Here is a 52,964-nt window from a genome sequence, read left to right on the forward strand (position 1 = left end):
CATCCGTTCGGGATCAAGGATCGAGACCCACCCCAGCCCCAACCCTTCTGCCCGTAAGGCGAGCCAGAATAAGGTGATCGCGGCGACAACGGAATAGCGACGCATCTCGGGCATTGTGCCCGCACCCAGCCCCAGACCTTTGTTAGTCGACTCGTCGGAAAAAACGGCCAGCTGAACGGGCGCTTCCTGCATGCCGGACAGTTTCAGGCGGCTGTACTTCAGCGCCTTGTCTCCCGAATAGCCTGCAAGGGCCTGTTCATTGGCGTTTTGGAAATTCTCCAGCGCTGCGGCTCGTGCCACCGCGCTTTCGACGCGAATGACGCGCCAAGGTTCGCTCAGCCCAACCGAAGGGGCCAGTCGAAATGTGTCGAGGCAGCGCATCAGCACTGCCTCGTCCACAGGGTCGATGCGAAACCGGCGCACATCGCGCCGGAGCCGCATCAACAGTTCGAACTGCGTGCGGAATTCGTCAGTGAATGTCTGATCCTGCACGCGCCCGCCTTGCTTATTCTTCAGCAGCAGCTTCTTCAGCCGGAGCAGCAGCGGCCTCAGCAGCTTCGGCTGCCTTCGCGGCTTTCTCTTCTGCGCGCTCCTGAGCTTTCTTACCCGGGGTACCCTTGTTCGGGTTGTTGCGCTCGGCCTTGTCGCGTGCGCCTGCTGCTTCCAGCATACGTGCGATACGGTCAGTCGGCTGCGCGCCCTGGTCCAGCCAGTACTGGATGCGCTCCATGTTCATTTTTACGCGCTCTTCGCTGTCTTTCGGCAGCAGCGGGTTGTAGGTGCCCAGCTTCTCGATGAAACGACCATCGCGAGGCATGCGGCTGTCAGCGGCCACGATGCGGTAGAAGGGACGTTTTTTCGAGCCGCCGCGGGCGAGACGAATTTTCATTGCCATGGTGGTATCTCCTTTGAATGGCATCACGCCGGGGGCGTGTCGTTTTAGTAGACCGGAGCAGATCCGGTTATTTCTGGTGTTTCTTGTGGTGTCGGATGACTTCCTGAATGATAAAATTCAGGACAGCCTTGGCAAAGTCGGGGTCCAGATCCGCCGTTTTCGCCAGGTCTTCTAACCGTGCGATCTGCGCTGCTTCGCGCGAGGGATCGGACGGGGGAAGGTCGTGTTCGGCCTTGAGCTTGCCAACGGCCTGCGTGTGCTTGAATCGCTCGGCCAGCGTATAGACGAGGATCGCGTCCAGCCGATCGATGCTTTCGCGATGCTCCTTCAGCAGCGTAGCCGCACGCGTCACAGGGTTGTTCATTGGCTAGTCCTTTCGGTGCTCAATGCAGGTTCGGAGAGGTCGATCTTGGGGTGGCGCCAGATTTCAGCGCGTTTGCCAAGCAATTCGCCTTCGCGTTCGTATCTGGCACCAAGACGTTCTGCCAGCGCCCGGGATCGGCCGTTGGCGTGCGCGATATAGCTGATTACACCGTTCAGGCCCTGATTGCGCGCTACGTGATCGCGCGCTGCCAGCACCGCCTCAAAGGCCAATCCTTTACCCTCAGCTTCGTGCAGCAGCGTCCAGCCCAGTTCAGGTTCATCCCAGCCGGGCGCATCTATAATGCCAACCCAACCAACGAAGGTGTCGCTGGCTTTCTCGGTCAAATGCCACAGGCCATAACCTTTCAGCGCCCAGTGTCCCAGCCGGTTGGTCAAAGAGCTCCAGCTTTCCAGAGCGTCCTTCGGTCCACCGACCATATGGCTGCGTTCGGTCGCAAAGAAGCTGATCATGCCCGGCAAATCATCCTGCTGTGGCGCGCGCAGGATCAGGCGATCTGTCTCAATCGAAGGAATGGTGTAGGTCGTCATGCGCCCACCTCCGACAATTGATCGGGACTGGGATGGCGGTACACCAGCTCGGTTCCATGTGACACGTTCTGATAGCTGCGCTCGTAGTGCGCACCCAGCCGCTCAGCCAGAGCGATCGAGCGGTCGTTGCCAGGGAAGATATTCGAACTCAACGTATCGAAGCCCAAAACCTCATAAGCATAGCGGCGGGCCTCTTCCGCGGCTTCGCGAGCAAATCCTTTGCCTTCGCTCCCGGCGAACATGACCCAGCCGAGTTCCGGTTCTGGCCAGCCTTCGGGGCCCCAGATGCCAACAAAGCCCACGGGCTGACCGTCGTGCGTTTCGACGGTCCAGAACCCATAATCATGCAGAACCCAATGGCCGATCATGCTGGCGAACCAGCGCCAAGCCTCATTACGGTTCATCGGGCCGCCAAAACCCCAGCTTCGATCCTTGTCGGCAAAGAAATCGGCGACATTTTCAAAGTCGCGCTCCTCGGGGCCGCGTAAGATCAGGCGTTCTGTTTTGAGTGTGGGAATCTGGAGGTCGATCATGCGTAGGCCTCCATCCCGCCGTTCACTAGATCAGCAGGTCCCGGGTGACGCCAGACTTCCATCGTGCCGAATTTGGGATGTTCATAGATGCTCTCGAAGCGCGCACCCAGCCGTTCCGCCACAGCCTTGCTGCCTGCGTTCTGGGGATCGATCAAGGAGATCGATGTTTCCCATCCCAAAGCGTCATATGCATAGGTTCGGGAGGCCTGCGCAGCCTCGGTCGCATAACCCTTGCCGGTCGCGTTGTTCATCAGCGTCCAGCCGATTTCAGGTTCGGGCCAGCCAAATGGGCACCACAGTCCTACATGGCCCACATAAATGCCCGTGTCTTTTTCCTCGACCCCCCAGAAACCATAGCCACGCATGGCCCAATGACCCAGCAAGGTCGCCACCATGCGCCACGTTTCATCCGGACGCAGCGGGCCACCTACAAATTTTGATGCATCGCTGGCAAAGAATTCCGCCTCGGCCTCAAAATCCGCCTCACGCGGTGCCCGCATGATCAGTCGCTCGGTTTCCAGCGTCGGGATCGGCATCGCAAGTGTCATGCCTTCACCTCGCTGTAGCGCCAGACATGCTGGTCCGCACCAAACGCTTGCTCGGCAACAGTGTCACGTGTCGCCCCCAACCGTTGGGCGAGGGCATTCGAGCGGGCGTTGGACTGTGATACGTAGCTTACGAATCGGCCAGATCCGAGAAGATCAAAGCCAAAGTCACGCACGGCAGTGCAGGCTTCGGTGGCATATCCCTGCAGGCGATGCTGAGCACTGAACAGGTATCCAAGCTCGGGCTCTTGATCGTCCCATTCCAGCCCCAGAATAACAAAGCCTACGACTTGATCGTCATCTTTCAGTGTAACTGTAAAGAGGCCGTGACCGTGCAGAAGCCAACCGGATGTATAGTAGGAAAATTCTGTCCAGGCTTCCTGATCGGTATCGCCAAAACTATCTCGGCAAATCGCGGTCCAAACCGGCAGATCTTCCAACTGTGGAGCACGCAGAACCAGCCGCCGGGTCTCAAGGACCGGCAGGGTTGCGCGATACTGCGCTGCTGCCATCGCCGCCTTTCCGGACGGGGGCTGGATGCAGCGTGCTGGCGTCACTTTTTCTTTCCGAACCCGCTCAGGCCCGGGGGCAGGGCCATGCCGCCACCCATTCCGGGCATACCGGGCATCTTGCCGCCCATCGCCTTAGCCGCAGCTTCCAGCGCCTTGGGGTCCATGCCTGCGGCCATTTCCTCGGGTGATGGGCCGCCTTTGCCGAACATGCCTTTCATGGCTTGTTTCAGCATCTTGCCTTTGCCCATCTTGCCCATCTTCTTCATCATGTCCGACATCTGCCGGTGCATCTTGAGCAGCTTGTTGAGGTCGCTGACCTCCATTCCTGAACCAGCGGCGATGCGCTTCTTGCGGCTGGCCTGTAGCAATTGCGGGTTGGCGCGTTCGCGTTTGGTCATCGACTGGATCATGGCGATCTGCTGGCGCAGGATCTTGTCGTCCAGCCCGGCCTGATCCATTTGCTTGGCCATTTTGCCCATGCCCGGCATCATGCCCATCATGCCCTGCATGCCGCCCATCTGGATCATCTGTTCCAGCTGCATCTTCAGGTCATTCATATTGAACTGACCTTTGACCATACGCTTCATCATGCGCTCGGTCTGTTCGATCTCCATCGTTTCCTGGGCCTTTTCGACCAGGGCAACGATGTCGCCCATGCCCAGAATACGACCGGCGATCCGGTCCGGCTCGAAGGTTTCGAGCGCGTCCATCTTTTCGCCCAGACCGACGAAGCGGATCGGCTTGCCGGTGACCGCGCGCATCGACAGTGCGGCACCGCCGCGCCCGTCACCGTCCATCCGGGTCAGGACCACGCCCGAGATGCCGACCTTGGCGTCGAACTCCTCGGCGACTTCAACGGCGACCTGACCGGTCAGACCGTCGACAACCAGCAGCGTCTCGCGCGGGTCAACCACGTTGCGAACCTGCTCGACCTCGTCCATCAGCACTTCGTCGATATGCAGACGGCCCGCGGTGTCGAGCATGTAGACGTCATAGCCGCCTAGCGTCGCCTGTTGCTTGGCGCGCTTGGCGATGTCGACGGGTTTCTGACCGGGAACGATCGGCAGTGTATCGACGCCGACCTGCGTGCCCAGAACGGCCAACTGATCCATCGCCGCCGGGCGATAGACGTCGAGCGAGGCCATCAGGACCTTTTTGCCCTCTTTCTCTTTCAGGCGTTTCGCCAGCTTACCGGTTGTTGTCGTCTTACCCGAACCCTGCAGGCCGACCATGAGGATCGGGGCAGGCGGGTTGTCGATCTTCAGCGCACCGGGGTCTTCTTCACCGCGCAGCACGTCGACAAGTGCGTCATGCACGATTTTGACGACCTGCTGACCGGGCGTGACCGATTTGGTCACGGCCTGACCAGTGGCCTGATCCTGTACCTTCTTGACGAATTCGCGGGCCACTGGCAGCGAGACGTCGGCCTCAAGCAGCGCGACCCGGACCTCACGCAGGGCGGTTTTGACGTCTTCTTCGGACAGAGCACCCTGTTTGGTCAGCCGGTCAAAGACGCCAGAGAGGCGTTCGGATAAATTTTCAAACATGCCTTCGGCCTCCTTAGCCGGTTTTCTGGTGGCGCGTCCTAGATAGGATACGTCGGTTAAATGCACAAACGCCCCCACGGGCGAAACTCGCTGGTGGGGGGCGATCCCTGAACGACTCAAGGGACCGGAAGATCAGACACTTCCGGATGTTTGCGGCGATTTAGGCCGATTGGCTGGCAGAGTCAACCTTGCGCGCGGGTAGCCAGTCATTGACCGCGTCGACCAGCCGCTGCGCGCCATGTCCGCTGACATAAGCTTCGACAATCGGGTGGCGACCCGCGCTCATGCCTTTTTCCAGGATCAGAACGGGGCGATGCATCTTGGACGTGGTCCTGTCGCGGCGCGAGGTGGTGGTTTCCACCTCAGCATGAGACAGGTTCGACAGCTCATGTTCCACAGTGTCATATCCAAAGACCGATTGGCGGCGGATCACAATGCTATTGCTGTTGCGGTCCAGTATAACCTGCACGCGGCGCACAAAGACACAGAAAGCGCCGATCCCCATTCCGCCACCGAACACGGCAAAGAAGAGGCCAAACAGAATGCCCTCGCCGCCTTCGGTTGCCATGAAAAGGCCAGCGCCGACAAAGGCTAGGATGAAAAAGACCAGTGAGATGCCGATAAACCAGGGCGTGTTAGACAGGATCAATTGGTCGGGTGTGTTGCGCGTCACTTTCATGGCGGCACGCTAACACTGAATTCTGGCACTGTCGTGGCTTGAATTCATCGCCATGTTGCGCGATGAGCGCGCCAAACAGGAGGTTCCCATGGACGCATCATCTGCTTTTCAGGATACATTGCCGCTCAGCTCTGACGCGCTGTTGGCGCGACTGGATGAATGGGGATTGGCTTATCTTCTGCATACCCATGTCCCTTTGCGCACGGTCGAAGACTCCAAGGCGGTCGAGGATCAGTTCATGGTGCCGGGTGAAAACGCTTTGCGGCTTAAGAACCTCTACCTGCGCGACAAGAAAAAACGGAACTATCTGATCACGCTGGAACAGAGCCGCGAGATTGACCTGAAGGCGCTGGGTGCCGAGCTTGGGATCGGCAACCTGTCGTTCGGGTCAGCGGATCGACTGATGCAAAACCTCGGTATCCGTCCGGGCGCGGTCAGCCCCTTGGCCATGATCAACGGTGTTGAAAACAACGTGCGCTTCTTCATGGATGCTGCCGCTCAGCAAGCCGACGTCATTTATATGCATCCTCTGGTCAATGATCGAACCGTTGCCATGAAGCGTGAAGACCTGACAGCCTTCTTTGAGCGTATCAATTGCGAGGTGACCTGGCTGCCGTGACGAGTTCACTCAGCCAGAGCTTCGGAAAGTGCCGCTGCGACATGCGCGGCTGACGGGTTCACGAATAAGAAACCCTCTGCTTCGAAGATCGGGTCGTCCAGATGGTCCGGGAAAGCCAACGGTAATTCAGTGCATGCCAACAGAATGGCGGTTCCCGGATTGGCATGACGTTTGCAGAAGTCCAGCAGGCGAGGGCGCGCATTCCTTGAGGCGCCGCCGTAGAACTCGGTATCAATCATCGCCTGCATCTCTGCGATCTGATCGTCAGGCAGGCGTTCGTTTGCTGAGATGTCCTCTACCGCAAGTCGCTCCGCATAGTTGCTGGCCTGCATCGTAACTGTAGTTCCAAGAACCAGTGCCTTTTCAGCTCCTGTTTCAGCAGTAGCCTCTGCGGTTGCATCGAAAATGCTGAGGATCGGCATGGTAACCCCACGCCTGATCGCATGCAGGCGGGCATGAGGCGTATTAGATGCGATGATTGCAAAGTCGCAGTCTGCGCGTTCCAGATTCAGAAGCGCCTTCCGGAAAACAGCATCGAATTCAGCCCAGCTGTCTTCATCGCCTGCTGTGCCTCGCAGTGCACGAGTATGCGCCTGCACAACGGATTCGATTGCCATCGGAGGGATAGGAAGCGGTGATCCGTGGCCGCGCTTGGAATAGTGCCTGCTCGCTCCCTCAGCAATGGCTCTATAGTAGTCGACTGTCGATGCCCAACCGACACCACCCAGAATTCCGATCTTTTTCATGAGATCCGCCCAATCTGCTCAGATAGATTTCCGCGCAGATTGGACGTTTTGCCAGCATATGGCCAGAGGGGGATCAGGCGGCCAGTTCTGCGACTGCTTTTTGCGCATTGCTGAGGGTGTTTTCAGGGTCCATTGCCATTTGATCGGCCGCAACGACGTCGACATCTGTAATTCCTATGAAGCCCAGCACGTGGCGTGCGTAACCGGATGCATAGTCAATTTCGGACCCTACGGCCGTTCCGCCCGAGGCAATTGCAAGAACTGCCCGCTTGCCTTCAAGTAATCCTTTGGGGCCGTTTTCGGTGTAGCTGAAGGTCAGGCCGACGCGGGCAACAAGGTCAATCCACGCTTTGAATGCGGCGGGCACCGAAAAATTGTAGATCGGCAGGCCGATTACAATGGTGTCAGCCTCCTGCAGTTCCTGAACCAATTCATCCGACAGGGCCAGTTGATCCCGTTGCAGCGGATCACGCTGGTCCGCAGGGGTAAAGTTTGCCGCGATCCAGTCTTCGGTCAGCAGCGGCAAGGGTGTCGCCAGATCGCGGCGGATAATGCGTCTGGCACCCAGATGTTTGACAACGCGGTCAGAGAGATCACGCGTTGCAGACCCGGTGCGGCGGGCGGATGCATCAATGTGCAGGATGGTTTTGGCCATTTCTCGAGGTCCTTTGTTCGGGGATTTTGCTTCTGCCTCCAATATGAATGTTGTGTAGATGAACAAAACTCGGATATATCAACATCAGTTGTTGGAAATTGCACAGTCGTGGTGATCATGGATAACTGGGATGAGGTAAGAACCGCCTATCAGGTGGCCCGGATGGGGACTGTTAGTGGCGCGGCCGAAGTATTGGGTGTGCACCATGCCACTGTCATTCGTCATATCGACGCGATCGAGGCCCGTTTAGGCGTCAAGCTATTCCAGCGCCACGCCCGCGGATACACCCCAACCGAAGCGGGTGAGGATCTGTTGCGTGTTGCGCAGGCAACCGAGGATCAGTTCAATCAGCTTGTCGGCCGAATGAAGGGACGGGGGGACGATGTCTCGGGAGAGTTGGTGGTCACATCACTGGCATCGTTGGCACCATTAGTCGTGCCTACACTCAGCGAGTTTCAGAAAACCCATCCCGAGCTCATCGTGCGTTATCTGACCGGAGACCGGTTGTTCAGGCTGGAATATGGTGAGGCACATGTGGCTATCCGCGCCGGTGCTGCGCCTGATCAGCCTGATAATGTTGTGCAGCCCTTCGTCTCGCAGGAGGTGGGCCTCTATGCCAGCAAGGGCTACATTGACCGTCGCGGAAAACCATCCGGCATCGAGGATTTTGCCAACCACGCCTTTGTCGGCAATGACGATGAAAACAGCCGTGCGCCGTTTTCCCAGTGGCTGCGCACCAATGCACCTGCCGAGGCGATCACTTTCCGCTGCTCTAACAATTTCACTGGCGCTGAAGCGGTTCGGGCCGGGGCCGGCATAGGATTTATGGCGCGTTGGGAAGCCGCACGTCATCCGGAATTGGAAGAGGTCATGGATCCGTTGCCCGAATGGTCAGGCAAACTGTGGTTGGTGACACATGTCGATCTGCACCGCACAACAAAGGTCCAGGCGTTCCTGACGTTCCTGAAAGAGCAGGCCAAGGATTGGCTGCCATGAGTTCTCAGGCCCGTGGCCATCTGGCCATGTTGGCTTTTTCTGCACTTGTCGCGGGCAGTTTTTCGCTTGGCTCAATGATCGCCAACGAGATTGCACCGGCCGCGCTAAACGCTGCGCGGTTTGCGATTGCTGCCGTCGTGATTGGTGTCGCTGCGCTGGTCACCACTGGCATACCGCGCAGTGCGGCCAAAGCGCCCTGGCGCTATCTCGTGCTCGGCGGACTGTTCGCGACTTACTTTGTGCTGATGTTCTACGGTCTGAAAACTGCGCCGCCAGTCAGTGCCGCAGCCGTCTTCACTCTGACGCCTATACTATCTGCTATTGCCGGATGGATGTTGTTGCGGCAGGTCACGACCTCTCACATGGCCATGGCATTGTTGGTAGGGGCAGTGGGGGCTCTCTGGGTTATTTTCCGCGCGGACTGGCAAGCCTTTCACGCGTTTGAGATCGGTCAAGGTGAGATCATCTATTTCTGGGGGTGCGTCGCGCATGCGATCTACACCCCTATGGTACGCAGACTGAATCGTGGAGAACCAGCAGTGGTCTTTACATTCGGTATGCTATTGGCGGGATGTGCAGTTCTTTTGGTGTTCGGGTGGTCGGACATTCGCACGACCGATTGGATGAACCTTCCGCCGATTGTCTGGATCGGGCTGTTCTACGTGGCGATTTTTGCAAGTGCCGCTACTTTCGTGCTGCTTCAATACGCAACGCTCTATCTGCCATCGGCGAAAGTCATGGCCTATACCTATCTGACACCCAGTTGGGTCATCCTGTGGGAAATCGCACTTGGAAACGGTGCCCCAACCGGGATGATCCTGGTCGGAGTGGCTCTGACTGTGATTGCGTTGCTGATGCTGCTGAAGCCTGAAGAGGAAGGGCAGGTGGCGCATCGATCCCGCAGTCGCGAAGGCTAGGATTGTTTGCCTTCTTGTTCCCCAAGGTTTTCGGTTTCGAGAAAGCGTTCAAAGGCGTCCAGATTCACCGGTTCAAATTGCCCGAATCCCTGCATCCAAACTGAAGCCCGTCTCAGGGCGTCGGGCTCCAGCTTGCACCATTTCACCCGGCCCCGCTTTTCCTGAGAAATCAGCCCGGCCTTGGTCAGAATAACCAGATGTTTCGAGATCGCTGCCAGCGACATCTCGAACGGTTCGGCCACATCAGTAACGGCCATGTCATCCTCAAGCAGCATTGCCAGAATGGTGCGGCGCGTGGGGTCGGCAAGGGCCGCGAATACAGTGTCGAGATCGCTGGACATGGCTCCTTCCTAATATGCAGGAAGCTGTTTGACAATTTCCGAGCCCACGCCATGCTGCGCCGAAACTTGGAGGGGGGCGTGACGATGCCACTGAAATACTGGCTGGTGATCTGCGTCCTTGGCATCGGCTGGGGCATGTCCTTCATGTTCAACGCCATTTTGCTGCGTGAGCTTGGGCCATTGTCGGTCTCGATGGGGCGCGTGGGCTTTGGGGCGCTGGGGTGTTGGATTTACGTTTTGGGTAGGCGTTTGCCGGTCCATCTGACCCTTGGCCGAGCTGCGGGGCTGTTGGGCTTCGGCGCGCTGAGTTACGCAGCGCCATTTGCGTTTTATGCGCTGGGCCAGCAGCATATCGGCGCAGGTGTCGCCGGTATCGTGAACGCCACAACACCGGCCTTTGCCGTCATCGTCTCGCATTTCTGGCCCGGAGGTGAGCGGGCCACACTGCTCAAGTCATTGGGTGTGGTTTGCGGGTTTGCCGGTATCGTCGTTCTATCACTACCGCTCTTGCAGTCGGGTGCGAAGTCCGAGTTTTGGGCCATTCTGCTGATCCTGCTCGCACCCGTTTGCTACGCTTTCTCGCTCAATTTCGCCCGCGCGTTTCGGGACATGCCGCCAGTTGTTCTGGTGGCTCTTGCCCTAACGGGCGCGACGCTGTCGATTGCCCCACTGGCACTTTGGCAGGAAGGACTGCCGCACATCACGCGCGCCGAGACTTGGGCCTCGCTTCTGATGATCGGATTTGTCCTGACCTCGGCGGCATTCATTGCGTTTTATTGGCTGCTGCCAAAGGTGGGACCGACCAATATTTCAACAGTCACCCTGATCGCCCCGGTCTCAGCGCTGGTGCTCGGGACATCTGTTCTGGGGGAGACACTTTTGCCGGAGCATCTGGTCGGCATGGCGGCCATTTTCGCCGGCCTTTTGCTGATCGATGGGCGCATTGTCAGACGTTGGCAAGCGGATAGGGAATACAAAGATCAACCAAAAGGTTGAATATGCGGATTTAGCTACAATCGCCGCATTTGCCAGTCTAACTCTGTGGTCGCATCAAGCGCGCGTTGTAAATAAAGTTTATAAAACAATACCTTGACCGATCTCGAGCTGCGACCTCAATAGCGTTGACTCTGCGCCCCATGCCCCTTAGCACCTAGCCTCAAGACAGTGCGAGGAAACCGCCCGTGACCGATGATGACCAAAAGCAGCGTATGGCGCAGCTTGAGGCCAAGATTGCGGCGGCGAAAAAGGCCAAAGCGCCAAAGCCTCGTGCAGATGCTGACGTGTCCGGGGGCGAGCTTGCTTGGAGGATGGTCATCGAAATGGTTTCCGGTCTTGGGATCGGATTTGGCATCGGATACGGGCTGGACAGCCTGCTCGGGACAATCCCGATATTTCTGGTGCTGTTCACATTGCTGGGCCTTGTCGCGGGCGTGAAGGTTATGCTCCGCAGCGCGAAAGAGGTTCAGGAGAAACAGACGGCGGCCCAAGAGCAGGCCGAACGAGACGAGAGGGACTGAACGTGGCGACCGAGACCACCGCAGCAGAAGGCAGCAGCCTGGTATTCCACCCAATGGACCAGTTCATTGTCAAACCGCTCTTTGGCGGTGAGATTGCGTGGTACACGCCGACCAACGTTACACTGTGGCTGTTCCTGGCAATCGCTGCGATCTTCGCTCTGCTGGTTCTCAGCACTTCGAAGCGCGCCATCGTTCCGACCCGTATGCAGTCGGTGGCCGAACTGGCCTATGGCTTTATCTACAAGATGCTGGAAGACATCTGCGGCAAGGAAGGCGTCAAGTACTTCCCATATGTCATGACCCTGTTCATGTTCATCGTCTGCGCGAACTTCCTGGGCATGATCCCCATGTCCTTCACCACCACATCGCATTTCGCCGTGACCATCCCGCTGGCGCTGTCGGTCTTCCTGACCGTGACCGTGCTGGGTTTTGTAAAGAACGGCGCAGGTTTCCTGGGTCTGTTCTGGGTCTCCAGCGCGCCTCTAGCTCTGCGCCCGGTTCTGGCGATCATCGAGCTGATCTCGTATTTCGTACGCCCGGTCAGCCACTCCATTCGTCTTGCCGGTAACGTCATGGCTGGCCACGCTGTTATCAAAGTGTTTGCAGGCTTTGCTGCAATCGCCGCGATCTCGCCCGTGTCCGTTTTGGCGATCACCGCAATGTACGGCCTTGAGGTCCTCGTGTCCTTTATCCAGGCGTACGTATTCACCATTCTGACCTGTGTTTACCTGAAAGATGCGCTGCATCCTTCGCACTAAGGTCTGATACCCCAACATCGAAACTTCCAATTCGTAAGGAGATACATCATGGAAGGCGATCTCGCACACATCGGCGCAGGCCTGGCAGCAATCGGTTCCGGCGCAGCCGCAATCGGGGTGGGCAACGTTGCAGGCAACTTCCTGTCCGGCGCCCTGCGCAACCCTTCGGCGGCTGCTTCGCAGACCGCAACCCTGTTCATCGGTATCGCGTTCGCAGAAGCCCTGGGGATCTTCGCATTCCTGGTCTCGCTGCTGCTGATGTTCGCCGTATAATCTGCGGAACCTGATCCTTACGCGCAGGTGGGTCCAAGCCATAGCGGCCCACCTGTTGTAAAGACAACGTTCCGACGGAGGATATCATGGCGACTGAACCCCTTACAGAAGAGGTAGCTGGCTCGTGCGTCGACTCCTATGGCTCTGCCATCGGGATGCCGCAGCTCTGCTTCGATTGGTTCCCCAACCAGATTTTCTGGCTGGTCATCACGCTGGTCGTCATCTTTCTGGTCCTGTCCCGCGTGGCTCTGCCTCGCATCGCGGCAATCCTGGCTGAACGTCAGGGGACCATTACAAATGACCTGGCTGCGGCCGAAGATCTGAAGGCCAAGGCGGTCGAGGCCGAAGAGGCCTATAACAAGGCGCTGGCCGATGCCCGTGCCGAAGCGCAGCGTATCGCTGCCGAAGCACGCGCAGAAATCCAGTCTGGTCTGGATGACGCGATTGCCAAGGCGGATGCGGAAATCGCTGCAAAGGCGGCTGAATCGGAAAAGGCAATCGCCGAAATCCGTGCCGGTGCGCTGGAAAGCATTCAAGTGGTTGCCAAGGACACGGCGGCTGAACTGGTTACTGCGCTGGGCGGCGAGGCGGATGCCAAAGCCATCGCCAGTGCCGTAGACGCGCAATCGAAAGGATAAGTGACATGCGGAACACTCTTGCCCTTATCCTGACCATCGGCGCAGCCAGCCCGGCATTTGCCGCAAGCGGCCCGTTCTTCTCGCTTGGCAACACCGACTTCGTAGTCACGCTGGGCTTTATCGTTTTCATCGCGGTTCTGTTCTACTTCAAGGTGCCGTCGATGATCGGTGGCGCGCTGGATAACCGTGCCGAAGGCATAAAAGCCGAACTGGACGAAGCTCGTGCCCTGCACGAAGAAGCCCGCAGCCTTCTGGCTTCGTACGAGCGCAAGCAGCGTGAAGTACAAGGTCAGGCAGACGCGATTGTCGCTGCTGCCAAGGAAGATGCTGCCTTGGCCGCCGAGCAGGCCAAAGCCGATCTGGAAAACTCCATTGCACGCCGTCTGGCTGCTGCGCAGGATCAGATCGCGTCTGCAGAAGCTTCGGCTGTCAAAGAAGTGCGCGATCAGGCCGTGACCGTAGCAGTATCGGCAGCCAATGAAGTGTTGGCAAAGCAGATGACTGCTACTCAGGCGAACAAGCTGATCGATGCGGCAATTGCCGACGTCGGTGAAAAGCTGCACTAAAAGTTTCTGACCCGGTGGTTCCGCTGCCGGGTCTGAATTCTGAGAGGTGATCGATCTCTCGCAAAGCCTTCATATCTGAAGCACATCTACTCCATCAGCCATTATCACTGGATAGTACGCAGGTTGAGTTACGCCTGCGCCAGAGCCATAGCGCTATTGCAAGGGCTGTGATTGCGAGCTCAACTGCAAAGGTCCAGTGGTTCAGAAAAGACAGAATCCAGTGTGAATGGGTCGCCTGCACGACAACAAGCGGCTGCGAGTAGTCGGAATATGGCCAGGCCCATGCGATTTTGCCGACGATGGAATCCAGCGCCATATGAACAACTCCGCCAGCACCGAAAAATGCGAGTACGGTACCCGCCTTAGGGTAGAAAAGGCGTAGCGCAAGTCCAGCAAACAGTAGAGCGACCCAAACGATAGGTCGATGGGTCAGATAGGCGTGATGATGGTGGGCGCGGTTATCCACCAGATAAAACCAAAGCATGTCCAGATCAGGCGCAACTGCGCCCAGCATTGCTGCGGCGAATGCCAATTTGCCGACATCAGGTGTAGCTGTTCTGAAAATCAGATAGGCACCCGGCAGGTGGCCGATAAACATCAGTTTTGACCGGTTTCATGCGCCAGTCTCTGCTGGGCGATGGTTTCGTTCCTCAGCGCCTTCTGCTGATCCTCCATACATCGCTCGACAAAACTCAGATGTTGCTGAACCGCTCTTCGGGCCCCCTGAGGATCGCGCGCCTGCAGCGCTGAATTGATGGCCCGATGCTGATCCAGAATCGAGTCTCTGGTTGTGCGTTGCTGGAACATCATCTGTCTGTTGTAGAAAACACCTTGGCGTAGCAGATCGAACATGGATCGCATCATATGCAGCATGACGACGTTGTGGCTGGCTTCGATGATCGCCATGTGAAACTGGGCATCCAGATGCGCTTCTTCCTCGGCTGCGTTGCGATCATGGGCGGCCGTCATCTTTTCAAAGATCGTCTGAATAACCTTAAGATCACTGTCTGAACCCAATCGAGCCGCCCGCTCTGCTGCTAACCCCTCCATATCCCGGCGAAACGACAGATAATCGAATACAGCTTCATCATGGCTGCTGAACAACTGGATCAGCGCTGGTGAAAATGCCGAGCCCAGCACCTCTGCGACATAGATGCCAGATCCTGCCTTGGCGGTCAGCAGCCCCTGTTCCTGAAGCTCCGAAATCGCTTCTCGCAATGATGGGCGTGATACACTCATTCGATCGGCCAGTTCTCGTTCCGAGGGCAGGCGTTCACCCGGGCGCAGAATGCCGCGCAGAATGAGTAATTCGATCTGGCGGACAACGGCCAGAGACAGCTTTTCGGTCTGAACTTTTTGAAAGGGCATGACTGTATCGTTCTGAATTGGTCAAATCATATGACCACGTAAACCAGTCCGCTTCAAGAAAGTGCGCTATTCAAGTTCGTTGAAATATTAGGTCAGAAATATTGACATTAAATTGAGTCGGCATAGGCTGCGCTGAGCAGAGTTCGGAGGAAGCTCATGTCAACGCATCACCTGTTCGCCACCCGTGCATCTCGAATGAAGGCATCCGAGATACGAGAATTGCTTAAGCTACTCGATCAGCCCGGGATTATCTCATTTGCAGGAGGCATCCCCGATCCGGCGCTGTTTCCAGCGGAAGGATTTGCGAACGCTTTTCAGGTGGCCCTTGGGGTGGATCAACAGGCCCAGTCACTTCAGTATTCTGTGAGTGAGGGATATGTTCCCCTGCGCGAGTGGATCGCTGAGCATATGCGCCAGATTGGTGTGGAATGTGACATCGACAATGTGCTGATCACTTCGGGGTCACAGCAAGCGCTCGACTATCTCGGTAAGCTCTATCTTTCTCCCGGTGATACGGCGCTTGTGGGTTGGCCGACCTATCTGGGGGCATTGGCGGCCTTCAACGCCTATGAGCCCCGATTTGACCGGATCAGCATAAATGGTAACCGAGGTGCGGCAGAGTATCGGTCCGGGGCAGGTGAGGGGGCGGTCAAGTTTGCCTATCTCTCCCCGGATTTCGCGAACCCGACCGGCGAAACCGCTGATCTGCGAGGACGTGAGGCCCTGCTCGATCTGGCTGAAGAGCTGGATTGCGCCATCATCGAGGATGGTGCCTATCAAGCGCTTCGCTACGAAGGTGAAGCGATCCCGCCGATCCTGAGTCTGGAACTGGCGCGCAAAGGATCGATTGAGAGCTGTCGCACCATCTATTGCGGCAGCTTTTCCAAGACCCTGTCACCGGGATTGCGGGTCGGCTGGGTCGTGGCAGCCAAGCCAATTATTTCTCAACTGGTTTTGATGAAGCAGGCGGCTGATCTGCACTCCGCTACGATCAACCAGATGGCGGTCTATCAGGTCGCGAGGGCAAGCTTTGATACCCACATTCCAATGCTCAGAAACGTCTACGGCGCCCGGCGTGATGCGATGTTGGCAGCATTGGAAGAGTATTTGCCGAAGGAGGTTCAATGGACCAAACCAGAGGGTGGTATGTTTGTTTGGATCACTTTGCCTTCGGGTATGGATGGCGCTGATTTGCTGTCCAGAGCGCTCGAAACTGTCAAAGTGGCATTCGTGCCCGGGCAGGCCTTTTTCCCTGATGAAACGGGCGCAAATACCATTCGGCTGAGTTTCTCAAACTCTGACGAGGACACAATCCGAGAGGGCATTCGCCGGTTGGGAGAAGTGTTGCGCCGCTGAATCCGGAAAGGATCTGTTAACCAAATTGTCGCAAAGCTGCGGCATGATCCGGTACCTGGCCCTTCTGATGTTGGCAGCTTGCTCTGCGGGTACACCTCATTTCCGAGGGGTGCCCGCTACGCGTGTTGCTGTAAACGGCAGCGTGTTTGACGTGCGGGTTCGTGGTGAACTGGCCGAAGCTGTTCGGGTAAACACACAATATGCCCCACGCCTCGGGCCGATCCGCGATCGGGCAGCACTTGCGATGGCGCAGGTTTCGGGCTGTCCCATTCTCGACGTGTTGGGTGATGCCGCAGTTATGGTTGGTGTACTTGGTTGTGATCGTGCGGCAGGGGAACGCTTGCTGCTTACGGCAGTTTCGACGCCAAACTATGAATGTACCGACTATGGCACCTACGAAGATGCAGGTAGTGACTTAGGCTATCAGGTTTTCGAATGTACGCCCTACTGAATGCGCGTATTTTCGCACGGTTTTGGCAAGATATTGTGGATAACTCAGCTCACCAGCCCATATCCTGCGTAACTCCGTTGACTCGTCCCCCATCCCTTGCGCAGACTTCCTGAACGTAGGAATCACGGAAAAAACGGCCATTGCGCTTTAGCAAACTCAAACTGACCGGCTTTAAAAGCTTTGTTGATCCGACCGATCTGATCATCGCGGATGGGTTGACCGGTGTGGTGGGGCCAAACGGCTGTGGCAAGTCCAATCTTCTGGAAGCATTGCGTTGGGTGATGGGTGAGAACCGCCCCAAATCCATGCGCGGTGGCGCAATGGAGGATGTGATCTTTGCGGGGGCCGCCACGCGTCCTGCCCGGAATTTTGCCGAAGTTGTCCTGACGATGGACAATTCAGAGCGACTGGCACCTTCAGGCTTCAACGACAGCGACCAGCTTGAGATTGTCCGGCGCATCACCCGCGATGTGGGCAGCGCCTACAAGACCAACGGTAAGGATGTGCGGGCCCGTGATGTGCAGATGTTGTTCGCAGATGCTTCGACCGGCGCGCACTCACCTGCGCTGGTTGGCCAGAACCGCATTGCGGAACTGATCAACGCCAAGCCACGCGCTCGCCGGCGTATTCTGGAAGAAGCGGCAGGTATCTCGGGCCTCTATCAACGTCGGCACGAGGCGGAGCTGAAGTTAAAGGGCACCGAGTCCAACCTGACGCGCGTTGATGATGTTCTCGAACAACTCGGGACACAGTTGGCGCAATTGGCGCGTCAGGCCCGTCAGGCCGCACGTTATCGGGAGATAGGCGAGCAACTGCGCCAAGCCGAGGGCATGCTGCTTTATCGTCGCTGGAAAGAGGCCGACATTGCCCGTCAGCAGGCCGAAGAAAAACTGCGGGAACGGATCACCGAAGCCTCGCGAGCTGAGGCAGAAGCCCGCGCTGCAGCAGCCAAGCGCGCTGAAATTGAGGAAACCCTGCCGCCATTGCGCGAAGAAGAGGCTATCGCCGCCGCGGTCCTGCAGCGCCAGCAGGTTCAGCGTGACGCATTGGCCGATCAGGAAACCCGCGCGCGCCAGACCATAGAAACGCTGACCAATCGTATTCAGCAGCTTGGCAACGACATCGAGCGTGAGACTGGCCTGAACCGGGACGCCGGGCAGATGATCGAACGTCTGGAATGGGAAGCCCGCGAACTGGCCAAAGCTGCCGAAGGTCACGAGGACAAGGTAGCCGAGGCCGCCGAAATTGCCCGCGAAGCTGCCTCGGTTTTGCAGGATCGTGAAGATCACCTGTCGCAGGAAACCGAGGATATGGCCCGCCTCGTTGCGCGCCATCAGTCTGCGCAACGGTTGGTCGAGGATAGTCGCAAGACACTGGCGCGTTCTGAAGGTGAGGAAGAGAAAGCCCGTTCGGCGGTGGAGGAGGCGCGCGAAGCGCTGACCCGTACCAGCGAAGCCTTTGAAACTGCTCAGGAAGCCGAGGAAGAAGCGCGCGAGGCTGCTGAAGCTGCCGAAGAAGCGCTGGCCGCTGCAGATGAGCTACGCAATGAAACACAGGCGCGCGAAGCCGAAGCCCGGGCACAACGCTCTGAGGCGGAAGGTGAACTGGGCGCCATCAGAGCCGAGACAACAGCGCTGGCTAAACTGGTTGAACGGGATACGGCCGAGGGTGGGCAGGTGCTTGACCTGCTGCGTGTAGCGCCCGGTTATGAAAAGGCGCTTGGGGCCGCACTGGCCGACGATTTGCGTGCACCTCTGGTCGAAGGGGATGGTCCTTCGGGCTGGGTGCAGGTGGCGGGATATGACAGCGATCAACCTCTGCCCGAGGGCGCTGAACCACTGGCGTTGCACGTTTCGGGACCGGACCGTCTGAGTCGTAGGATTGCACAGATCGGGTTGGTCGATGCCGATCTGGGCGCGCGGTTGCAAACATCGCTGAAACCCGGTCAACGGTTGGTGTCGCGCTCGGGTGATCTATGGCGGTGGGATGGTTTCCGCGCCTGGGCTGAAGATGCGCCAAGCGCCGCCGCCCTGCGGCTGGAGCAGCTCAACAAGCTGGAAGCGCTGAAACAGGAACTGACGCGTACCGAAGCGCAAGCTGATGGTGCACGCGCTGCGCATGAGGCGTTGTCGCAGCAACTGGCGGATGTGACCGAAGCCGATCGTCGTGCACGCGAAGCGCGCCGTGCTGCCGATCAGCGCATGGCCGAAACCGCGCGCCAACTCAGCCGGGCTGAAGCCGACCGCAATCTGGCACAGGGCAAGCTGGAAACCCTGTCTCTGGCCGTGGATCGCCACAAGGAAGACGCCATGTCTGCCCGCGCTCAACTGCGCGAGGCCGAAGGTGCGCTGACCGGGTTAGGTGATCTGGATAGCGCCCGCGCGCAGGTCGAGGATATCAAGCAAACGGTTGAAGCAGCTCGGATTACCATGCTGACCCATCGTTCGACCCATGACGAGTTGCGTCGTGAAGGTGATGCGCGCACCCGGCGAACACAAGAGGTCACCAAGGATCTCAGCGGTTGGCGTCACCGTCTGGAAACTGCTGAAAAGCGTATATCGGAATTGGCTGAACGCAAGGAAAGTTCAGAAGAAGAACTGACCGAAGCCATGGCCGCGCCCGGTGAGATTGTCGAAGCGCGCGAAGAACTGAATGAGCTGATCGAAACTGCCGAGGCGCGCCGTGCAGAGGCAGCGGACAGGCTGGCCGAGGCAGAAACCCAACAGCGTGAGGTTGTACTGGCCGAGCGTGAGGCAGAACGCCTGGCATCCGAAGCACGCGAAACTCGAGCGGCTGCCGAGGCGCGTTGTGATGCATCCAAAGAAAGTGTTGTCGCTGCAGCCGAGCGCATTGCAGAAGATCAGCAACTGACACCAAACCAATTGCTGAACCAATTGGATGTAAATCCTGATCAAATGCCTGCTGCGGACACGCTTGAGGCTGAGGTGAACCGCCATAAGCGCCAGCGTGATGCGATGGGTGCGGTCAACCTGCGCGCCGAAGAGGATGCCAAGGAGGTTCAGGAAGAATTCGATACGCTCAACAGCGAAAAGTCCGACTTGGAAGAGGCGATCAAGGCCCTGCGCAGCGGTATCGCCAGTCTGAACCGCGAGGGGCGTGAACGTCTGTTGACTGCGTTTGAACAGGTGAACTCGAACTTTGCGATGCTGTTCAAGCACCTGTTTGGCGGCGGCGAGGCCAATCTAGTCATGGTCGAAAGCGATGACCCGCTGGATGCGGGCCTTGAGATCATGTGTCAGCCTCCGGGTAAAAAGCTCTCGACACTGAGCTTGCTGTCGGGTGGGGAGCAGACCCTGACCGCGACGGCACTGATCTTTGGTGTTTTCCTTGCCAACCCCGCTCCGATTTGTGTTTTGGACGAGGTTGACGCACCGCTGGATGACGCCAACGTCACGCGCTTCTGTGATCTGCTGGACGAGATGTGCCGCCAGACCGACACGCGGTTCCTGATCATCACCCACCACGCGGTGACCATGGCCCGGATGGATCGGCTGTTTGGTGTTACCATGCAGGAGCAGGGCGTCAGCCAGCTCGTCTCGGTTGATCTGAAGAAGGCCGAGCAGATGGTCGCCTGACCGCTCACCGCAACGTTATGAGGTTTTTGAGGCGCTGCGGGATAATGTGGCTGCATGACGCGACTGTTTCTGATCCTTGTGATTTGTATTTCAACTCCGCTTTGGGCTGCTGAATGGGCAACCAAACCGGGCGATGTGCCGCTGAATCAACAGGAACTGGATGCATTGGCGGGCCAGACGTTCACCTTCTATGACGATGGGCAATCCCGTTATTCTACTGGTGGAGCTTACTCCTATACCTATTCGGAGACGAATGGCGGTGGAACCGCATTCGGTACTTATCGCATTGCCGAGGACGGCAGTGTTTGTGTTGATTATCGTAATGGTCTCAGCCGCTGTGATTTGTATGTGCGCAGTGGTGACCGTTTGATACTGATCAACGAAAAGGGCGAACGCTATCCGGTGCGCCCCGATTGAAATCGGTCTTAAGGGGGCCGTTTAAAAGCCAAGCATACTTGAGTTTGCACCAAGTATTTGAACGAACTATTTATATAATGCGTGTCAATTGATCGGTGAAATGTGAAAAATTAGCGAATAAGTGGGATATATATTGGTGCCTCTGGCGATAAATTCCTGACAGCAATAACAGAGAATAAAAGGTCAGAGTATATGTGCCGTTTTTTAGCTTGGGTCGGCGCTAAACGTTATTTGGATGAGTTAGTGCTGAACCAGGAGCAATCCTTGGTCATGCAAAGCCGCAATGCACTTATTGGGAAGACTCCGATCAACGCAGATGGTTTCGGCCTTGCCTGGTATTCGGAACGTGGCACGCCCTGCTTCTACAAAGACACCAACCCAGCGTGGTCTGACGCCAATCTGAAACAGCTGACGCACCATACGAAGTCGCCACTGTTTCTGGCCCATGTGCGTGCTTCAACCGGGACTGCCACATCTCGAAACAACTGCCATCCGTTTGGCTTTGGCAAGTGGAGCTTCATGCACAACGGCCAGGCCGGTGGGCACGAGAGTATCCGGCAAGAACTGGACGGTATGATACCAGCTGACTTGTACCAGCACAGGCTGGGTGCAACTGAAAGCGAAGCGATCTTTCTGATAGCGCATGGTGAAGGCTTGGATGCCGATCCAATAGGGGCAATGGTGCGCGCTGTTGAACGCGTTGAGGCACTTTCCCGGAAGCGCGGATCACTACCTTACCTGCGGTTCGCTGCCTGCTGGTCGGATGGGGAACGTGTATTTGCTGCGCGATATGCCTCGGACCGATTTGCACCCAGCCTCCACTATCGCGCATGCGCTGACGGCATCATAATTTCGTCCGAGCCACTGGATGCTGATAGCGGAGAATGGACTGAGATACCGGCAAACACCGCGATCGAAACCCGAGGCAAATCGCTTAGACTGCACCCGTTCGAGCCAGTTCCACAGAAATATCACGCAAATGTCGCCTAGCTGAGACCTGCTATGGGTCGGCATTGCGCGAACGTTCTATGCCAGTGATTTACAGTCGATTCAGTAAATCCATAGTGGGCCAAGCATCCGCTGGCAGGCCAAGTCGCACCTGTTCCGACTGAACGGCAGCGCGTGTTCCGGCCCCTAGAATGCCATCGATTTTGCCGACGTCATAGCCGCGTGCCTGCAGCTTGCTTTGCAGTTGCTTCATCTGAGCGCCAGACAGGCCGGGGGCAGGATCGCCCGCGTCATAAACTTGTGCGCCTTCCAACCGAGTGCCGAAATAGGCGGCGGTCAGCACATAAACAAAGCTCTGGTTCCATTCGAAATAGACATCGAAATTTGGGTAGGCCAGAAAGGCAGGTCCCTTGTGCCCCTGAGGCAGGATCAAAGAAGCGGGCAGATTGGCCAGTGATCCGCTGCGTGCCTGAACACCCATGGCTTGCCAGTCAGAAATTGCTCTCGGTTTTCCTGGACCCGACAGTGACCAATCCATCTGATCTGGTACAGTCACCTCCTGCAGCCAAGGCTGACCCGGTTGCCATCCCAGATGTGACAGCATTTTTGCCCCGGACATCAGCGCATCTGGTGCTGAGGTTTTCAAAGAGACCTTGCCATCGCCGTCACCATCGACGCCATTTTCAAGGATATCGCGCGGTAGCATCTGCACCATACCGATTTCCCCAGCCCATGCCCCAGTGGTGCGGTTCGGGTCAAAATCACCCCGCTGATATAATTCGATCGCTGCAAAAATCTGCGGTCGGAATAATTCCGGACGTCGGCAATCGTGGGCCAACGTCACCAGAGCATTGCGTGTGTTGAAATCACCCTGGAACGCGCCGTAGTCGGTTTCGAAGGCCCAAAAGGCCAGCAACACCCCGCGCGAGATTCCGTATTCGCGTTCGATCCGATCAAACACTGCATCGTATTTGCGCGACATGGCTTGGCCGCGTTCAATGCGATTGGCCGAGATCAGGCGGCGTGAGAAATCGATGAACGGTTTTTGGAAAACACCTTGGGCCCGGTCTGCCTGCAGTACTTTGGGATCTTGTTGAACGCCTTTGAAAAATGCGTTCACGGTAGATTTGTCGAAACCCTGCTGAACCGCTTCGGACTTCAGACCTTTGACGAAGGAGTTGAAACCGCCACCGCACTGAGCGAAGGCGGGGGAGGCAAAAAGAGTAGCGGCGACAAGGCCAGTGAGAAAACGCATGGACGAGCAGGTCCTTCAAAAGAAAAAGTTAACGACAACCCACACCGACAAGACGCCAAGCGCAAGCCCCCAAACCTTCCACAACATGGTACATGCGCGGAAAACCTCGTATGCGCCGATTTCCCGACGCGCATCTCCGTTCACCCAGGCCAGATCGCGTATCTGCCCGTCATAACTGCGAGGGCCTGCTAAGGCGATGTCCAAGGCGCGGGCCATGGCGGCTTCAGGCCATCCTGCATTGGGTGAAATGTGGCGGCGCGCATCGACGACCATTTCTGCCCAGCGAGACCATTGACCGGATAACGCGACGATCATCACGCAAGTCAGTCGTGCCGGGATCAGATTCAGCAAATCATCAAGCCGGGCTGAGGCCCAGCCGAATTCAAGGTACTTCTCGTTGCGGTAGCCAATCATGCTGTCAGCCGTATTGACGGCCTTATAGACCAGCAGCCCTGGCAAACCCGCAATCAAGAACCAGAACGCGGGCGCGATGACGCCGTCACTCAGATTTTCAGCCGCACTTTCGATCGCGGAACGAGCAACCTGCGCTTCGGTCATTTCAGTGGTGTCGCGCGAAACGATGCGTGCAACCATGGTACGCCCTGCAGGCAATGACTGCCGTAGTGCTTCACCGACATCCCGGACATGAGTAACCAGCGATTTCTGGGCAAGAAGAATGGCGCAGACAACGATTTCGATAATCGGGCCGAGCAAGGCAAGCAGCTTTCCAGCGGCAAAGGCTGCAAGAACGAGAAGCGTGACCGTGAATACACCTTTGAGGCGCCGCTGCGTCCCTGTGTTCAGGCGTTTGTCAAGCCAACCGATTGCATTGCCGATTACCACAGCTGGATGGCGAACACGGGACCAGAGCCAGTCAGGCTCGCCCAAAGCTGCGTCCAGACACATGGCACAAACCAGCAACAGTGGGGTGCTCAAAGCGCTGCCTCCAACCGATCCCAGCCACCTGCGGGGGGCAGGCCAAGGCGCAAATAGGTTTGGGAGTATGGGAAGACGCGGCTCCAGATATGTGCTTTTGCCAATCGGTCTTGCCACTCTGCAGCATCGTCGACCTCATAAAGCCGGAACAGGCTGGTGCCGCCGACCAGAGAGGCTCCCTTTGGGGCGAGCAGAGCGTCTAGTTTGTCTGCTTCGTTGGCCAGATTTCGGCGGGTGGCATCGGCCCAATCAATATCCCGCAATGCACGTGTCCCGATCCGCAGGGCAGGGCCCGAGACGGACCAGGGACCTGTCAGATCGTTAAGCTTGCTGATCAGATTGGGGTGACCGATTGCAAAGCCCAGCCTCAGCCCCGCTAGCCCCCAGAACTTGCCAAAGCTCTTGAGCACGACGACACCGGGGCGATCCGCGAGGTGGATCAAAGATGATCCGGGTGTGACGTCGCAAAAGCTCTCGTCAATCACGGTCAACGGGGCATCAACATCACACTCATGCCAGATGCGGCCGTCGGGATTGTTGGGATGCACGATTACCCGGGCCTCTGCCGAGGCGCTTTCTTGCACGGACCAGCCTTGCGCATTAAAGGCGGCGGCGTGCTCGTTATATGTGGGCATCGTGATTTGCACCCGACCTGTTCGGGCGAGCGCGGGAATCCTAGCAATTAGAGCTGAGGCCCCTGGCGCAGGCAAGATCATGGCCTCGTCCGGAACAGACCAGAACTGACGAGCAGCGTCTGCCAGCCTTTCAAAAGCGCCATGATCCGGCAGTTCCATCCAATCCGAAGGTTCCAGACCTGAAACCTCATATGGATGCGGATTGATGCCAGTGGACAAGTCGATCCAGTCCGATCGGGTGCCGCCATAGTTCCGGATAGCACCATCCAGACCCCCACCATGGTCGCGTGCGGCCCGCGGGTTCAATTCGTCGCTTTGTCTTGCCATCTGGATCTCTGCCGGAATCGCGTGTTTCAGCCCGCTTCAAGCGGATTTTTGCCATTTATACAAGCAAATCCGCGTGATCCGAGCCCGTGACAGGCATCGTTAACTTTTTGTTAAGGAAATGACGGGATCACGGACCAAGGGGTCGGCACCATTCACTCTATCAAGTGCCGAGGTTGTTGCAAATGAAAGTTCTGATTGTTGAGAGTAACCCCGATCTGGGTCGGGTGTGGCAACGCCATCTGCAAAGGCAGGAGGCCGAGGTCACATTGGTCGAAACGCAAGAGGCCGCAATTCTGGCGCTCTATAGCACGGCATTCGATATCATCGTCTTGGATCTGGTATTGGAAACCGGCAGTGCGCTTGCCGTGGCTGATTTTGCCAGCTACCGCCGCCCCGATACCAGAGTGATCTTTGTGACCAATACGACTTTCTTCTCAGATGGATCCATCTTTGCCCATAGTCCTAACGCCTGTGCCTATGTGCAAAGCGGCACGCCGCCAGAAGATCTGGCGGCGATGGTCGAGCATTATGCGGCGGGCCGCTGATCCCGTCTGTGGGGCTCCATGTAATCCAGTTCAGGATTTACCGGGATGATCCGGTGCGGATTGATACTGTCATGGCTGTAGTGATAGTGGCGCACGATATGGGCCATGTTCACTGTTTGGGCAACGCCGGGCCACTGGTATAGCTCGCGCGTATAGGCCCACAGGTTAGGGTAATCGATCAACCGCCGCCGGTTGCATTTGAAATGCAGATGATAAACCGGATCGAACCGGATCAGTGTGGTGAACAGCCTCCAATCCGCTTCGGTGAGGCGATCACCCATCAGATAGCGGTGCGAAGCCAGGTGATCCTCAAGCCAATCCAGGGTGCTGAACAAAGGGTTTACTGCGTCGTCGTAGGCCTTTTGCGAAGTCGCAAAGCCGGATTTGTAAACGCCGTTGTTGACGTTCGAATAGATGCGCGCATTGACCTCTTCGATGTCATCCCTCATCTCCTCAGGCCAGTAGTCATCGGTGTTTCCGGTAATCTCGTCAAACGCCGAGTTAAACATACGGATGATTTCGGAGCTCTCGTTGGAAACGATGGTTTCTTGCTGCTTGTCCCACAGGATTGGCACGGTTACGCGACCAGAGTAGGTCGGGTCAGCCTTGGTATAGACCTGATGGGCATAATCCAGACCATAGAGGGTATCGCCGGTTGCACCATTGTCGTCTTTTTCAAAGCTCCAGCCCTTGTCCAGCATATCGGGATGCACAACCGAGACCGAAATATGATCGCTCAGCCCTTTCAGTTCCCGAAAGATCAGCGTTCTGTGCGCCCATGGGCAGGCATGGCTGACATAGAGGTGATAGCGTCCTGTCTCTGCGGGGAAACCACCTTTTCCGGACAGTCCTGCACTACCATCCGTGGTCAGCCAGTTGCGGAACTGAGCGGCGGAACGCTTGAACGCTCCTCCAGTGGATTTTGTGTCATACCAAGTGTCATGCCATTTTCCGTCGACCAACAGGCCCATCTTGTGTCCTCCGCAAGTATTCATGGCGAAGATAGTCTGCGCGTTCAGCGCTTCCTATTGAACCATACGCGCAATTAGCCTGCACCGCTGCACACTGGTGGTTGGGATTTCTGTGCAACAGTCGGCGATCGGGCAAAACTAAGTGTCGCGGTTCACTGGATTTTTACATATCTGCCCCCACAATAAAGAGTGTTAAGGGGGGAATAGATTTATGAGTACCTATGTTTCTAAGGAAATGCGTGCCGAATTGGATGCGGCACGAATCGCTACCCTGAAGAAAGCCAGTCGCTTGCGGGTGGAAATGGGCGACAATTACTTCAAAATCCTCAAATTGTGGAATGATGGATTTTCCGTTGAGGCGGAGACTACGCCGCAATTGCGCGGCCTTGTCGACATATACGATGGTGCAAAGCACCTGTATCAATGTCTGATCATTGCTGATGAAGAAGAGGGCGGCGAGATGCGTTATGAGTTCAAACGCAATACCGCCGCAGCTGATAAGGCCCCGTTGGATTTTTATCGCGCTCCGGATGCGCCAATCGCGTTGCTTGGTGTGGAAGACTGACCGCTAGGGTCGGATTTCAACCGTTGTCCCAGTTGGTGCAAGGCTCCAGAGCCGTGCCATTTCAGCATTCGATAGTGCGATGCAGCCGGCAGTCCAGTCGCCCGGAAGTGTGATGCCAACGACGCCGTTTGGCTGACCGTGGATGAAGATGTCTCCACCGGGGTCGACGCCCTCAAGACTGGCGCGATCAATATCTTCGGTCTTTGGATAGTCGATACCCAACGACAGGTGATAAGCGCTTTGGGGGTTACGCCGGTCGATTTTGAACATCCCAAGCGGTGTCTTGCCATCGCCTTCCTGCTGCTTGTCGCCCTCAGGCTCAAAACCAAGTGCGATGTCGGCCTGCATCACGATCGCCCCATCCAGCGTGGCCGTCAGCCTGCGGGCAGATTTCTCGATAAGGATATGGTCAATCTGCGAGGCCTCAGGTGCCATTGGCGGGGCAACAGGTCTTGGGCCAAAGCGGTGCCAGCCAAACCAGCCAGCACCAGCCACAAGAACAATCAGTGTTATCAGAATAAACCGGCGCACGTTTTACTGCAGATCGGAAAATGCGTCTTTCAAGCGGTCACAGGCTTCTTCGATCCGGGCGCGCTGAGTTCCGAGGTTGAACCGCAGGAACTGTTCACCGCCTGAACCGAATGTTGTGCCGTGATTGACCGCGATCTTGGCTGTTTGCTCGACACGGTTGGTGAACTCAGCGCGATCCATACCTGTGCCCGAGAAATCGACCCAGGCCAGATAAGTGGCTTCCAATGGCATCGAACGCAGCCCGGGAATGCCGGCAATTGCGGCATCAAAGACTTTTCGGTTTTCGTCGATATAGGAGATCTGGTCGTCCACCCATGCCGCCCCTTCAGCAGAATAGGCGGCTGCGGTCGCAAACTGCCCGACTGAGTTCGGCGCAAGCGACAGGGCGAGCATCCGTTTTGCAAACTGTCCCCGCAATTCAGGATCTGGAATAATCACCTGACCTGTATGCAAACCGGCGATGTTGAAGGTTTTGGATGGCGCGGTCAGCATTAACAGCCGGTCAGTGATTTCCGGTGCAGCATTCTGCATCGGGATGTGAGTGTGTCCCGGATAAACCAGATCGTGGTGAATTTCATCAGACAACAGCAACAGGTCGTGGCGTTTGGCGAAATCCGCTACTGCCTGCAACTCGGCTTGGGTCCAGACCCGACCACCGGGATTGTGCGGTGAGCAGAGGATGACCATCTTTTCCTTGCCTGTCATCTGCTCATCATAGGCTTCGAAATCCATTTCGTAGCGGCCATCATTGTTGACCATCTGGCATTCCACGACCTCGCGGCCTGCATTGCGGATCACCTTGGCAAAGGCATGATAGACCGGTGTGAAAAGGACGATCCCATCGCCGGGTTGTGTGAATGTATCCAGACACATACCAACTCCGTTCACCAAGCCCGTGGTGGTAAAGATCGCATCCGCATCCACGACCCAATCATGGCGGGTGCGCATCCACCACCGGATTGCGTCTTTATAAGGCTGGTCGAGATTGACGTAGCCGAACACGCCATGATCAACCATTTCGCGCATCTTGTTCAGCACGGGTGCGGGCGCCCGGTAGTCCGTGTCCGCGACCCACATGGCGATCCCGTCATTGGTCGGTACGCCATAGACCTGCTCCATCATGTCCCATTTGGCACAGTGGGTGCCGTGGCGGTTGATGAGATCGTCAAAACTCATGGGTGTTCTCCTGTCTGATCGCAGGGCAAGCTATCCTGAATCGCGCTGCGTGCAAGGGGGGCGTTGCGGCGACGCACGCGATGGCCTAAATCAGCCTCATGAAACGCAATATCCTGATCCATCCCGATCCCCGCCTGAAAACGGTCTGCACGCCGGTCGCTGACATCACCGACGAACTGCGTAAGCTGGCCGATGACATGCTGGAGACAATGTATGACGCGCCCGGCATTGGCTTGGCTGCGCCCCAGATCGGGATACTCGATCGGTTGATTGTAATTGATTGCGTCAAGGAAGAGGGCGAGGCGCCCCGTCCGTTGGCTATGTTCAACCCCGAGATTGTTTCGGCATCGGACGAAACCAGCGTCTACGAAGAGGGTTGCCTGTCCATCCCGGACCAGTATGCCGAGGTCACCCGTCCCAAGGTTGTTGATGTCACCTGGTTGGACCGGGACGGGAACCTGCAGCAAGAGACGTTTGATGGGCTTTGGGCCACCTGCGTCCAGCACGAGATCGATCACCTGAATGGCAAGTTGTTCATCGACTACCTCAAGCCGCTCAAACGGCAGATGATCACCCGCAAAATGCAAAAGTTAAAGCGCGAGCGCGCCCGCGCATAAGCGTGGCATCGGAGAACAGCATATGACCGTACGCTCCTGCCTGCCCTGGCCAGACAAACGCCTGCGCAGCAAGGCCGATGAAGTGACCGAGATTACGGACGAGATCCGCGCCATTTGGGACGACATGATTGACACGATGGAGGCGATGCCGGGCGTTGGTTTGGCTGCTCCTCAGATCGGTGTGATGATGCAGCTTGCCGTTGTTGACGGTTCGACCGAACGTGGGCGTGCGGTGAAACTTGCAAATCCGGAAATTCTACACAGCTCAGTCGAACTGCGCGAACATGAAGAGGCAAGCCCAAACCTGCCAGGCGTTTCCGCCAAGGTAAAACGCCCTCGGGCAGTAACGGTCAAATTTCTGAATGAGCACGGTATGATCGATCGCCGGGATTTTGTCGGTATCGAGGCGACAAGCGTGCAGCATCAGATCGACCATCTTAATGGCAAGATGTACTTTGACCGTCTCAGCAAGGTCAAAAGGGACATGCTGTTGCGCAAAGCCAAAAAGGCAGGGTGAGACTGGTTATGCGTATCGTATTCATGGGAACCCCCGATTTCTCGGTGCCGGTGCTGGATGCGCTGGTGAAGGCCGGCCATGAGATCGCTGCCGTGTACTGCCAGCCACCACGCCCGGCGGGCCGAGGGAAGAAGGACAGACTTACGCCTGTTCACGCGCGCGCTGACACTCTGGGCCTGACAGTTCGACATCCAGTGTCACTGAAATCACCTGAGGCGCAAGCCGAGTTTGCAGCGCTTGACGCTGATGTTGCGGTGGTTGTGGCTTATGGGTTGATCCTGCCGCTGGCTATTCTGGATGCACCTCGCCACGGTTGCCTTAATATTCATGCAAGCCTTTTGCCGCGTTGGCGTGGGGCAGCACCGATCCATCGGGCGATTATGTCCGGCGATACCGAAACGGGTATCTGCATCATGCAGATGGAGGCAGGGCTGGATACCGGTCCGGTATTGCTGCGCGAAGCTACTGATATCGGGATCGAGGAAACCACGGCGCAATTGCACGACCGCCTTTCCGTCATGGGCGCGCATCTGATAGTCGATGCTCTCAACCGTTTGCCGGATCTCGCGCCAGAACCGCAACCTGAGATTGGCGTGACCTATGCTGCCAAGATCGATAAGGCAGAAGCGCGTGTTGACTGGTCATCCCCTGCCATAGAGGTTGATCGACAAATCCGGGGGTTATCTCCGTTCCCCGGCGCCTGGACTGAAATTGAGGGTGAGCGCGTCAAACTGCTGGCTTCGCGGATGGCGCAGGGTCAAGGTGTGCCGGGCGAGGTGCTGGATGATGCGCTGACCGTCGCCTGCGGCGAGGGTGCTGTCGAGCTTCTGCGTCTGCAACGGGCAGGCAAGGGAGCGCAAGACAGGGACGAGTTTCTGCGCGGTTGGAGCATTAATGCCGGAACCCGGATTTAGAAAAGGACAACTGACTTGTATTTGACATTGATGGGGACGGTGCTGATTGCGGCAATCGTTGGTGCACTGTCCGAAAAATCAGGCTTTACCCACAACGGGTATTTGCAATCCATCATCATTTGTATCGGCGGTGCCTTTCTGTTTTTCTTTACCCAGATGATGTTCGGCAGGATGTTTGGTTTCGGACTTGGTCTGGGTTCCCCGGGGCTGAACGCAATCGTGTCATCTGTTGGTGCGCTCATCATTGTGCCGACTCACTGGAGAAAATGAGATGCCCATTGTCGCACTGATCATCATTGGAGCAGCCGCCGGATTTCTGGCGACGAGGTTGATGAAGATCGAGGCCGACATTCCGACCACCATGCTGATTGGCATAGTTGGGGCACTGGTGGGTGGGTTTCTTTTGCGGACGCTCATCACGGTCATGGGCTGGCTGTCCGGTTTCATCGGGGCGGTACTTGGGGCGCTGCTGGTGATCTGGATCTGGCAGACCTATTTTCGCCGCTGAACACTTGACCCTCAACAAAAGTGCAGGCCAGATCGCGCGGAAATGATATCGGAGACCGCCGCATGCCGCATGATCTGAAATCGGGTGATGTTGCCCTGATGGGCATTCCACTGGATCTGCACTCATCTTTTCTACAGGGGCCAGCCTTTGCCCCCGGGCGAATTCGCGAAGCACTGCACTCCGGGGCTGCGAACCTGACTGCTGAAGATGGTACTGATCTCGGTGCGACGGACCGTTTCAAGGATACCGGGGATCTTGATGTTTTTGAGATGCGCGGTCAGGAACCCATTGATCGGATTGAGGCAGGCGCTGCCGAACGTGTGGAAACTGGCGCGCGGCTGCTGTCGTTGGGTGGTGATCATTCGGTCGCCTACCCACTGATCAAAGCCCATGCCGAGCGTTATGAAGGTTTGAACATCCTGCATATCGACTCGCACCCTGATCTTTATGACCAGCAGGATATCGGTCCCCTTGGTCACGGCTGCCCTTTTGCGCGGGTGATGGAGACTTGCCCAGTCAAACGTCTGGTGCAGGTGGGTATTCGCACCATGAACGCGCATCAGCGCGCGCAGGCAGACAAGTTCGGCGTCGAAGTGATCGACATGCGTAACTGGCGAACGGACCTTCAACTTTCTTTCGATGGTCCGGTGTATCTGTCGCTGGATCTGGACGCTTTGGACCCGGCCTTTGCTCCCGGTGTATCACATCACGAACCTGGTGGCCTGAGTACGCGCGAGGTGATCGACTTGATCCACCAGTTCGAAGGGCAATTGGTTGGCGCTGATATTGTCGAGCTTAACCCCCATCGTGATCCATATGGGATGACCGCGATGGTTGCAGCGAAGTTTGTCAAAGAAATCGGCGCGCGTTTGCTGATGGGTTAGGGCCTATTGTCTGGGTGGACGACCTTTATAGACCGGAAGTTGCCAGCCAAATATCAAAGAGCCAGCCCGTAACGCCCAGCACACCAACGCGCAGAGCCCAAGTGACAACAGGGGCTCCATCCCAAGCTTTGTTGCAAAGACTGCAGTAATCGCACCTGCAAAAGCGCAGGAGACGTAGAGTTCACCCTGCTTCAACACCAGCGGCACTTCGTTGCACACGACATCGCGCATCAATCCACCCAGACACCCGGTGCTGATACCCATAAGAACGACGATTACCCCGGACTGCCCCAGTGACAAAGCCGCGCCAGTTCCTGCCGCGACAGCAATCGAAAGTGCGAAACTGTCCAGCCAGACCAGCCAATTGTATCGGCTTTCGACGAGATGCGCCGTAAAGAACACCAAAACCGCAGCCGCCGTTGCAATCAGGATGTAATCGGGTTGCCCAACCCAGAAAATGGGATGCCGGTCCAGCAGCAGATCCCGGACCGTGCCTCCACCAACCGCCGTCAGGCAAGCCATGAACGCAAACCCAACCAGATCAAGCTGCGCACGGCTGGCCACCAATGCGCCTGTCAGCGCAAAGACCAGAACCGAGGCATAATCCAGCAGGGCAAGCCCGTTCACGCCTTGGCCTTTTTCGGCTTGAATGGCTCCATACCGCCGCGGGCAAGCTCGTCAGCACGTTCATTCTCGGGATGCCCAGCGTGCCCCTTTACCCATTCCCATGTGACGTCATGACGGGCCTGAGCCTCATCCAAACGCTGCCACAGATCGACGTTTTTGACCGGTTTCTTGTTGGAAGTTTTCCAGCCATTGCGCTTCCATCCGAATATCCAGCCGGTCACGCCGTTTTTTACATACGCACTGTCAGTCACAATCGTGATTTTTGATGGTCGCTCCAGCGCCTCAAGCGCGACGATCGCGGCTAGCAATTCCATGCGATTGTTGGTAGTTTCCGCTTCGCCACCATTCAGTTCGCGTTCTTTGAGGACGTTGTCCCCATCCATCGCACGTAACAATACCCCCCAACCGCCGGGGCCGGGATTGCCGGAGCAGGCACCATCCGTATAAGCAAACAGATCAGGCATGTGCGGCCAACCTGATCCAGTCCGATACCGATCCATCAAGCCCGGTGCCGCTACCATGCCATTGGCCCGTAACGGTGAATCCTGCCTCCTGCAGATAAGTCTTCAATTCATCCTCACTGTAGTAACTATAGTACCGACCCAACCTGTCCGGTCCTTCGCCCTTTCCCAGTTTCATGGCGATGAACAGAACGCCACGCGGCTTCAGAGCTTTGTGGACTGCCGCCAGATGGTTCGGGAAGGCTGCGCGGGTGGCGTGAAGCAGGCTGAAATTAGCCCATACGCCATCATAGGCTTCCACTTCGTTCAGGTCCGTGAACTCTGCTTTCCGAGCGGTAACTCCATGATTGGCGGAGGCCAGCTTTACCATTTCGGCCGAGGCGTCCGTAGCCTCAACCTTCAGCCCCGCCTGCGCCATGACCAGCGCGGATGCGCCCGGTCCGCAGCCCAGATCAAGGACCATACCTCCCTCGGGAACCGCTGCGATGAAATCGGTCATACCCCGATCCGCCTTGTTGGAATCATCGGTTAGTTCGGCATATTGCTGTGCCTGTTCGTCATAAACAGAGATGGTATCAGGATCGCTCACAGGTAAACTCCTACAGCAAGACATAAAACGACGATTGCGGTCAGAAGGATGCGCAGTTTCATCCACCAGCGAGGCGCAAGGCCCCAGTGCCAGAATGCGGCATCCAGAAACAATAAGCCTATGAAGCCAATGATCAGGTTTATCCCGGCAGTTTCCGGTCCACCGCCTGTGGTAAAGAACGCCCAGAGAGCCGGCAGGACTGACAGCGCGTAGCACGTCGCGGCCTTGCTTCTTGAGGTCTTGGTCGCGAACCCCCACAAGATCCCGGACATGAAGCTGAGAATGACGGCTCCATAAAAAAGTTGCACGTATGGCCCCACAAAGCGTGGCCCCAGCATTTGGGTGCCCCAGGCCTGCAAGTCTGAATTTACGTATGTTACTGCGCCCCAAACAAACGGGATTAATCCGGCCAGGCCAAGAAACAAGGGTGCCTTGGGCACCCCGCTCATGCGGGCTGCCTCAGAACGCGCGGGACCTTGAATTCAACATTTTCTACAGCGGTTTCCACAAGCTCGACAGTCACATCGTAGCGTTCTTTGAAGGCGTCGATAACTTCGTTGACGAGTACCTCCGGAGCTGAAGCGCCGGCTGTGATGGCAATGCTCGAAATGCCATCGAGGGCTCGCCAGTCGATTTCTGTCGCGCGCTGTACCAACTGCGCATAGGCGCACCCGGCTTTTGAGGCGACCTCGACCAGTCGTCGGGAGTTGGACGAGTTTGGCGCGCCCACGACAAGCAGTGCATCGGATTTTGGGGCTACCGATTTGACTGCTTCCTGCCGGTTTGTCGTAGCGTAGCAGATGTCTTCCTTATGCGGCCCCACGATTGCCGGGAACCGAGCCTGCAAGGATGCTACAATATCTTTGGTATCGTCGACGGAAAGGGTGGTTTGCGTGACAAAGGCCAGCTTATCCGGGTTCCGGACGTCAACATTTGCGACGTCGTCAACGGTTTCAACCAACAAAACCTCGCCATCCGGCAACTGCCCCATAGTGCCGATGGTTTCAGGATGACCTTTATGGCCAATCATGATCATCTGCAGCCCGGCCTCGGCATGGCGCTGCGCCTCGATATGCACTTTGGACACAAGCGGGCAGGTGGCGTCCACGAACACCATTTCGCGTTGGGATGCTGCAGCCGGGACAGATTTCGGAACGCCATGGGCTGAAAAGATCACCGGGCGGTCATCTGGGCACTCATCCAACTCTTCGACAAAAACAGCGCCTTTTTCGCGCAGGCCATCGACCACGAATTTGTTGTGAACGATTTCGTGGCGCACATAGACAGGCGCTCCCCATTTCTCGAGAGCCATTTCCACGATTTTGATTGCACGATCCACGCCCGCGCAAAACCCGCGCGGTGCGGCAAGATAAAGTGTCAGTGGCTGCTGGGTCATGGCGCTGTCTCCTTGAATGGGACAGGTAAGGCTTTTCATACCGTTGGTCCAGTCAGGACCGGTCTGTCATTCATATGACATGAATCAGTGCTAGCAAAACGATGTTTCAGCACTGGTCCTTGGTTAAAGAAGCGCGGCCAGGACAATAGATCCTGACCGCGCAAATTATTCCGCTTGGTGAGTGGCGGATTGTATCAGGTGCCCGAGGCGACCGCCACGCTACGTGGCTCGTTAGGGATGTCACGCGGAGGCCGGCCGATCACGTCGCGCAGGTCCTCAAGCTCGATGAAGTTGTCGGCCTGACGGCGCAACTCGTCCGAGATCATTGGCGGTTGGCTGCGGATGGTAGAGACGACTGAAACACGCACGCCCTGACGCTGCAGGCTGGCAATCAGCGGGCGGAAATCCCCATCGCCCGAGAACAGCACAATATGGTCAACGCGTGGTGCAAGCTCCATGGCATCGACGGTGAGCTCGATATCCATGTTTCCTTTGACCTTCCGACGCCCCATGCTGTCGGTGTATTCTTTCGCCGGTTTAGTGACCATGGTGAAGCCATTGTAATGCAGCCAGTCAACCAGTGGGCGGATCGGTGAGTATTCGTCGTTTTCGAGCAGCGCTGTGTAATAAAAGGCTCTCAGCAGCTTCCCCCTGCGCATGAACTCTTGCCGCAGAAGCTTGTAGTCGATGTCAAAACCGAGAGCTTTTGCCGCAGCATAAAGATTCGAGCCGTCGATGAACAGCGCTAGCCGTTCGTCCTTATAAAACATAAACAGTCCCTTTCGGTATAACCCAGAGCGCCGCGTGTTACGTGAGTGAGTGAATGAAAAATGATCGACGCGCTGGTGTCCCTATAATTAGGGCTTTTGGGCTGTATCGCAAGTATGCGTCATCAGGAATATGGGGTCAGAAGTGAACAAAACTTGCTCAAACGCAGTGTTAGCGCTAGGCGCAAATCTCAATCTGAGAGATAATGAGCCCAGTGTGACACTTCGCCAAGCGATTGATGCGTTGAAGCGTCAGGGTGTGGTGATTCGCCGGGTGAGCCGTTTCTTTGAAACTCCGTGCTTTCCGGCGGGTGCGGGGCCTGATTACGTGAATGCTGCGGCGCTAATCGAAACCGATCTGGATCCGAACGGCCTGTTGGAATTGCTGCATCGGGTTGAACACGAATTTGGCCGCGCACGCGAACAGCGTTGGGGTATGCGCACTCTGGACCTTGATCTGGTGTGTTGGGAGGATCTCGTGCTACCGGATCAGGTCGAATACAAACGCTGGCTCAACTTGGCTGCAGATCAACAGTCTCAGGTTGCGCCAGATCAGTTGATCGTTCCGCATCCCCGGTTGCAGGACCGGGCCTTTGTGCTTGTTCCGATGGCTGACATTGCACCTGATTGGCGTCATCCCGTTCTCGACCTGACCGTGACCGAAATGATTGCGAGGTTGCCAGCCGAGGATGTATCTGCGGTCACACCGATGTGAAGCATTGGAAAAAGCCATTTCCCGCTTGTCAATGCGGGGAATCACGCTTAGATAAACCCCTTCCTGACACAGATTCATTTGTGGAGAGCGCCCTATGGCCCGCGTGACGGTCGAAGACTGCGTAGACAAGGTTCCGAACCGGTTCGAACTGGTGATGCTTGCCGCCCATCGTGCGCGCGAGATTTCTGCCGGTGCCGCGATCACCGTAGATCGTGACAACGACAAGAACCCTGTCGTTTCGCTGCGTGAAATCGCGGATGAGACTCAGAGCGCGGATGAACTGCGTGAGCGTCTGATCGAAGCGAACCAGACTCAGATCGAAGTTGACGAGCCTGAAGAAGATCAGATGGCGCTGCTGATGGGTGCTGAATCGGACAAGCCTGCCGACGACGACATGTCCGAAGAAAAGCTCCTGCGCGCTCTGATGGAGGCTCAAGGCCAGGGGTAACCCAAGCTACACAAGGTGCGGACCAGATGATTTCTGCTGACGACTTGATTGCGCTGGTCCGCAACTACAACCCAAAGACAAATGCAGATCGCATCGCCCGGGCTTACGAGTTCGGGCAGCAAATGCATGAAGGGCAGTTTCGCCATTCCGGAGAGCCCTACTTTAGCCATCCCGTTGCCGTTGCCGCGATCCTGACCGAACAGCGTCTGGATGATGCGACCATCATCACGGCTCTCCTGCACGATACAATCGAAGACACCAAAGCCAGCTACGGCAAGATTTCCGAGCTGTTTGGAGAGGAAGTCGCCAAGCTGGTTGATGGTGTGACCAAGCTGACCAATCTGCAGTTATCCAGCCGCGAAACCAAGCAGGCGGAAAACTTTCGCAAGCTTTTTATGGCGATGTCCAAAGACCTGCGGGTTATCTTGGTCAAGCTTGCTGACCGCCTGCACAACATGCGCACTATCAAGGCGATGCGGCCGGAAAAGCAGGTCATCAAAGCACGTGAGACAATGGATATCTACGCGCCACTGGCTGGCCGCATGGGTATGCAGTGGATGCGCGAGGAGTTGGAAGATCTTGCCTTCCGCGTTCTAAATCCAGAGGGCCGCCAGTCGATCATTCGTCGGTTCATTACGCTTCAGCGAGAAACCGGAGACGTAATCCACCGGATCACCGGAGATATGCGCCACGAGTTGGATAAGGCGGGGATTGAGGCCGAGGTCTTTGGTCGCGCCAAGAAACCTTATTCGATCTGGCGCAAGATGCAGGAGAAGGATCAGGGCTTCTCGCGCCTGTCCGACATCTACGGCTTTCGCATCATCACGCAGTCTGAGGAGGATTGCTATCGCACGCTTGGAGCGATCCACCAGCGTTGGCGCGCGGTGCCGGGGCGGTTCAAGGACTATATCAGTCAGCCCAAATCGAACGGTTATCGATCGATCCACACTACGGTTTCGGGGCGTGACGGCAAACGGGTTGAAGTACAAATTCGCACCCGCCAGATGCACGACGTTGCCGAAACAGGTGTGGCCGCACACTGGTCCTATCGCGATGGGGTTCGATCCGAAAACCCGTTTGCAGTAGACCCTGCCAAGTGGATCGCAAACCTGACCGAGCAATTCGACAACGAGGATGATCACGAAGACTTCCTCGAGGCCGTTAAGCTCGAGATGTACTCGGACCAGGTGTTCTGCTTCACGCCGAAAGGGGATGTCGTAAAGCTGCCCCGCGGCGCGACACCGATCGATTTTGCCTATGCGATCCACACGCGTATCGGTCACGCTTGTGTGGGTGCCAAAGTGGACGGCATCCGGGTTCCGCTCTGGACACGCCTCAAGAATGGACAATCTGTCGATATCATCACTGCTGACGGCCAGACGCCGCAGGTCACGTGGCTGGAAATCGCAGTGACTGGAAAAGCCCGCACAGCCATTCGTCGCGCATTGCGTGAGGTGGACCGCGAGCGCTTCATCAAGCTGGGCAAGGAACTGGCGCGGGCCGGTTTCGAACATGTCGGCCGTAAGGCGACTGACAAGGCGCTGGATACCGCAGCCAAACATCTGCGGCTGAAAGACCGCCACGAACTGTTAGCGCGCCTCGGAAGTGCTGAACTGACAGCTCATGAAGTGGTTGAGGCCGTTTATCCTGAGCTTACGAAAGATGAAGGTGACGCCATTCCGCTGCGTCGGGCAGTGATAGGTCTGGAACCGGGGCAGAAATTTGATCGCGCGCCTTGCTGCCAACCACTGCCGGGTGAGCGCATCGTCGGCATCACCTATCGCGGCAAGGGTGTGGTTGTGCACGCCATCGACTGTGACCGCCTGTCCGAGTTTGAAAACGAACCCGAACGCTGGGTTGACCTGCATTGGCATTCGGGAACCCACCCGGCGGTCTATGGTGCGACGCTGGATCTGACCATTGGAAACGATGCGGGTGTATTGGGTCGCATTTGCACATTGATCGGAGAGAAAAAGGCCAATATCTCCAATCTGGAATTTGTTGACCGCAAACCGGATTTTTACCGCCTGCTGATCAATGTCGAACTGCGCGATCTGGAACAGTTGCATTCGCTGATGTTGATGCTTGAGGCAGAAAGTGATGTTGCGGCGGTCGAACGTCATCGGGACAAGGCGGATGCCGCTGTTGCGGCTGGTTGAGAAGGGGTGATCAGGAGTGGTTTTCAAGCGCCGAGACCGACGCTCGCCTGTCCAGATCGCATCGGAATTTGTCTATCCGCGCGGTGGATGGACCCGCGCCTTTCACTATGTCAAACATCGTGTCCGTCGCCTGCCGGATTCACCTGAGCGGATCGCGCGAGGAATCGGGGCAGGGGTATTTACCGCATTCACTCCGTTTTATGGATTGCACTTTGTTGTTGCGGCCGTTCTGGCGCGATTGATCAACGGTAATATTCTGGCCGCGCTTAGCGGCACTTTTTTTGGTAATCCACTGACCTATGTGCCTATCGGAGTGGTCTGTCTTCAGACCGGCCATTTCCTGTTGGGGACCCAATTCGAGAAGGGTGATACCAAGGGTCTGATGGGCAAGTTTGCCGGGGCAATCGGTGATCTGAAAAACAACCTTTTCGCCATGTTTACTGACCGCGTGGCAGACTGGCACGGGCTTGCGCAATTCTATCATGAGGTTTTTTACCCTTACCTCATCGGTGGCATTGTTCCGGGTCTGATTGCTGGGGTGGTCTGCTATTTCCTGAGCTTACCGTTGATCCGTACCTATCAACAGCGCCGGCGGGACAGGATCAAGGCGAAATTCGAAGAAATCAAACAGTTGGCTGAATCCAAGGCTGACGCTTCGATCACAAATCCACTAGGGTCAGCCGCAGGGCTGAATAAGGATTCGAGCGATGTCTGAGAACCATCTGCGGTTGGGCGTTAACATTGACCACGTGGCCACGGTGCGAAACGCCCGGGGTGGCGCGTACCCTGATCCTTTGCGTGCTGCCAAGCTGGCTGAAGAGGCTGGCGCTGATGGTATCACCGCCCATCTGCGCGAAGACCGGCGCCATATCTCGGACGCGGATATCGACGGCTTGATGGAAGTGCTGTCAGTACCGTTGAATTTTGAGATGGCCGCCACGCCAGAAATGCAGCAGATCGCTCTGCGCCATAAGCCGCACGCGGTTTGTATCGTTCCCGAAAAGCGCGAGGAACGCACCACCGAAGGCGGGCTTGAGGTCGCACGAGAAGAAAACAAGCTGGCTCATTTCATTGCACCCCTGCGTGAAGTGGGATGTCGTGTATCGATCTTCATCGCTGCTGATCAGCGCCAGATCGAGGCTGCGCACCGCATTGGTGCCGAGGTGATCGAGTTGCACACCGGTGCCTATTGCGATGCGCATGCAGAAGGTCACATAGAAGTGGCTGCACGGGAACTGGAGGCTCTGCGAGAAATGTCGAGCTTTGCGCATTCGCTGGGCCTTGAGGTTCACGCTGGCCATGGTCTGACCTATGACACGGTGAAACCCGTTGCGGAGTTTCCCGAAGTGCGCGAACTCAACATTGGCCACTTTCTGATCGGCGAGTCGATCTTCCGTGGCCTTACTCCAGCAATCCAAGAAATGCGCCGCCTGATGGACGAGGCGCGAGCATGAAACGCTTTATAGGTTGTTAGAGAAAGAGAAATTCATAATGAAAACGAACATTGTACGCTTTTCATTGGTTTACGTTGGAACCTGTATCGCGATGCCGTTTATGGATTTGGCAGCCCAGAAACTATTGGGGGCGGAACTACCAGGTGCCGCGGCGGGAATGATCCCGTTCATGACGGCTGCGATGATCGAAGGACAGCGCTATGTGAAAGATCATGGCGAAAAACCAACTACGTCGGGGATGTGGGCAGCATCGCGCCTAATGGCTTTGGTTGGTCTAGTGTGGTCATTACTTCTGGCCGTGGTTTTTGTTATGGTCTTTCCAGAAGTATTGGCACCACTATCAAGCCTTCCCATCATTTGGATGTTAGTGATTCTTGGCATTTCGTTCGTACTTTCCATTTTGCTTTGTCGTTTGTTCATTGGTTTGGGTGCAAAGAACCAGTTGAAGCAGATGGCGCGTCAACACACTCGCTCCTCATGATCGTCATCGGCTACGTCTTCCTGCTCACAGTCGCCGTTCTCGGTATTGTTCGATTGACCCTTGCGTGATGATCACCTCGGGATTCATAGCAATCTGGATCGCGTGGCTGCTTGCGGGCGGCTCACCCGGACCGGCGACGATGGGCATTGCCGGAACCGCCATGAATGAGGGTCGTCAGGCCGGTTTGGTTTTTGCTCTGGGCATTTGCGCGGGCTCTGCTGCTTGGGGCATCGCGGCCGCGCTGGGGCTGTCGGCCATCATGCTGGCCAATGTCTGGGTGTTTGAAGTTATTCGCTATATCGGCGTGACTTATCTGGGTTGGCTTGCACTGAAAGCCTTGCGTCGCGCTATGACGTCGGACGAAGTGGCTTTGGGTAAGCCGGTGACAGGATCTCTGCGTACCATCTTTGCCAAAGGTGCCGCCATTCACCTGACCAATCCAAAAGCAATCCTTAGCTGGGGCTCGATCTATGCCATCGTTGCGCCAAACGACGCGAGTCTTTCGATGCTGCTTGGCTATTTTGCGTTGCTCTATGCGGGCTCTCTGCTGATCTTCATCGGCTATGCGTTCCTGTTCTCGTCCGAGCGCATGGTCCGCGCCTACCGCCGCGCCCGCCGCTGGTTCGATTTTGCGTTTGCGGGGTTCTTCGGGGTAGCGAGCTACAAGATTTTGACTGTGCGGCTGGGGTGAAGGAAACAGCCTCGTGAACTTTCACCTACTTAGATTTATGGGGATATTTGCGGCAGCGATTGTCGGCGTCCTGGTTCTTATCATCATCGAAGGCTTTGTTTCTATTCTAATAGCAGATCTAGGGCCGGTTGGTATCTTTCCAAGCGGATACAAATATCTGTATTTAGTAGCGATTTTAACCGAGCCAATTTGGATCAACTTCCCACCTTTTTTGTTGCTTTCCGAACTCGCTGCATTTGCGTTGGCCGCATATATGGAAGGTTTCTACTATGGAAAGAAACAATCAGTGCGGCCCAGAAGCATTCATCTTTTGACCGCGAGCACTGCGATGGCGGTTGTTGGTTTGATGATCGTTCTTGCCTTCTTATTGCTCTTTAACGTGACCATTGGTGAAGGGATCTCTTTTGGCCCATTACAACTAGATCCGACTGATGTGTACTACTTGGCAGTCACGATTGTTACCTGTACCGTTATCTGTCGTGTATTCTTAGGCTGGGGTTTACGGGAAATGCGCAGTTCCGAACTCAAACTGTCAAGTGAGAATCCATGATCCTCGGCATCGGCACAGACCTCGCAAACATTGACCGCATCCAGGGCACGCTCGACCGGTTTGGCGATCGATTTCGCAATCGTGTCTTTACCGAAACCGAACAGCGAAAGGCCGAGCGCCGCGCCGATACTGCTGGCACCTATGCCAAGCGCTGGGCCGCGAAAGAGGCGTGTTCCAAGGCGCTGGGTACCGGGTTGCGCATGGGCATTGCTTGGAAGGATATGGCCGTTACCAACCTTCGAACCGGTCAACCGGTGATGCATGTTACCGGCTGGGCAGCTGAGCGCCTGAATGAGATGACACCCGAGGGGCACGAGGCCATCATTCATGTTACCCTGACGGATGATCACCCCTGGGCGCAGGCCTTTGTGGTGATCGAAGCGCGGCCGCTGCACGAACGGGCCGCGCGGCCTTGACTTGCCCCTGGCAGAGCCGCATGTAGCAGCGGACCCAAGAAACAATCGGAGAGCAGTATGGCCGAGGAAGCCAAAACCGGAAGCGGCGTCTGGGAGACGATCAAAACCATCGTCTACGCCTTGCTGATCGCGGGCGTCTTTCGCACCCTGTTCTTCCAACCTTTCTGGATTCCGTCCGGTTCCATGAAGCCGACATTGTTGATCGGGGATTTCCTCTTCGTCAACAAAATGGCCTATGGCTACTCTTACGCCTCCTGCCCCAGCCTGATCATTCCCAGCGTAGGTCTGAATATCGACGCGGAAGATATCTGTGGCTGGATGCAGGGTGACGAGAATACGCGCTTGCTGGGTGGTGAACCTGACCGCGGCGATGTGATTGTGTTCCGCCATCCGGTTACGGGCCGTGACTACATTAAGCGCCTTATCGGCCTGCCGGGGGATCGCGTGCAAGTGCGTGATGGCGTGGTGATCCTTAACGGGACCCCGGTAACACAAAAACCTGACGGCGTGTTCACTGAGATCGCCGAACCTCAGGGTCCGCAGGGCCTGCGCCCGCGGTGCTCGAACGGTCCTGTCGGGATCGGTGGCGTTTGCGAAAAAGAACGCTTTATCGAAACGCTGCCAAATGGTGTCTCTTACGAGGTACTGAACATCGGCAATCAGGGGGCAGACAATACAGGCGTCTATATCGTTCCCGAAGGCCACTATTTCTTTATGGGCGATAACCGCGACAACTCCAGTGACAGCCGTTTGCCGCAGTCTGCTGGCGGTGTTGGCTACGTGCCCTACGAAAACCTGATCGGTCGGGCTGATCGCATCATGTTCTCGTCCGCTGGTCGTTCCATGCTGTTCTTCTGGACGTGGCGTGGCGATCGGTTCTTTGAGGCGGTCAATTGAAGCTATCGGCTGAAATGAAGGCGTTCCAGCAACGTCTGGGGTATGAATTCAAAAGCCCTGAGTTGCTGTTACGCGCACTTACCCACGGATCGGTTTCCTCCTCCACACGGCCCGACAACCAGCGTCTGGAGTTTCTGGGCGACCGGGTGCTGGGATTGGTGATGGCCACGGCGCTGCTTGAGGCCGACAAAAAGGCCTCGGAAGGGCAGCTTGCTCCGCGGTTCAATGCGCTGGTCAGAAGAGAGGCTTGCGCCGACGTGGCGCGCCAGATCGATCTGGGGGCGGTGCTGAAGCTGGGCAGATCCGAGATGCTGTCTGGTGGTCGGCGTAAGCAAGCTTTGCTGGGCGATGCGATGGAGGCGGTGATTGCCGCCGTCTATCGCGATGCAGGGTTTGAGGCGGCGCGCGATGTGATCCTCGCGCTATGGGGTGATCGCATCCACAATGTTGAGGCCGACGCTCGCGATGCCAAGACATCCCTTCAGGAATGGGCGCAGGCCCGGGGGCAAAAACCACCATCTTATGTCGAAGTATCACGCAGCGGTCCTGATCATGCACCGGTGTTCACCATAGCCGCCCGCCTGCAAGACGGGACCGAGGCCCAATCGACCGCCGGATCAAAGCGCCAGGCCGAGCAGGCGGCAGCCAAAGCACTGTTGGCTCAACTCAAGTAGCACACGGTCTCAGGCCCGGATTGTTACAGTTTTTCAATCTAACTTGAGGTCTATGGCAGGTTATCCATCGCGATTGTATCTGAATGTTATCTGCTTTGGCGCTAGCCGAAACGCGACGTGTCAAAGCACATCAAATACAACGAAGTGAGGCGGACCAATGCAAAGTGCAAAACTGACCACCGTGAATATCGGCTTTCTTTTCATCGCCGGTTTCATCGCCACCATCGCATTCGATTTCTGGGGGCAGGTGATCAGCCCCGGAATAGGATGGGCCAATCTGTCACCTGAGGGACTTGCGCAAAGCCTGTTGTCCAGTCTCGGATTGCCGAGCAACGCCTTTCTGGGCTTTTTTGTCCACTTCTACCTCGTTGGTCTGATCGCCTATCCATTGGGATGGTTCCTGATCTTCAAACCGATCTGGGTTAAGGTTTTAGGGCCGGTCCATATGTTCGCGGCCTCCGCGATTTACGGGTTCGGATTGTGGGTCTTTGCCTTGGGTGGCATCACTACCCTGTCGGGTCTGCCGCCTTTCCTCAACTTCACAGGGATCACTTGGGTCGCGCTGATCGGCCATGTGCTTTATGGCATCGTTATGGTGGCTGTCCTGCGCCTGATCGAGCGCCAGCACGCATAAAGATCGAGGGGCGTGTCACGCGCCCCTCAAACCACCCGGATATATCCGGTTAGCCCGGTTTTCTGATGTTCTATCACGTGACAGTGGAAAGCCCAGTCTCCGGGATTGTCTGCCACCAGCGCAATCTCGGCCACCTCATCCTTGAGCAACAGCATCGTATCGGTCATCAGTGGCGGTAGTTTGCGTAGGTTAGAGCGCAGAGGCACGAAGGCCAGCCCGTGCAGATGGATTGGGTGCAGGTTCGGGGATTCATTGCGCAGACGCAGGATATAGCTTTTACCCATTTCCAATGTTGCCAATGGCCCTACGTCTTTTGCAGCGTCGCCGGGCCAGGGCGTCCGGTTGATCGACCAGAAACTATACCCCAGCGAGCCACAGAACCCGTCGTTTGGCGCGCCGCCTTCTGGTGTCCAGCCAAACACGAATTCATGCAATTCGGCGTTTGCCAGATCCGGTTTTGCCACAGGATTCAGGGGAAGGGGCTTCAATTCACGCAGATCGCGTGACAGGGATTGGCCGACAGCACGCAACTGTGCCATGATGCGATGCTTCTGACCGGGAATCTTGGCGATCAGGTCGACGGTTTTGCCTTCCTCAGGGGGCATAGTCACGGCAAAGTCGATGCGCTGACCGGGGCCAACCAGCATGGGCCCCTTGGCGCTGGGCATTTGCACCTCAATCTCGACTGGGTGTCCGTCCCAAGCGATGATCCTCGCCTCAGTACCCTCAAGGTGCAGTTTGTAGATGCGCGTCGTGTCGGTGTTGACCACGCGCAGGCGCACCAAGCCGCCTGCTGGGTGTTCATAGCTAGGTGAATCCAGCCAATTGGCCGTCAGTACATTGCCAAACGTACCAGATCGCGCCGCTCCGCGCGCGGTATATGCGGGCAGGAAGGCACCTTCCTCATCCAGCCGGAAATCTCGTAGGTTTATTACCTGATCAGCGTCGAAACCCGGGTCTTCCGGCTCGGCTATCACCATTACACCTGTCAGGCCGTGGGCCATCTGCTCCATGGTCATACAGTGCGGGTGGTACCAGTAGGTGCCGGCATCAGGTGGCGTGAATTCATAGTTGAACACTTCATCCGCACCCATTGGCATTTGGGTGAGGTACGGCACGCCGTCCATTCCGTTTGGGATACGCAACCCGTGCCAGTGCATCGCTGTATAGTCCGCGGTTGCGTTGTGCACTGGCAGTTTCATGACTTCACCCTGGCGCCCGTACAAAACTGGCGGAGGCGCATTCGGCGACAGGCTGACCATTCCGGTCGTCATTTGCTCACGGAACCTGAAGCTTGCAGGCTGAATGACCAGATCCTGTGCACCACTGCTCGCAGCCAATCCGAAACCGCCCAGCCCCAATGCGCCTGCAGCGGCTCCGCTTCCCAGAAGAAACTCGCGACGTTTCATGTCTTGCCTCGTTGAAATGATAGTCACCTGGCTTGGAATGGCGGGGTGCAGTTGAATGCTGCCATCTCGGGTGCATGGCTGCAATGCGACAAAACCCTCTGGTCCATATGGGCTTTCTGCTATAGGGATGCGCACTTGCTAACAGGATCGCAGGACACATGACCACACGCGCCGGATTTATCGCCCTGATCGGAGAGCCCAACGCAGGCAAATCCACCCTTTTGAACCGCATGGTCGGGGCCAAGGTCTCAATCGTGACGCATAAGGTGCAGACCACCCGCGCCCGTATTCGCGGTGTAGCGATGGAAGGTGATGCGCAGTTGGTATTTGTGGACACGCCGGGCCTGTTCAAACCCCGTCGCCGTCTGGACCGCGCCATGGTCGCCGCCGCATGGGGCGGAGCTGCGGATGCCGACGTTGTTGTGCTTATGGTCGAGGCGCATCGTGGCATTACCGAAGGCGTGGAACGTATCCTCGAGGGTCTGGAAGAGATCGGTCAGGGCCGCACAATCGCGCTGGCCATTAACAAGATCGACAAGGTCCCGTCCGAGAAGCTGCTGGCGCTGACGAGCGAATTGAATGCGCGCTATCCCTTCGCTGAGACCTTCATGATTTCCGCGGAGAAGGGACATGGTGTCGACGATCTGCGCAAGTGGCTGGCGTCCGAGCTACCCGAAGGTCCTTGGCTGTACCCCGAGGACCAGATTGCCGACCTGCCTCTGCGCATGATCGCGGCTGAGATGACGCGTGAGAAGCTGACCCTGCGCCTGCATCAGGAACTGCCCTATCAGTTGACTGTAGAAACCGAGAACTGGGAGGAGCGCAAAGACGGTTCTGCCAAGATCGATCAGGTCATCTACGTAATGCGCGACGGCCACAAAGGTATCGTGCTGGGCAAACGGGGCGAAACGATCAAGGCCGTCAGTCAGGCGGCACGGGCCGAGTTGGAAGAGTTCCTTGACCGCAAGATCCACCTGTTCCTGCAGGTCAAAGTCCGACCCAACTGGTTGGAAGAATCCGAACGGTATTCGGAAATGGGTCTGGATTTCAAAGACGGCAACGCATGAGCCGCCTGACGGCTGAATTCTGGGTCCATGCCTATCTGGCGCGGCTGCGGTTTCAGGAGATACCAGCCTTTGTCGTGGCCCATGGCGACGACACTGCCGGTGCAGTACTGGTCAAACTGAACACGTTGGACGGTCAGGCGATTGCTTTTCAACGCAGCTTTGACTTGATGAGCGGCGAGCGCAAATGGGTTGAACTGTCCAATGGGGCAGAGGTGGACGTGGACAGCGCCATACAGCGACAGCGCAGCTTTGACCCTGATCTTTGGGTGATCGAGGTTGAGGATCGGCAGGGGCGCCACTTGCTTGGGGAGGAAGGGTTGGAGTAAACCTACCAACCGCTCGTTTTTGCGGCAATGTCGTGGCCGGTCGCATGGGGTGCGCCACCTGCAAATTCCCGCACCTTGGCAGCAAACTCCCTGAAATAGGGCTGCGCCTGCACATGCGCTAACGTTTCCGCACTGTCCCAACGGCCCCAATGAAACCGGGTCGTTCCATCATCCGCTACCGCCACTTGGTAGGTGAATTTCCCTGCTGCTGCCGGATCAGAGTCGATGGCAGATATGAAGGCTGCAGTGGCGTCGATCCAGGCGCTCTCATTGCCTTCGTAGCTATACGTAATCGTAATTCCGCGCATGATATCTCACCTTTATTTAACTATTAAGTTAATTAAAGGATGTGCCCCATGTGCGTCAAGCGTCATGCGGCTACAACAAAACGCAGGATAGGGCTGGCATGCGCACGGTGGGCTCAACCGACTTGTCGATAGTGCCCATCATGCCAATCCAACCCCTTTAGCTTTACTGACCGCGAATGCGATCAGCCGTTTTCACCAAAGTTAACAAAGCTCATCTTGTTACCATCCAGATCACGGGCATAGGCTCCAAAAAAGTCCGGGCCATATTGCGGGCGCGGGCCGGGGTCACCTTCGTTTGTGCCGCCATTGGCCAGCGCCGCTGCGTGGACTTCGCGCACCTCGTCTTCGCTTTCGCACAGCAGGCCGACCATGTTTCCGTTCCCGGGAGCCGCCGTTTTCTGATCGTGTGGCATCGATACCCAGACTCGCCCGCCGCCACGCAGCTCGTAACAGACTGCGTATGGCATGTATTCAGCGACAACCTTGCCACCGATTTCGGCCATGACCGCGTCGTAATAGGTGCGGGCCTTGGCGACATCGTTTGAGCCAATCATGACATAGTTGAGAGACATGGTTTTAATTTCCTTTAATGAGAACATAAAGAGAACAATAGCCAAAGTGCCCGTTATGTGCAATTCGTTTGTCCGACTGTATGAATACCTTCGGCCAGTTTCTGCCTTGCGCGTATGACGGGCATGAGATTTCCTGCGGGCGCATCTGATAACTGAACGGACCCAAACTTGGACTGGCGCGATCACGGCATACTTCTGACCTCTCGCCGCCACGGTGAAACGGCAGCGATTATCGAGGTCTTTACTGAAGGTCATGGCCGGCATGCAGGCGTCGTGCGCGGGGGCACCAGCCGCAAGATCGCGCCAATACTGCAGCCGGGTGCGCAGCTGGACGTCTTGTGGCGTGCGCGGCTTGAGGAACATATCGGTACTTTTCAGGTCGAACCTCTCCGCTCTCGCGCTGCTGCGGCGTTCTCAGGGCGATTGGCGCTTGCAGGACTGAACGCAGTCGTGGCGCTTTTGTCCTTTTGCCTGCCCGAACGCGAACCCCATCCAGCCATTTACAAGCAAACTGAACAACTCATGGATCTGCTCGGACAGGATGACATCTGGCCGCTGGCTTATCTGCGTTGGGAAATGGCGTTGCTGGAAGAATTGGGCTTTGGCCTTGATCTTAGCCGATGCGCCGTGACTGGTACGACTGAGGGTCTGATTTATGTTTCGCCAAAATCAGGGCGTGCAGTGAGCGCTGAGGGTGCAGGCGAATGGGCTGACAGGCTCTTGCCTTTACCACCGTGTCTTCTGGGCGAAGGGCAGGGGGCTGATGATGAGATCGCCCAGGCCCTGGGAACAACTGGATATTTTCTTGAGAATCGGGTTGCACCTGCATTGGGTCACAATCCATTGCCTGATGCGCGGGCACGATTTGTGGATCAGTTCACTCGGCGGCTTTGAACACCATCTCGTGCCCGTCTTCGTTCCGAAGGATCAGGATATCGCCTGACACTTCAGACTGGGTCATGGCTATGAGCGCGGCGAAATAAAACCCTTCGGCCTCAAGTCCAGCACAGGCCGCACGTGTGGCCGTTAGATTCTGGATTTCGAACCAGGGGTATGGTGCACTTAGCGTACCGGTATAGCTATTGCACGGGGCATTGCCCGCAATCTTGCCCTCTTCGGGAAAGCGCAGCAAAGCGCTGGCCTCGTAAGGCTGCCCATCGATTTCCTGCAACACCCATGTCTGGTCTGCCGCACCATAGGCTGCAACGGTTTCGTCCTTATCACACTGGAAAAGGGCCAGAAGAGGCAGGGTCAGGATTAGGCGCGTCATGCTGATTTCTTATCCATTCCGAGGTGCTGGGGGAACAGGTGTCCTGGATATTAGTAGGGTATCGCACCGCTCAGCAGTTCTTCGCGAACTTCCATGCGCGGTCTCCAGTTGTATCTGGTGTCCTCGCGAACCGGTGCCCAGAACAGCGCACCGCTGTTTCGCCAGGGATCAAGGATGATGCCGTCATTCATCGACGCCCCCTTTGCGCTGATCGCCGCGGAATGATGGATGATCCGGAACGCGGTTGGAGGTGATGTAACCCAATGCAGGTCAAGCGTCCGGAAGTTTTCCTGTCTCAGGCGTGTGGTCATGGCCTGGGCCCAGTCATTGCAAAGGCCGCGTTCCCTTAGGCCGTTTGCGACCTTTGCGTTATGGACTATCGCCGGATCGGTGATGTTCCATTCCCGAGCCAGTTGTTGAGAATAGGTATACGCAATCGAAGCGGCCTTCCGGGCCTCAGCAGGATCGACAGCAGGACTTAGGCTTTGAATGGCCTGCGCCAGTTCGTTGATATCGTCCTGGCTGGCAGTCGGCGGTGATGTTGTACAGCCACCCAATGCAAGGGCTGCCAAAGTTGCCCAAAGTGCAAATATCAGTTTTGTCATAATGGTTGCGCCAACTACTCGCCCGAGCCTGTATTCTTTGTCGGTTGCTCTATCCGGGATCAGAGGGGAAGCAAAGGGGAAGAAATCGCATCGGCAATTCAGGGCTGAAATGAGATTGGCTGAAGCTGTCGCATAAAGTTGTAATCTCAGGTGCGGGTGAGCATGCGTTCTGGCGCAACAAAAGACCCGGCACAGGACCGGGTCAAGTTGGGGAAACAAGAGGTTTTTGTTTGTGTCAGCTCAGCAAGCGGCGGGCGATTACCTGTGCCTGAATTTCGGCTGCACCTTCAAAGATGTTCAGGATCCGCGCGTCGCACAGCACACGGCTGATCTTGTATTCAAGCGCAAAGCCGTTCCCGCCATGAATCTGCAGGCCGTTATCAGCTGCGGCCCAAGCCACACGCGCGCCCAGCAGCTTGGCCATACCAGCCTCAAGATCACATCGGTGGCCGTTGTCTTTTTCCCAGGCCGAGAAGTATGTCAGCTGACGTGCGATCATGATCTCAACCACCATCATCGCCAGTTTGCCCGACACGCGCGGGAAGTTGATCAGAGATTTGCCGAACTGTTTACGCTCCTGCGCGTATTGCATGGCAATATCCAGAGCGCTCTGAGCCACGCCAATGGCGCGTGCTGCTGTCTGGATGCGGGCGCTTTCAAAGGTCTCCATGAGCTGCTTGAAGCCCTTGCCTTCTTCGCCGCCCAGCAGGTTTTCACCCTTTACGTGGAACCCATCAAAACCCAGCTCGTATTCCTTCATGCCGCGATAGCCGAGCACCTCGATCTCACCTCCGGTCATGCCGGGGGTAGGGAACGGGTTGTCGTCAGTGCCTGGAGTCTTTTCAGCCAGGAACATGGAAAGCCCACGGTGATCGGTGGTGTCCGGATTGGTTCGCGCCAGCAAGGTCATGACATGGGTGCGCGCAGCGTGCGTGATCCAGGTCTTGTTGCCGGTGATCTTGTAGTCACCGTTTTCATCCTTGACCGCGCGAGTGCGCAGGCTGCCGAGGTCAGATCCGGTATTAGGCTCGGTGAAAACGGCGGTTGGCAGGATTTCAGCACTGGCGATCTTGGGCAACCACTGCGCCTTTTGTTCGTCTGTGCCACCTGCAATAATCAGTTCGGCCGCAATTTCGGAACGGGTCCCCAACGAGCCAACGCCGATATAGCCACGTGACAATTCTTCGGACACGACGCACATCGAAGCCTTGGACAATCCAAAGCCACCAAACTCTTCGGGGATGGTCAGGCCAAAGACACCCATCTCGGCTAGTTCCTCGATGATCTCAATCGGGATCAGTTCGTCTTTGAGGTGCCACTCATGCGCGTTTGGCTCGACTTTCTCCAGAGCATAGCGCCGGAACTGATCGCGGATCATCTCAAGCTCTTCATCAAGACCGGATGTACCGAACATGGTGGCGCCGGACTGCTCTTCCATCAGTTGGACCAGACGTGTTCGGGCTGCCTGTGAATTGGCCTGAGCCATCAGCGTTTGCACTTCGCTACATTGGAAGCCCGAGAGAGCGTCCCATCCCAATCCCAGATCCTGCAGGCGCACAACCTCGCCCTGGTTCATCGGGATGCCGCCGGCGATCTGATGCAAATACTCGCCAAAAGCAATCTGGTGCAGCAACTGCTCCATCTCGCCAAAGTTTCCATCAGCATCCAGAGACTCAGCCCAGCGCTGCATCTGCAGCAGAGACTGGTGATAGGTGGCTAGCCAGGACAACCCGTGTGCCGCTGTCTGATTGGCCTCGACCAGCGCGCCCGAGATTTTGTCGTCTTTGCTTACCATCGCGCGAACCGAAACGCGTGCGCTGTCAAACACGGACTGGACTGCCGGAAGCGCAGCTTTGGTCAAAGTCAGAAGATCTGGCAAAACCGCTGATGCAGTCATGTTCGTTGTATCCTGTCCGTCATGGGCCATGAATCACGTCCTTTTCTGGGTCGTCTGGTCATATCATGCTGCACGTGCAGCGCAACAAAAATACGCATTAGACCCATAAATAGTTCAAAAATTACCTAAGCGTTTTTGCGATGCAGAGAATTTTCCCGGTGGTATGTAGGGTATATGACGCTGTTTTCATTGTTTACACCTCAAGATCTGTTGCTGGCTTTTGCAGTTGCCTTTGTGGCTGGTTGGGTCAAGGGCATGGTCGGGTTTGCCATGCCGATGGTCCTGATCTCAGGACTTAGTACGACCTTGTCTCCAGACCTTGCGCTTGCTGGTCTGATCTTGCCGACACTGGTCACCAATGGTGTTCAGGCATTGCGTGAAGGTG

The 52,964-nt window shown here is 56.7% G+C and carries 70 protein-coding genes (1 of these 70 running past the window's edge); 38 read left to right on the top strand and 32 right to left on the bottom strand.

Features of this window, described 5'->3' with window-relative positions:
• The 9 genes from bluB to E1297_RS21770 all read right to left on the bottom strand — a co-directional run.
• A partial coding sequence (gene bluB / locus E1297_RS21730) for a 5,6-dimethylbenzimidazole synthase (protein WP_368669639.1) occupies positions 1–492 on the bottom strand: 492 nt, incomplete at its 3' end.
• 13 nt (positions 493–505) lie between these two features.
• Entirely contained in the window at positions 506–895 is a 390-nt protein-coding gene (rpsP, locus tag E1297_RS21735) for a 30S ribosomal protein S16 (protein WP_010437590.1), read from the bottom strand.
• A gap of 67 nt (positions 896–962) precedes the next feature.
• Complete coding sequence (locus E1297_RS21740) at positions 963–1,259, bottom strand: chorismate mutase (protein WP_155142187.1); 297 nt, start codon at positions 1,257–1,259, stop codon at positions 963–965.
• Complete coding sequence (locus tag E1297_RS21745; protein ID WP_155142189.1) at positions 1,256–1,807, bottom strand: GNAT family N-acetyltransferase; 552 nt, start codon at positions 1,805–1,807, stop codon at positions 1,256–1,258. Before E1297_RS21745 ends, E1297_RS21740 begins: the two co-directional genes overlap by 4 nt.
• Positions 1,804–2,340, bottom strand: a complete 537-nt coding sequence (locus E1297_RS21750; protein WP_155142191.1) for a GNAT family N-acetyltransferase — start codon at positions 2,338–2,340, stop codon at positions 1,804–1,806. Before E1297_RS21750 ends, E1297_RS21745 begins: the two co-directional genes overlap by 4 nt.
• A complete protein-coding gene (locus E1297_RS21755) occupies positions 2,337–2,888 on the bottom strand; it encodes a GNAT family N-acetyltransferase (protein WP_155142192.1) in 552 nt (183 codons plus the stop codon). Before E1297_RS21755 ends, E1297_RS21750 begins: the two co-directional genes overlap by 4 nt.
• The gene (locus tag E1297_RS21760) at positions 2,885–3,442 is read right to left on the bottom strand and encodes a GNAT family N-acetyltransferase (RefSeq protein ID WP_155142194.1); all 558 of its coding nucleotides are present in this window, start codon (positions 3,440–3,442) and stop codon (positions 2,885–2,887) included. The genes E1297_RS21755 and E1297_RS21760 overlap by 4 nt, the downstream gene beginning before the upstream one ends.
• Positions 3,439–4,944 carry a signal recognition particle protein gene (gene ffh, locus E1297_RS21765; RefSeq protein ID WP_155142196.1) on the bottom strand — a complete coding sequence of 502 codons (1,506 nt, stop codon included), beginning with the start codon at positions 4,942–4,944 and terminating at the stop codon, positions 3,439–3,441. Before ffh ends, E1297_RS21760 begins: the two co-directional genes overlap by 4 nt.
• A 160-nt stretch (positions 4,945–5,104) precedes the next feature.
• On the bottom strand, positions 5,105–5,623 hold the full coding sequence (locus E1297_RS21770) for a hypothetical protein (protein WP_155142198.1): 519 nt from the start codon (positions 5,621–5,623) through the stop codon (positions 5,105–5,107).
• A gap of 88 nt (positions 5,624–5,711) precedes the next feature.
• Here E1297_RS21770 and E1297_RS21775 point away from each other — a divergent pair, with 88 nt between their 5' ends.
• Positions 5,712–6,242 carry a prolyl-tRNA synthetase associated domain-containing protein gene (locus tag E1297_RS21775; RefSeq protein ID WP_155142200.1) on the top strand — a complete coding sequence of 177 codons (531 nt, stop codon included), beginning with the start codon at positions 5,712–5,714 and terminating at the stop codon, positions 6,240–6,242.
• Positions 6,243–6,247: 5 nt separating this feature from the next.
• Here E1297_RS21775 and E1297_RS21780 read toward each other — a convergent pair whose 3' ends face one another.
• Complete coding sequence (locus E1297_RS21780; RefSeq protein ID WP_155142202.1) at positions 6,248–6,988, bottom strand: aspartate/glutamate racemase family protein; 741 nt, start codon at positions 6,986–6,988, stop codon at positions 6,248–6,250.
• A gap of 73 nt (positions 6,989–7,061) precedes the next feature.
• On the bottom strand, positions 7,062–7,643 hold the full coding sequence (locus tag E1297_RS21785; protein ID WP_155142204.1) for an FMN-dependent NADH-azoreductase: 582 nt from the start codon (positions 7,641–7,643) through the stop codon (positions 7,062–7,064).
• 117 nt (positions 7,644–7,760) lie between these two features.
• Here E1297_RS21785 and E1297_RS21790 point away from each other — a divergent pair, with 117 nt between their 5' ends.
• The gene (locus tag E1297_RS21790; RefSeq protein ID WP_155142205.1) at positions 7,761–8,639 is read left to right on the top strand and encodes a LysR family transcriptional regulator; all 879 of its coding nucleotides are present in this window, start codon (positions 7,761–7,763) and stop codon (positions 8,637–8,639) included.
• A complete protein-coding gene (locus tag E1297_RS21795; RefSeq protein WP_155142207.1) occupies positions 8,636–9,556 on the top strand; it encodes a DMT family transporter in 921 nt (306 codons plus the stop codon). Before E1297_RS21790 ends, E1297_RS21795 begins: the two co-directional genes overlap by 4 nt.
• On the opposite strand, the gene E1297_RS21800 is transcribed toward E1297_RS21795, so the two are convergent.
• Positions 9,553–9,897, bottom strand: coding sequence for a metalloregulator ArsR/SmtB family transcription factor (locus E1297_RS21800; RefSeq protein WP_155142209.1), 345 nt, complete (start codon positions 9,895–9,897; stop codon positions 9,553–9,555). The genes E1297_RS21795 and E1297_RS21800 overlap by 4 nt on opposite strands.
• An 84-nt stretch (positions 9,898–9,981) precedes the next feature.
• Here E1297_RS21800 and E1297_RS21805 point away from each other — a divergent pair, with 84 nt between their 5' ends.
• The 6 genes from E1297_RS21805 to E1297_RS21830 all read left to right on the top strand — a co-directional run bounded on the left by E1297_RS21805 (position 9,982) and on the right by E1297_RS21830 (position 13,649).
• Entirely contained in the window at positions 9,982–10,893 is a 912-nt protein-coding gene (locus E1297_RS21805) for a DMT family transporter (protein WP_155142338.1), read from the top strand.
• Positions 10,894–11,078: 185 nt separating this feature from the next.
• Complete coding sequence (locus E1297_RS51325; protein ID WP_170333924.1) at positions 11,079–11,414, top strand: AtpZ/AtpI family protein; 336 nt, start codon at positions 11,079–11,081, stop codon at positions 11,412–11,414.
• 2 nt (positions 11,415–11,416) lie between these two features.
• On the top strand, positions 11,417–12,172 hold the full coding sequence (locus E1297_RS21815; RefSeq protein WP_170333922.1) for a F0F1 ATP synthase subunit A: 756 nt from the start codon (positions 11,417–11,419) through the stop codon (positions 12,170–12,172).
• A gap of 48 nt (positions 12,173–12,220) precedes the next feature.
• Positions 12,221–12,445, top strand: a complete 225-nt coding sequence (locus tag E1297_RS21820) for a F0F1 ATP synthase subunit C (RefSeq protein ID WP_008755373.1) — start codon at positions 12,221–12,223, stop codon at positions 12,443–12,445.
• An 86-nt stretch (positions 12,446–12,531) separates the two neighbouring features.
• The gene (locus tag E1297_RS21825; RefSeq protein ID WP_155142211.1) at positions 12,532–13,083 is read left to right on the top strand and encodes a F0F1 ATP synthase subunit B'; all 552 of its coding nucleotides are present in this window, start codon (positions 12,532–12,534) and stop codon (positions 13,081–13,083) included.
• A gap of 5 nt (positions 13,084–13,088) precedes the next feature.
• A complete protein-coding gene (locus E1297_RS21830; RefSeq protein WP_155142214.1) occupies positions 13,089–13,649 on the top strand; it encodes a F0F1 ATP synthase subunit B in 561 nt (186 codons plus the stop codon).
• 94 nt (positions 13,650–13,743) lie between these two features.
• Here the strand turns inward: E1297_RS21830 and E1297_RS21835 are convergent, their stop codons facing one another.
• Positions 13,744–14,247, bottom strand: coding sequence for a metal-dependent hydrolase (locus E1297_RS21835; RefSeq protein WP_155142216.1), 504 nt, complete (start codon positions 14,245–14,247; stop codon positions 13,744–13,746).
• On the bottom strand, positions 14,247–15,017 hold the full coding sequence (locus E1297_RS21840) for a FadR/GntR family transcriptional regulator (protein ID WP_155142218.1): 771 nt from the start codon (positions 15,015–15,017) through the stop codon (positions 14,247–14,249). Before E1297_RS21840 ends, E1297_RS21835 begins: the two co-directional genes overlap by 1 nt.
• 156 nt (positions 15,018–15,173) lie before the next feature.
• On the opposite strand from E1297_RS21840, the gene E1297_RS21845 reads away from it, so the two are divergent.
• From E1297_RS21845 to E1297_RS21865, 5 genes are all read left to right on the top strand, one after another.
• A complete protein-coding gene (locus E1297_RS21845; protein ID WP_155142220.1) occupies positions 15,174–16,373 on the top strand; it encodes a PLP-dependent aminotransferase family protein in 1,200 nt (399 codons plus the stop codon).
• A gap of 43 nt (positions 16,374–16,416) precedes the next feature.
• Positions 16,417–16,824, top strand: a complete 408-nt coding sequence (locus tag E1297_RS21850) for a hypothetical protein (RefSeq protein ID WP_155142223.1) — start codon at positions 16,417–16,419, stop codon at positions 16,822–16,824.
• A gap of 140 nt (positions 16,825–16,964) precedes the next feature.
• Entirely contained in the window at positions 16,965–20,420 is a 3,456-nt protein-coding gene (locus E1297_RS21855) for a chromosome segregation SMC family protein (RefSeq protein WP_155142225.1), read from the top strand.
• A gap of 54 nt (positions 20,421–20,474) precedes the next feature.
• Positions 20,475–20,837: a hypothetical protein gene (locus E1297_RS21860; protein ID WP_155142227.1), complete on the top strand. Its 363-nt coding sequence runs from the start codon at positions 20,475–20,477 to the stop codon at positions 20,835–20,837.
• 270 nt (positions 20,838–21,107) lie between these two features.
• On the top strand, positions 21,108–21,827 hold the full coding sequence (locus tag E1297_RS21865; RefSeq protein ID WP_209015921.1) for a class II glutamine amidotransferase: 720 nt from the start codon (positions 21,108–21,110) through the stop codon (positions 21,825–21,827).
• 49 nt (positions 21,828–21,876) lie between these two features.
• On the opposite strand, the gene E1297_RS21870 is transcribed toward E1297_RS21865, so the two are convergent.
• The 3 genes from E1297_RS21870 to cobD are packed head-to-tail and all read right to left on the bottom strand — an operon-like array spanning position 21,877 to position 24,938.
• Positions 21,877–23,040 (bottom strand): lytic murein transglycosylase, encoded by a 1,164-nt coding sequence (locus E1297_RS21870; RefSeq protein WP_155142230.1) that lies wholly within the window; start codon positions 23,038–23,040, stop codon positions 21,877–21,879.
• Between the two features lie 15 nt (positions 23,041–23,055).
• Positions 23,056–23,976 carry an adenosylcobinamide-phosphate synthase CbiB gene (cbiB, locus tag E1297_RS21875; protein WP_155142232.1) on the bottom strand — a complete coding sequence of 307 codons (921 nt, stop codon included), beginning with the start codon at positions 23,974–23,976 and terminating at the stop codon, positions 23,056–23,058.
• Positions 23,973–24,938, bottom strand: coding sequence for a threonine-phosphate decarboxylase CobD (gene cobD / locus E1297_RS21880; protein WP_155142233.1), 966 nt, complete (start codon positions 24,936–24,938; stop codon positions 23,973–23,975). Before cobD ends, cbiB begins: the two co-directional genes overlap by 4 nt.
• 182 nt (positions 24,939–25,120) lie before the next feature.
• Here cobD and E1297_RS21885 point away from each other — a divergent pair, with 182 nt between their 5' ends.
• The gene (locus E1297_RS21885; protein ID WP_155142235.1) at positions 25,121–25,483 is read left to right on the top strand and encodes a response regulator transcription factor; all 363 of its coding nucleotides are present in this window, start codon (positions 25,121–25,123) and stop codon (positions 25,481–25,483) included.
• Here E1297_RS21885 and E1297_RS21890 read toward each other — a convergent pair.
• Entirely contained in the window at positions 25,465–26,454 is a 990-nt protein-coding gene (locus E1297_RS21890; RefSeq protein ID WP_155142237.1) for a glutathione S-transferase family protein, read from the bottom strand. The two genes, E1297_RS21885 and E1297_RS21890, sit on opposite strands and share 19 nt — an antisense overlap.
• Positions 26,455–26,665: 211 nt before the next feature.
• Here E1297_RS21890 and E1297_RS21895 point away from each other — a divergent pair, with 211 nt between their 5' ends.
• Entirely contained in the window at positions 26,666–27,019 is a 354-nt protein-coding gene (locus E1297_RS21895; RefSeq protein ID WP_155142239.1) for a hypothetical protein, read from the top strand.
• Positions 27,020–27,022: 3 nt separating this feature from the next.
• Here E1297_RS21895 and E1297_RS21900 read toward each other — a convergent pair whose 3' ends face one another.
• A complete protein-coding gene (locus tag E1297_RS21900) occupies positions 27,023–27,550 on the bottom strand; it encodes a L,D-transpeptidase (protein WP_209015922.1) in 528 nt (175 codons plus the stop codon).
• Positions 27,551–27,553: 3 nt separating this feature from the next.
• Positions 27,554–28,726 carry a MalY/PatB family protein gene (locus tag E1297_RS21905; RefSeq protein ID WP_155142241.1) on the bottom strand — a complete coding sequence of 391 codons (1,173 nt, stop codon included), beginning with the start codon at positions 28,724–28,726 and terminating at the stop codon, positions 27,554–27,556.
• A 98-nt stretch (positions 28,727–28,824) separates the two neighbouring features.
• Here E1297_RS21905 and def (E1297_RS21910) point away from each other — a divergent pair, with 98 nt between their 5' ends.
• The 6 genes from def (E1297_RS21910) (at position 28,825) to speB (ending at position 32,166) form a co-directional block, all read left to right on the top strand.
• Complete coding sequence (gene def, locus E1297_RS21910) at positions 28,825–29,343, top strand: peptide deformylase (RefSeq protein ID WP_155142250.1); 519 nt, start codon at positions 28,825–28,827, stop codon at positions 29,341–29,343.
• A gap of 22 nt (positions 29,344–29,365) precedes the next feature.
• A complete protein-coding gene (def, locus tag E1297_RS21915) occupies positions 29,366–29,860 on the top strand; it encodes a peptide deformylase (RefSeq protein WP_155142254.1) in 495 nt (164 codons plus the stop codon).
• A gap of 8 nt (positions 29,861–29,868) precedes the next feature.
• On the top strand, positions 29,869–30,774 hold the full coding sequence (gene fmt / locus E1297_RS21920) for a methionyl-tRNA formyltransferase (RefSeq protein ID WP_155142256.1): 906 nt from the start codon (positions 29,869–29,871) through the stop codon (positions 30,772–30,774).
• Between the two features lie 15 nt (positions 30,775–30,789).
• On the top strand, positions 30,790–31,044 hold the full coding sequence (locus E1297_RS21925; protein WP_155142258.1) for a hypothetical protein: 255 nt from the start codon (positions 30,790–30,792) through the stop codon (positions 31,042–31,044).
• 1 nt (position 31,045) lies between these two features.
• A complete protein-coding gene (locus E1297_RS21930; RefSeq protein WP_155142259.1) occupies positions 31,046–31,282 on the top strand; it encodes a GlsB/YeaQ/YmgE family stress response membrane protein in 237 nt (78 codons plus the stop codon).
• 62 nt (positions 31,283–31,344) lie between these two features.
• On the top strand, positions 31,345–32,166 hold the full coding sequence (speB, locus tag E1297_RS21935; protein ID WP_155142261.1) for an agmatinase: 822 nt from the start codon (positions 31,345–31,347) through the stop codon (positions 32,164–32,166).
• Between the two features lie 3 nt (positions 32,167–32,169).
• On the opposite strand, the gene E1297_RS21940 is transcribed toward speB, so the two are convergent.
• The 6 genes from E1297_RS21940 to E1297_RS21965 all read right to left on the bottom strand — a co-directional run bounded on the left by E1297_RS21940 (position 32,170) and on the right by E1297_RS21965 (position 36,009).
• Entirely contained in the window at positions 32,170–32,793 is a 624-nt protein-coding gene (locus E1297_RS21940; protein WP_209015923.1) for a trimeric intracellular cation channel family protein, read from the bottom strand.
• Positions 32,790–33,257 carry a ribonuclease HI gene (rnhA, locus tag E1297_RS21945; protein ID WP_155142263.1) on the bottom strand — a complete coding sequence of 156 codons (468 nt, stop codon included), beginning with the start codon at positions 33,255–33,257 and terminating at the stop codon, positions 32,790–32,792. Before rnhA ends, E1297_RS21940 begins: the two co-directional genes overlap by 4 nt.
• On the bottom strand, positions 33,250–33,843 hold the full coding sequence (locus E1297_RS21950; RefSeq protein ID WP_209015924.1) for a class I SAM-dependent methyltransferase: 594 nt from the start codon (positions 33,841–33,843) through the stop codon (positions 33,250–33,252). Before E1297_RS21950 ends, rnhA begins: the two co-directional genes overlap by 8 nt.
• Positions 33,840–34,292: a DUF3429 domain-containing protein gene (locus E1297_RS21955; RefSeq protein WP_155142269.1), complete on the bottom strand. Its 453-nt coding sequence runs from the start codon at positions 34,290–34,292 to the stop codon at positions 33,840–33,842. Before E1297_RS21955 ends, E1297_RS21950 begins: the two co-directional genes overlap by 4 nt.
• A complete protein-coding gene (gene ispH, locus E1297_RS21960; protein ID WP_155142271.1) occupies positions 34,289–35,239 on the bottom strand; it encodes a 4-hydroxy-3-methylbut-2-enyl diphosphate reductase in 951 nt (316 codons plus the stop codon). Before ispH ends, E1297_RS21955 begins: the two co-directional genes overlap by 4 nt.
• Before the next feature lie 194 nt (positions 35,240–35,433).
• Positions 35,434–36,009 (bottom strand): NYN domain-containing protein, encoded by a 576-nt coding sequence (locus E1297_RS21965; RefSeq protein WP_155142273.1) that lies wholly within the window; start codon positions 36,007–36,009, stop codon positions 35,434–35,436.
• 130 nt (positions 36,010–36,139) lie between these two features.
• Here E1297_RS21965 and folK point away from each other — a divergent pair, with 130 nt between their 5' ends.
• The 12 genes from folK to E1297_RS22025 all read left to right on the top strand — a co-directional run bounded on the left by folK (position 36,140) and on the right by E1297_RS22025 (position 45,125).
• Positions 36,140–36,721, top strand: coding sequence for a 2-amino-4-hydroxy-6-hydroxymethyldihydropteridine diphosphokinase (gene folK / locus E1297_RS21970; protein ID WP_155142275.1), 582 nt, complete (start codon positions 36,140–36,142; stop codon positions 36,719–36,721).
• Positions 36,722–36,815: 94 nt separating this feature from the next.
• The gene (gene rpoZ / locus E1297_RS21975; protein ID WP_155142277.1) at positions 36,816–37,169 is read left to right on the top strand and encodes a DNA-directed RNA polymerase subunit omega; all 354 of its coding nucleotides are present in this window, start codon (positions 36,816–36,818) and stop codon (positions 37,167–37,169) included.
• A 26-nt stretch (positions 37,170–37,195) separates the two neighbouring features.
• Positions 37,196–39,328 carry a bifunctional (p)ppGpp synthetase/guanosine-3',5'-bis(diphosphate) 3'-pyrophosphohydrolase gene (locus E1297_RS21980; protein ID WP_155142280.1) on the top strand — a complete coding sequence of 711 codons (2,133 nt, stop codon included), beginning with the start codon at positions 37,196–37,198 and terminating at the stop codon, positions 39,326–39,328.
• A gap of 16 nt (positions 39,329–39,344) precedes the next feature.
• The gene (locus tag E1297_RS21985; RefSeq protein WP_209015925.1) at positions 39,345–40,043 is read left to right on the top strand and encodes a DUF2062 domain-containing protein; all 699 of its coding nucleotides are present in this window, start codon (positions 39,345–39,347) and stop codon (positions 40,041–40,043) included.
• A complete protein-coding gene (locus tag E1297_RS21990) occupies positions 40,036–40,782 on the top strand; it encodes a pyridoxine 5'-phosphate synthase (RefSeq protein WP_155142282.1) in 747 nt (248 codons plus the stop codon). The genes E1297_RS21985 and E1297_RS21990 overlap by 8 nt, the downstream gene beginning before the upstream one ends.
• 37 nt (positions 40,783–40,819) lie before the next feature.
• Positions 40,820–41,263 (top strand): ABZJ_00895 family protein, encoded by a 444-nt coding sequence (locus E1297_RS21995; protein ID WP_155142284.1) that lies wholly within the window; start codon positions 40,820–40,822, stop codon positions 41,261–41,263.
• Positions 41,264–41,330: 67 nt separating this feature from the next.
• A complete protein-coding gene (locus tag E1297_RS22000) occupies positions 41,331–41,954 on the top strand; it encodes a LysE family translocator (RefSeq protein ID WP_155142286.1) in 624 nt (207 codons plus the stop codon).
• Between the two features lie 13 nt (positions 41,955–41,967).
• Positions 41,968–42,504, top strand: a complete 537-nt coding sequence (locus tag E1297_RS22005; protein WP_155142287.1) for a hypothetical protein — start codon at positions 41,968–41,970, stop codon at positions 42,502–42,504.
• Positions 42,501–42,920 (top strand): holo-ACP synthase, encoded by a 420-nt coding sequence (acpS, locus tag E1297_RS22010; RefSeq protein WP_155142289.1) that lies wholly within the window; start codon positions 42,501–42,503, stop codon positions 42,918–42,920. Before E1297_RS22005 ends, acpS begins: the two co-directional genes overlap by 4 nt.
• A gap of 57 nt (positions 42,921–42,977) precedes the next feature.
• Complete coding sequence (gene lepB, locus E1297_RS22015) at positions 42,978–43,817, top strand: signal peptidase I (RefSeq protein WP_155142291.1); 840 nt, start codon at positions 42,978–42,980, stop codon at positions 43,815–43,817.
• Complete coding sequence (rnc, locus tag E1297_RS22020) at positions 43,814–44,491, top strand: ribonuclease III (RefSeq protein ID WP_155142293.1); 678 nt, start codon at positions 43,814–43,816, stop codon at positions 44,489–44,491. The genes lepB and rnc overlap by 4 nt, the downstream gene beginning before the upstream one ends.
• A 157-nt stretch (positions 44,492–44,648) precedes the next feature.
• The gene (locus tag E1297_RS22025; protein WP_155142295.1) at positions 44,649–45,125 is read left to right on the top strand and encodes a hypothetical protein; all 477 of its coding nucleotides are present in this window, start codon (positions 44,649–44,651) and stop codon (positions 45,123–45,125) included.
• 26 nt (positions 45,126–45,151) lie between these two features.
• Here the strand turns inward: E1297_RS22025 and E1297_RS22030 are convergent, their stop codons facing one another.
• On the bottom strand, positions 45,152–46,534 hold the full coding sequence (locus E1297_RS22030; RefSeq protein ID WP_155142297.1) for a multicopper oxidase family protein: 1,383 nt from the start codon (positions 46,532–46,534) through the stop codon (positions 45,152–45,154).
• A gap of 158 nt (positions 46,535–46,692) precedes the next feature.
• Between E1297_RS22030 and era the strand changes: the two genes are divergently transcribed.
• A complete protein-coding gene (gene era, locus E1297_RS22035; protein WP_155142298.1) occupies positions 46,693–47,601 on the top strand; it encodes a GTPase Era in 909 nt (302 codons plus the stop codon).
• Positions 47,598–47,927, top strand: a complete 330-nt coding sequence (locus E1297_RS22040) for a DUF1491 family protein (protein WP_155142300.1) — start codon at positions 47,598–47,600, stop codon at positions 47,925–47,927. Before era ends, E1297_RS22040 begins: the two co-directional genes overlap by 4 nt.
• A gap of 2 nt (positions 47,928–47,929) precedes the next feature.
• Here E1297_RS22040 and E1297_RS22045 read toward each other — a convergent pair whose 3' ends face one another.
• Positions 47,930–48,235: a hypothetical protein gene (locus E1297_RS22045; RefSeq protein WP_155142302.1), complete on the bottom strand. Its 306-nt coding sequence runs from the start codon at positions 48,233–48,235 to the stop codon at positions 47,930–47,932.
• Positions 48,236–48,417: 182 nt separating this feature from the next.
• Positions 48,418–48,807, bottom strand: coding sequence for a VOC family protein (locus tag E1297_RS22050; protein ID WP_155142304.1), 390 nt, complete (start codon positions 48,805–48,807; stop codon positions 48,418–48,420).
• A 168-nt stretch (positions 48,808–48,975) separates the two neighbouring features.
• Here E1297_RS22050 and recO point away from each other — a divergent pair, with 168 nt between their 5' ends.
• Positions 48,976–49,701: a DNA repair protein RecO gene (gene recO, locus E1297_RS22055; RefSeq protein ID WP_155142306.1), complete on the top strand. Its 726-nt coding sequence runs from the start codon at positions 48,976–48,978 to the stop codon at positions 49,699–49,701.
• Here recO and E1297_RS22060 read toward each other — a convergent pair.
• From E1297_RS22060 to E1297_RS22070, 3 genes are all read right to left on the bottom strand, one after another.
• Positions 49,685–50,077: an META domain-containing protein gene (locus E1297_RS22060; RefSeq protein ID WP_155142308.1), complete on the bottom strand. Its 393-nt coding sequence runs from the start codon at positions 50,075–50,077 to the stop codon at positions 49,685–49,687. The two genes, recO and E1297_RS22060, sit on opposite strands and share 17 nt — an antisense overlap.
• 50 nt (positions 50,078–50,127) lie before the next feature.
• On the bottom strand, positions 50,128–50,682 hold the full coding sequence (locus E1297_RS22065) for a hypothetical protein (protein ID WP_155142310.1): 555 nt from the start codon (positions 50,680–50,682) through the stop codon (positions 50,128–50,130).
• 235 nt (positions 50,683–50,917) lie between these two features.
• Entirely contained in the window at positions 50,918–52,579 is a 1,662-nt protein-coding gene (locus E1297_RS22070) for an acyl-CoA dehydrogenase family protein (protein ID WP_209015930.1), read from the bottom strand.
• A gap of 174 nt (positions 52,580–52,753) precedes the next feature.
• Here E1297_RS22070 and E1297_RS22075 point away from each other — a divergent pair, with 174 nt between their 5' ends.
• A protein-coding gene (locus E1297_RS22075) for a sulfite exporter TauE/SafE family protein (RefSeq protein WP_155142314.1) crosses the window boundary here: on the top strand, positions 52,754–52,964 show its 5' portion. It continues 554 nt past the right edge of the window; only the first 211 of its 765 coding nucleotides appear in the window; its start codon is at positions 52,754–52,756; its stop codon lies beyond the right edge, outside the window.

Source organism: Roseibium sp. RKSG952 (assembly GCF_009711355.1).

Excerpts from the sequence above, each read along its gene's own strand:
- rpsP (WP_010437590.1), bottom strand. The coding sequence starts at position 895 with ATGGCAATGAAAATTCGTCTCGCCCGCGGCGGCTCGAAAAAACGTCCC.
- E1297_RS21740 (WP_155142187.1), bottom strand. The coding sequence starts at position 1,259 with ATGAACAACCCTGTGACGCGTGCGGCTACGCTGCTGAAGGAGCATCGC.
- E1297_RS21745 (WP_155142189.1), bottom strand. The coding sequence starts at position 1,807 with ATGACGACCTACACCATTCCTTCGATTGAGACAGATCGCCTGATCCTG.
- E1297_RS21750 (WP_155142191.1), bottom strand. The coding sequence starts at position 2,340 with ATGATCGACCTCCAGATTCCCACACTCAAAACAGAACGCCTGATCTTA.
- E1297_RS21755 (WP_155142192.1), bottom strand. The coding sequence starts at position 2,888 with ATGACACTTGCGATGCCGATCCCGACGCTGGAAACCGAGCGACTGATC.
- ffh (WP_155142196.1), bottom strand. The coding sequence starts at position 4,944 with ATGTTTGAAAATTTATCCGAACGCCTCTCTGGCGTCTTTGACCGGCTG.
- E1297_RS21770 (WP_155142198.1), bottom strand. The coding sequence starts at position 5,623 with ATGAAAGTGACGCGCAACACACCCGACCAATTGATCCTGTCTAACACG.
- E1297_RS21775 (WP_155142200.1), top strand. The coding sequence starts at position 5,712 with ATGGACGCATCATCTGCTTTTCAGGATACATTGCCGCTCAGCTCTGAC.
- E1297_RS21780 (WP_155142202.1), bottom strand. The coding sequence starts at position 6,988 with ATGAAAAAGATCGGAATTCTGGGTGGTGTCGGTTGGGCATCGACAGTC.
- E1297_RS21785 (WP_155142204.1), bottom strand. The coding sequence starts at position 7,643 with ATGGCCAAAACCATCCTGCACATTGATGCATCCGCCCGCCGCACCGGG.
- E1297_RS21790 (WP_155142205.1), top strand. The coding sequence starts at position 7,761 with ATGGATAACTGGGATGAGGTAAGAACCGCCTATCAGGTGGCCCGGATG.
- E1297_RS21795 (WP_155142207.1), top strand. The coding sequence starts at position 8,636 with ATGAGTTCTCAGGCCCGTGGCCATCTGGCCATGTTGGCTTTTTCTGCA.
- E1297_RS21800 (WP_155142209.1), bottom strand. The coding sequence starts at position 9,897 with ATGTCCAGCGATCTCGACACTGTATTCGCGGCCCTTGCCGACCCCACG.
- E1297_RS21805 (WP_155142338.1), top strand. The coding sequence starts at position 9,982 with ATGCCACTGAAATACTGGCTGGTGATCTGCGTCCTTGGCATCGGCTGG.
- E1297_RS21820 (WP_008755373.1), top strand. The coding sequence starts at position 12,221 with ATGGAAGGCGATCTCGCACACATCGGCGCAGGCCTGGCAGCAATCGGT.
- E1297_RS21825 (WP_155142211.1), top strand. The coding sequence starts at position 12,532 with ATGGCGACTGAACCCCTTACAGAAGAGGTAGCTGGCTCGTGCGTCGAC.
- E1297_RS21830 (WP_155142214.1), top strand. The coding sequence starts at position 13,089 with ATGCGGAACACTCTTGCCCTTATCCTGACCATCGGCGCAGCCAGCCCG.
- E1297_RS21835 (WP_155142216.1), bottom strand. The coding sequence starts at position 14,247 with ATGTTTATCGGCCACCTGCCGGGTGCCTATCTGATTTTCAGAACAGCT.
- E1297_RS21840 (WP_155142218.1), bottom strand. The coding sequence starts at position 15,017 with ATGCCCTTTCAAAAAGTTCAGACCGAAAAGCTGTCTCTGGCCGTTGTC.
- E1297_RS21845 (WP_155142220.1), top strand. The coding sequence starts at position 15,174 with ATGTCAACGCATCACCTGTTCGCCACCCGTGCATCTCGAATGAAGGCA.
- E1297_RS21850 (WP_155142223.1), top strand. The coding sequence starts at position 16,417 with ATGATCCGGTACCTGGCCCTTCTGATGTTGGCAGCTTGCTCTGCGGGT.
- E1297_RS21860 (WP_155142227.1), top strand. The coding sequence starts at position 20,475 with ATGACGCGACTGTTTCTGATCCTTGTGATTTGTATTTCAACTCCGCTT.
- E1297_RS21865 (WP_209015921.1), top strand. The coding sequence starts at position 21,108 with ATGCAAAGCCGCAATGCACTTATTGGGAAGACTCCGATCAACGCAGAT.
- E1297_RS21870 (WP_155142230.1), bottom strand. The coding sequence starts at position 23,040 with ATGCGTTTTCTCACTGGCCTTGTCGCCGCTACTCTTTTTGCCTCCCCC.
- cobD (WP_155142233.1), bottom strand. The coding sequence starts at position 24,938 with ATGGCAAGACAAAGCGACGAATTGAACCCGCGGGCCGCACGCGACCAT.
- E1297_RS21885 (WP_155142235.1), top strand. The coding sequence starts at position 25,121 with ATGAAAGTTCTGATTGTTGAGAGTAACCCCGATCTGGGTCGGGTGTGG.
- E1297_RS21890 (WP_155142237.1), bottom strand. The coding sequence starts at position 26,454 with ATGGGCCTGTTGGTCGACGGAAAATGGCATGACACTTGGTATGACACA.
- E1297_RS21895 (WP_155142239.1), top strand. The coding sequence starts at position 26,666 with ATGAGTACCTATGTTTCTAAGGAAATGCGTGCCGAATTGGATGCGGCA.
- E1297_RS21905 (WP_155142241.1), bottom strand. The coding sequence starts at position 28,726 with ATGAGTTTTGACGATCTCATCAACCGCCACGGCACCCACTGTGCCAAA.
- def (WP_155142250.1), top strand. The coding sequence starts at position 28,825 with ATGAAACGCAATATCCTGATCCATCCCGATCCCCGCCTGAAAACGGTC.
- def (WP_155142254.1), top strand. The coding sequence starts at position 29,366 with ATGACCGTACGCTCCTGCCTGCCCTGGCCAGACAAACGCCTGCGCAGC.
- fmt (WP_155142256.1), top strand. The coding sequence starts at position 29,869 with ATGCGTATCGTATTCATGGGAACCCCCGATTTCTCGGTGCCGGTGCTG.
- E1297_RS21930 (WP_155142259.1), top strand. The coding sequence starts at position 31,046 with ATGCCCATTGTCGCACTGATCATCATTGGAGCAGCCGCCGGATTTCTG.
- speB (WP_155142261.1), top strand. The coding sequence starts at position 31,345 with ATGCCGCATGATCTGAAATCGGGTGATGTTGCCCTGATGGGCATTCCA.
- rnhA (WP_155142263.1), bottom strand. The coding sequence starts at position 33,257 with ATGCCTGATCTGTTTGCTTATACGGATGGTGCCTGCTCCGGCAATCCC.
- E1297_RS21955 (WP_155142269.1), bottom strand. The coding sequence starts at position 34,292 with ATGAGCGGGGTGCCCAAGGCACCCTTGTTTCTTGGCCTGGCCGGATTA.
- ispH (WP_155142271.1), bottom strand. The coding sequence starts at position 35,239 with ATGACCCAGCAGCCACTGACACTTTATCTTGCCGCACCGCGCGGGTTT.
- E1297_RS21965 (WP_155142273.1), bottom strand. The coding sequence starts at position 36,009 with ATGTTTTATAAGGACGAACGGCTAGCGCTGTTCATCGACGGCTCGAAT.
- folK (WP_155142275.1), top strand. The coding sequence starts at position 36,140 with ATGGGGTCAGAAGTGAACAAAACTTGCTCAAACGCAGTGTTAGCGCTA.
- rpoZ (WP_155142277.1), top strand. The coding sequence starts at position 36,816 with ATGGCCCGCGTGACGGTCGAAGACTGCGTAGACAAGGTTCCGAACCGG.
- E1297_RS21980 (WP_155142280.1), top strand. The coding sequence starts at position 37,196 with ATGATTTCTGCTGACGACTTGATTGCGCTGGTCCGCAACTACAACCCA.
- E1297_RS21990 (WP_155142282.1), top strand. The coding sequence starts at position 40,036 with ATGTCTGAGAACCATCTGCGGTTGGGCGTTAACATTGACCACGTGGCC.
- E1297_RS21995 (WP_155142284.1), top strand. The coding sequence starts at position 40,820 with ATGAAAACGAACATTGTACGCTTTTCATTGGTTTACGTTGGAACCTGT.
- E1297_RS22000 (WP_155142286.1), top strand. The coding sequence starts at position 41,331 with ATGATCACCTCGGGATTCATAGCAATCTGGATCGCGTGGCTGCTTGCG.
- acpS (WP_155142289.1), top strand. The coding sequence starts at position 42,501 with ATGATCCTCGGCATCGGCACAGACCTCGCAAACATTGACCGCATCCAG.
- lepB (WP_155142291.1), top strand. The coding sequence starts at position 42,978 with ATGGCCGAGGAAGCCAAAACCGGAAGCGGCGTCTGGGAGACGATCAAA.
- E1297_RS22025 (WP_155142295.1), top strand. The coding sequence starts at position 44,649 with ATGCAAAGTGCAAAACTGACCACCGTGAATATCGGCTTTCTTTTCATC.
- E1297_RS22030 (WP_155142297.1), bottom strand. The coding sequence starts at position 46,534 with ATGAAACGTCGCGAGTTTCTTCTGGGAAGCGGAGCCGCTGCAGGCGCA.
- era (WP_155142298.1), top strand. The coding sequence starts at position 46,693 with ATGACCACACGCGCCGGATTTATCGCCCTGATCGGAGAGCCCAACGCA.
- E1297_RS22040 (WP_155142300.1), top strand. The coding sequence starts at position 47,598 with ATGAGCCGCCTGACGGCTGAATTCTGGGTCCATGCCTATCTGGCGCGG.
- E1297_RS22045 (WP_155142302.1), bottom strand. The coding sequence starts at position 48,235 with ATGCGCGGAATTACGATTACGTATAGCTACGAAGGCAATGAGAGCGCC.
- E1297_RS22050 (WP_155142304.1), bottom strand. The coding sequence starts at position 48,807 with ATGTCTCTCAACTATGTCATGATTGGCTCAAACGATGTCGCCAAGGCC.
- E1297_RS22060 (WP_155142308.1), bottom strand. The coding sequence starts at position 50,077 with ATGACGCGCCTAATCCTGACCCTGCCTCTTCTGGCCCTTTTCCAGTGT.
- E1297_RS22065 (WP_155142310.1), bottom strand. The coding sequence starts at position 50,682 with ATGACAAAACTGATATTTGCACTTTGGGCAACTTTGGCAGCCCTTGCA.
- E1297_RS22070 (WP_209015930.1), bottom strand. The coding sequence starts at position 52,579 with ATGACTGCATCAGCGGTTTTGCCAGATCTTCTGACTTTGACCAAAGCT.